Source organism: Vibrio sp. ZF 223, from assembly GCF_003050585.1.
Classification (GTDB): Bacteria; Pseudomonadota; Gammaproteobacteria; order Enterobacterales; family Vibrionaceae; genus Vibrio; species Vibrio crassostreae.
The window spans coordinates 403,701-461,371 of sequence record NZ_PIGB01000002.1 but is presented as its reverse complement, the minus strand read 5'-3'; the positions used below and the strand labels follow the sequence as shown (position 1 = coordinate 461,371).

The 57,671-nt window shown below is 44.7% G+C and carries 49 protein-coding genes, 4 tRNA genes and 1 other annotated feature (2 of these 54 cut by a window edge); of the genes, 26 read left to right on the top strand and 27 right to left on the bottom strand.

Annotated features, from left to right (window positions below):
• From CWO13_RS06730 to nrfB, 4 genes are all read right to left on the bottom strand, one after another.
• A protein-coding gene (locus CWO13_RS06730; protein WP_108082663.1) for a heme lyase CcmF/NrfE family subunit crosses the window boundary here: on the bottom strand, positions 1-62 show its beginning. The gene continues 1,861 nt to the left of window position 1, outside the view; the window shows 62 of its 1,923 coding nt (coding positions 1-62); the start codon lies at positions 60-62; its stop codon lies off the left edge, out of view.
• A 124-nt stretch (positions 63-186) separates the two neighbouring features.
• Positions 187-1,161 carry a cytochrome c nitrite reductase subunit NrfD gene (nrfD, locus tag CWO13_RS06725; RefSeq protein WP_048607198.1) on the bottom strand — a complete coding sequence of 325 codons (975 nt, stop codon included), beginning with the start codon at positions 1,159-1,161 and terminating at the stop codon, positions 187-189.
• 2 nt (positions 1,162-1,163) lie between these two features.
• Positions 1,164-1,850 carry a cytochrome c nitrite reductase Fe-S protein gene (nrfC, locus tag CWO13_RS06720; RefSeq protein WP_048659577.1) on the bottom strand — a complete coding sequence of 229 codons (687 nt, stop codon included), beginning with the start codon at positions 1,848-1,850 and terminating at the stop codon, positions 1,164-1,166.
• 3 nt (positions 1,851-1,853) lie between these two features.
• On the bottom strand, positions 1,854-2,438 hold the full coding sequence (gene nrfB / locus CWO13_RS06715; RefSeq protein ID WP_017101427.1) for a cytochrome c nitrite reductase pentaheme subunit: 585 nt from the start codon (positions 2,436-2,438) through the stop codon (positions 1,854-1,856).
• Positions 2,439-2,919: 481 nt separating this feature from the next.
• Here nrfB and nrfA point away from each other — a divergent pair, with 481 nt between their 5' ends.
• Both nrfA and CWO13_RS06705 read left to right on the top strand, forming a co-directional pair.
• Positions 2,920-4,350: an ammonia-forming nitrite reductase cytochrome c552 subunit gene (nrfA, locus tag CWO13_RS06710; protein ID WP_170960826.1), complete on the top strand. Its 1,431-nt coding sequence runs from the start codon at positions 2,920-2,922 to the stop codon at positions 4,348-4,350.
• 125 nt (positions 4,351-4,475) lie between these two features.
• Entirely contained in the window at positions 4,476-4,820 is a 345-nt protein-coding gene (locus CWO13_RS06705; RefSeq protein WP_102431252.1) for a rhodanese-like domain-containing protein, read from the top strand.
• A gap of 120 nt (positions 4,821-4,940) precedes the next feature.
• On the opposite strand, the gene CWO13_RS06700 is transcribed toward CWO13_RS06705, so the two are convergent.
• Together CWO13_RS06700 and gyrA are read right to left on the bottom strand one after the other, a co-directional pair.
• Entirely contained in the window at positions 4,941-5,570 is a 630-nt protein-coding gene (locus tag CWO13_RS06700) for a TPR domain-containing protein (RefSeq protein WP_102431253.1), read from the bottom strand.
• A gap of 173 nt (positions 5,571-5,743) precedes the next feature.
• Positions 5,744-8,404: a DNA topoisomerase (ATP-hydrolyzing) subunit A gene (gene gyrA, locus CWO13_RS06695; protein WP_102431254.1), complete on the bottom strand. Its 2,661-nt coding sequence runs from the start codon at positions 8,402-8,404 to the stop codon at positions 5,744-5,746.
• Positions 8,405-8,662: 258 nt separating this feature from the next.
• On the opposite strand from gyrA, the gene ubiG reads away from it, so the two are divergent.
• The 4 genes from ubiG to yfaE all read left to right on the top strand — a co-directional run bounded on the left by ubiG (position 8,663) and on the right by yfaE (position 13,712).
• Complete coding sequence (gene ubiG / locus CWO13_RS06690) at positions 8,663-9,406, top strand: bifunctional 2-polyprenyl-6-hydroxyphenol methylase/3-demethylubiquinol 3-O-methyltransferase UbiG (RefSeq protein WP_019821739.1); 744 nt, start codon at positions 8,663-8,665, stop codon at positions 9,404-9,406.
• A 508-nt stretch (positions 9,407-9,914) separates the two neighbouring features.
• A complete protein-coding gene (gene nrdA, locus CWO13_RS06685; protein WP_108082662.1) occupies positions 9,915-12,197 on the top strand; it encodes a class 1a ribonucleoside-diphosphate reductase subunit alpha in 2,283 nt (760 codons plus the stop codon).
• 103 nt (positions 12,198-12,300) lie between these two features.
• The gene (gene nrdB, locus CWO13_RS06680; RefSeq protein ID WP_048664730.1) at positions 12,301-13,434 is read left to right on the top strand and encodes a class Ia ribonucleoside-diphosphate reductase subunit beta; all 1,134 of its coding nucleotides are present in this window, start codon (positions 12,301-12,303) and stop codon (positions 13,432-13,434) included.
• Positions 13,434-13,712, top strand: a complete 279-nt coding sequence (gene yfaE / locus CWO13_RS06675; RefSeq protein ID WP_048664729.1) for a class I ribonucleotide reductase maintenance protein YfaE — start codon at positions 13,434-13,436, stop codon at positions 13,710-13,712. Before nrdB ends, yfaE begins: the two co-directional genes overlap by 1 nt.
• Before the next feature lie 125 nt (positions 13,713-13,837).
• On the opposite strand, the gene napF is transcribed toward yfaE, so the two are convergent.
• Both napF and CWO13_RS06665 read right to left on the bottom strand, forming a co-directional pair.
• Positions 13,838-14,353 (bottom strand): ferredoxin-type protein NapF, encoded by a 516-nt coding sequence (gene napF, locus CWO13_RS06670; protein ID WP_102431256.1) that lies wholly within the window; start codon positions 14,351-14,353, stop codon positions 13,838-13,840.
• Positions 14,353-14,919 (bottom strand): molecular chaperone TorD family protein, encoded by a 567-nt coding sequence (locus CWO13_RS06665; protein WP_102460947.1) that lies wholly within the window; start codon positions 14,917-14,919, stop codon positions 14,353-14,355. The genes napF and CWO13_RS06665 overlap by 1 nt, the downstream gene beginning before the upstream one ends.
• 199 nt (positions 14,920-15,118) lie before the next feature.
• Here CWO13_RS06665 and CWO13_RS06660 point away from each other — a divergent pair, with 199 nt between their 5' ends.
• From CWO13_RS06660 to CWO13_RS06650, 3 genes are read left to right on the top strand one after another with little or no spacing between them, the layout of a single operon-like run.
• The gene (locus CWO13_RS06660; protein WP_108082661.1) at positions 15,119-17,557 is read left to right on the top strand and encodes a DmsA/YnfE/YnfF family dimethyl sulfoxide reductase; all 2,439 of its coding nucleotides are present in this window, start codon (positions 15,119-15,121) and stop codon (positions 17,555-17,557) included.
• Between the two features lie 11 nt (positions 17,558-17,568).
• A complete protein-coding gene (locus CWO13_RS06655; RefSeq protein WP_004733360.1) occupies positions 17,569-18,189 on the top strand; it encodes a DMSO/selenate family reductase complex B subunit in 621 nt (206 codons plus the stop codon).
• A gap of 1 nt (position 18,190) precedes the next feature.
• Complete coding sequence (locus tag CWO13_RS06650) at positions 18,191-19,036, top strand: dimethyl sulfoxide reductase anchor subunit family protein (RefSeq protein WP_102432887.1); 846 nt, start codon at positions 18,191-18,193, stop codon at positions 19,034-19,036.
• 161 nt (positions 19,037-19,197) lie between these two features.
• Here CWO13_RS06650 and CWO13_RS06645 read toward each other — a convergent pair whose 3' ends face one another.
• Entirely contained in the window at positions 19,198-20,436 is a 1,239-nt protein-coding gene (locus tag CWO13_RS06645; RefSeq protein WP_108082660.1) for a CinA family nicotinamide mononucleotide deamidase-related protein, read from the bottom strand.
• 210 nt (positions 20,437-20,646) lie between these two features.
• Here CWO13_RS06645 and CWO13_RS06640 point away from each other — a divergent pair, with 210 nt between their 5' ends.
• The 4 genes from CWO13_RS06640 (at position 20,647) to CWO13_RS06625 (ending at position 24,695) form a co-directional block, all read left to right on the top strand.
• Positions 20,647-21,555, top strand: coding sequence for a DUF3943 domain-containing protein (locus CWO13_RS06640; RefSeq protein ID WP_102432889.1), 909 nt, complete (start codon positions 20,647-20,649; stop codon positions 21,553-21,555).
• 254 nt (positions 21,556-21,809) lie between these two features.
• Entirely contained in the window at positions 21,810-22,322 is a 513-nt protein-coding gene (locus tag CWO13_RS06635; protein ID WP_019820630.1) for a glycine cleavage system protein R, read from the top strand.
• A 190-nt stretch (positions 22,323-22,512) separates the two neighbouring features.
• A complete protein-coding gene (locus CWO13_RS06630) occupies positions 22,513-24,153 on the top strand; it encodes a DUF1566 domain-containing protein (protein WP_102432890.1) in 1,641 nt (546 codons plus the stop codon).
• Positions 24,153-24,695 carry an Lcl C-terminal domain-containing protein gene (locus tag CWO13_RS06625; RefSeq protein WP_102432891.1) on the top strand — a complete coding sequence of 181 codons (543 nt, stop codon included), beginning with the start codon at positions 24,153-24,155 and terminating at the stop codon, positions 24,693-24,695. The genes CWO13_RS06630 and CWO13_RS06625 overlap by 1 nt, the downstream gene beginning before the upstream one ends.
• A 66-nt stretch (positions 24,696-24,761) precedes the next feature.
• On the opposite strand, the gene nspC is transcribed toward CWO13_RS06625, so the two are convergent.
• The 10 genes from nspC to uvrY all read right to left on the bottom strand — a co-directional run bounded on the left by nspC (position 24,762) and on the right by uvrY (position 34,964).
• The gene (nspC, locus tag CWO13_RS06620; protein WP_048664720.1) at positions 24,762-25,895 is read right to left on the bottom strand and encodes a carboxynorspermidine decarboxylase; all 1,134 of its coding nucleotides are present in this window, start codon (positions 25,893-25,895) and stop codon (positions 24,762-24,764) included.
• 171 nt (positions 25,896-26,066) lie between these two features.
• The gene (locus CWO13_RS06615; protein ID WP_019820628.1) at positions 26,067-27,317 is read right to left on the bottom strand and encodes a carboxynorspermidine synthase; all 1,251 of its coding nucleotides are present in this window, start codon (positions 27,315-27,317) and stop codon (positions 26,067-26,069) included.
• An 8-nt stretch (positions 27,318-27,325) separates the two neighbouring features.
• Entirely contained in the window at positions 27,326-30,265 is a 2,940-nt protein-coding gene (locus CWO13_RS06610) for a pyridoxal phosphate-dependent class III aminotransferase (protein ID WP_181359909.1), read from the bottom strand.
• 875 nt (positions 30,266-31,140) lie between these two features.
• Positions 31,141-31,216, bottom strand: a tRNA-Gly gene (locus tag CWO13_RS06605).
• Between the two features lie 32 nt (positions 31,217-31,248).
• A tRNA-Leu gene (locus CWO13_RS06600) sits at positions 31,249-31,335 on the bottom strand.
• 80 nt (positions 31,336-31,415) lie between these two features.
• Positions 31,416-31,491: transfer RNA gene (locus tag CWO13_RS06595), tRNA-Gly, on the bottom strand.
• A gap of 36 nt (positions 31,492-31,527) precedes the next feature.
• Positions 31,528-31,601, bottom strand: a tRNA-Cys gene (locus CWO13_RS06590).
• 266 nt (positions 31,602-31,867) lie between these two features.
• The gene (pgsA, locus tag CWO13_RS06585) at positions 31,868-32,425 is read right to left on the bottom strand and encodes a CDP-diacylglycerol--glycerol-3-phosphate 3-phosphatidyltransferase (protein ID WP_048659595.1); all 558 of its coding nucleotides are present in this window, start codon (positions 32,423-32,425) and stop codon (positions 31,868-31,870) included.
• Between the two features lie 46 nt (positions 32,426-32,471).
• Complete coding sequence (uvrC, locus tag CWO13_RS06580) at positions 32,472-34,304, bottom strand: excinuclease ABC subunit UvrC (protein WP_102432892.1); 1,833 nt, start codon at positions 34,302-34,304, stop codon at positions 32,472-32,474.
• Positions 34,305-34,319: 15 nt separating this feature from the next.
• Complete coding sequence (uvrY, locus tag CWO13_RS06575) at positions 34,320-34,964, bottom strand: UvrY/SirA/GacA family response regulator transcription factor (RefSeq protein WP_004729778.1); 645 nt, start codon at positions 34,962-34,964, stop codon at positions 34,320-34,322.
• A gap of 426 nt (positions 34,965-35,390) precedes the next feature.
• On the opposite strand from uvrY, the gene CWO13_RS06570 reads away from it, so the two are divergent.
• Entirely contained in the window at positions 35,391-37,754 is a 2,364-nt protein-coding gene (locus CWO13_RS06570) for a DNA polymerase II (protein WP_102432893.1), read from the top strand.
• A gap of 85 nt (positions 37,755-37,839) precedes the next feature.
• On the opposite strand, the gene CWO13_RS06565 is transcribed toward CWO13_RS06570, so the two are convergent.
• Positions 37,840-38,607 (bottom strand): nucleotidyltransferase, encoded by a 768-nt coding sequence (locus tag CWO13_RS06565; protein ID WP_048659598.1) that lies wholly within the window; start codon positions 38,605-38,607, stop codon positions 37,840-37,842.
• A gap of 137 nt (positions 38,608-38,744) precedes the next feature.
• On the opposite strand from CWO13_RS06565, the gene efpL reads away from it, so the two are divergent.
• The 3 genes from efpL to CWO13_RS06550 all read left to right on the top strand — a co-directional run bounded on the left by efpL (position 38,745) and on the right by CWO13_RS06550 (position 40,284).
• The gene (efpL, locus tag CWO13_RS06560; protein WP_017055115.1) at positions 38,745-39,314 is read left to right on the top strand and encodes an elongation factor P-like protein EfpL; all 570 of its coding nucleotides are present in this window, start codon (positions 38,745-38,747) and stop codon (positions 39,312-39,314) included.
• A gap of 10 nt (positions 39,315-39,324) precedes the next feature.
• Positions 39,325-39,654: an HI1450 family dsDNA-mimic protein gene (locus CWO13_RS06555; RefSeq protein ID WP_004741258.1), complete on the top strand. Its 330-nt coding sequence runs from the start codon at positions 39,325-39,327 to the stop codon at positions 39,652-39,654.
• A gap of 147 nt (positions 39,655-39,801) precedes the next feature.
• Positions 39,802-40,284, top strand: a complete 483-nt coding sequence (locus CWO13_RS06550) for an RNA methyltransferase (protein WP_017629620.1) — start codon at positions 39,802-39,804, stop codon at positions 40,282-40,284.
• A gap of 225 nt (positions 40,285-40,509) precedes the next feature.
• On the opposite strand, the gene rluB is transcribed toward CWO13_RS06550, so the two are convergent.
• The 3 genes from rluB to rnm all read right to left on the bottom strand — a co-directional run bounded on the left by rluB (position 40,510) and on the right by rnm (position 43,241).
• Positions 40,510-41,544, bottom strand: a complete 1,035-nt coding sequence (gene rluB, locus CWO13_RS06545; protein ID WP_017055112.1) for a 23S rRNA pseudouridine(2605) synthase RluB — start codon at positions 41,542-41,544, stop codon at positions 40,510-40,512.
• A 159-nt stretch (positions 41,545-41,703) separates the two neighbouring features.
• Positions 41,704-42,324, bottom strand: coding sequence for an L-threonylcarbamoyladenylate synthase (locus tag CWO13_RS06540; RefSeq protein WP_009848751.1), 621 nt, complete (start codon positions 42,322-42,324; stop codon positions 41,704-41,706).
• 62 nt (positions 42,325-42,386) lie between these two features.
• The gene (gene rnm / locus CWO13_RS06535; RefSeq protein ID WP_017061496.1) at positions 42,387-43,241 is read right to left on the bottom strand and encodes an RNase RNM; all 855 of its coding nucleotides are present in this window, start codon (positions 43,239-43,241) and stop codon (positions 42,387-42,389) included.
• 120 nt (positions 43,242-43,361) lie between these two features.
• Here rnm and CWO13_RS06530 point away from each other — a divergent pair, with 120 nt between their 5' ends.
• The 7 genes from CWO13_RS06530 (at position 43,362) to trpA (ending at position 50,456) form a co-directional block, all read left to right on the top strand.
• The gene (locus CWO13_RS06530) at positions 43,362-43,487 is read left to right on the top strand and encodes a trp operon leader peptide (protein WP_009848753.1); all 126 of its coding nucleotides are present in this window, start codon (positions 43,362-43,364) and stop codon (positions 43,485-43,487) included.
• Positions 43,434-43,548 (top strand) — a sequence feature (Trp leader region). It overlaps the preceding gene by 54 nt.
• A 125-nt stretch (positions 43,549-43,673) precedes the next feature.
• Positions 43,674-45,263, top strand: coding sequence for an anthranilate synthase component 1 (locus tag CWO13_RS06525; protein WP_108082659.1), 1,590 nt, complete (start codon positions 43,674-43,676; stop codon positions 45,261-45,263).
• A gap of 2 nt (positions 45,264-45,265) precedes the next feature.
• Positions 45,266-45,874 carry an aminodeoxychorismate/anthranilate synthase component II gene (locus CWO13_RS06520; RefSeq protein WP_048659603.1) on the top strand — a complete coding sequence of 203 codons (609 nt, stop codon included), beginning with the start codon at positions 45,266-45,268 and terminating at the stop codon, positions 45,872-45,874.
• A 9-nt stretch (positions 45,875-45,883) separates the two neighbouring features.
• Positions 45,884-46,879 (top strand): anthranilate phosphoribosyltransferase, encoded by a 996-nt coding sequence (trpD, locus tag CWO13_RS06515; RefSeq protein WP_102480540.1) that lies wholly within the window; start codon positions 45,884-45,886, stop codon positions 46,877-46,879.
• A 25-nt stretch (positions 46,880-46,904) separates the two neighbouring features.
• Positions 46,905-48,344 carry a bifunctional indole-3-glycerol-phosphate synthase TrpC/phosphoribosylanthranilate isomerase TrpF gene (gene trpCF / locus CWO13_RS06510; RefSeq protein WP_108082658.1) on the top strand — a complete coding sequence of 480 codons (1,440 nt, stop codon included), beginning with the start codon at positions 46,905-46,907 and terminating at the stop codon, positions 48,342-48,344.
• A gap of 115 nt (positions 48,345-48,459) precedes the next feature.
• Entirely contained in the window at positions 48,460-49,650 is a 1,191-nt protein-coding gene (gene trpB, locus CWO13_RS06505; RefSeq protein ID WP_060982409.1) for a tryptophan synthase subunit beta, read from the top strand.
• Positions 49,650-50,456 (top strand): tryptophan synthase subunit alpha, encoded by an 807-nt coding sequence (trpA, locus tag CWO13_RS06500; protein ID WP_108020618.1) that lies wholly within the window; start codon positions 49,650-49,652, stop codon positions 50,454-50,456. The genes trpB and trpA overlap by 1 nt, the downstream gene beginning before the upstream one ends.
• A gap of 84 nt (positions 50,457-50,540) precedes the next feature.
• On the opposite strand, the gene CWO13_RS06495 is transcribed toward trpA, so the two are convergent.
• Positions 50,541-51,338 (bottom strand): slipin family protein, encoded by a 798-nt coding sequence (locus tag CWO13_RS06495; protein WP_048664711.1) that lies wholly within the window; start codon positions 51,336-51,338, stop codon positions 50,541-50,543.
• A gap of 82 nt (positions 51,339-51,420) precedes the next feature.
• Positions 51,421-52,827: an NfeD family protein gene (locus tag CWO13_RS06490; RefSeq protein ID WP_108082657.1), complete on the bottom strand. Its 1,407-nt coding sequence runs from the start codon at positions 52,825-52,827 to the stop codon at positions 51,421-51,423.
• A 410-nt stretch (positions 52,828-53,237) separates the two neighbouring features.
• Here CWO13_RS06490 and CWO13_RS06485 point away from each other — a divergent pair, with 410 nt between their 5' ends.
• On the top strand, positions 53,238-54,557 hold the full coding sequence (locus CWO13_RS06485) for a dicarboxylate/amino acid:cation symporter (RefSeq protein WP_307862841.1): 1,320 nt from the start codon (positions 53,238-53,240) through the stop codon (positions 54,555-54,557).
• A 121-nt stretch (positions 54,558-54,678) separates the two neighbouring features.
• On the opposite strand, the gene CWO13_RS06480 is transcribed toward CWO13_RS06485, so the two are convergent.
• Positions 54,679-55,452 carry an ABC transporter substrate-binding protein gene (locus CWO13_RS06480; protein ID WP_108082707.1) on the bottom strand — a complete coding sequence of 258 codons (774 nt, stop codon included), beginning with the start codon at positions 55,450-55,452 and terminating at the stop codon, positions 54,679-54,681.
• Positions 55,453-55,462: 10 nt separating this feature from the next.
• Positions 55,463-56,605 carry a histidinol-phosphate transaminase gene (gene hisC / locus CWO13_RS06475; RefSeq protein ID WP_108082656.1) on the bottom strand — a complete coding sequence of 381 codons (1,143 nt, stop codon included), beginning with the start codon at positions 56,603-56,605 and terminating at the stop codon, positions 55,463-55,465.
• Positions 56,606-56,785: 180 nt separating this feature from the next.
• Between hisC and CWO13_RS06470 the strand changes: the two genes are divergently transcribed.
• On the top strand, positions 56,786-57,671 hold the 5' portion of the coding sequence (locus CWO13_RS06470) for a LysR substrate-binding domain-containing protein (RefSeq protein ID WP_108082655.1). It continues 2 nt past the right edge of the window; the window shows 886 of its 888 coding nt (coding positions 1-886); its start codon is at positions 56,786-56,788; the stop codon is cut by the window's right edge — 1 of its three bases falls inside, at position 57,671.

Here is a 57,671-nt window from a genome sequence, read left to right as displayed (position 1 = left end):
CCAATAATGCTGCTAAGAACAGCGACCAACACCAAACTAAACAGCCCCAAAGAACCGACCATATCACCTCAATAAGGCTCCGCTTGAGCAGAGCCAAGTTAAACAATTGTTCGCTTATACTGTTCCAATAAACAGGAACCAAGTAAGCAGATGACCAGTATCCAACATCTGCTTACTTGAGCAAAATTAAGCTATCGTTAACTGCCCTGCGTAAAGGACAAACGTTCGCAGCATTAATACACCCATTAGGCTTAGCGAAGTCACTGAAAAAATATACACCGAGCTATGGCGGATTGAGGTTGGTGTCACTGCATTCAGCAACAACGGTAAAACCATGCCGACACCGATGACGCCGTACCAGAACCAACTCGCCCAGAAACCACTGCCAATTGCGTTCCATACTGCTTGCTCACTTTGACCACCAGCGAAGATAAGCCCAGTAAAGAAAGTAATAAGAACAAACAACTCAAACATCACGACCGGACGTTCGAATCCGTGGATCCATGAAATACTCGGGCTATGAGGTGATTCCTTAAAGACCAACACACCAAATAAAATACACGCCGCCGCTCCTGAGGATAAGCTTGAGAATAAGAACAAAATCGGCAACACTGGGTTATTCAATAGTGGGAAAGTATTCAAAGCTGACAACAAGAATCCGGTATAAGCGGCAAGCATCAGAGCAAGAACAGCTAAGAAGATTTCCAAAGCATTCTCAAACACTTCCAATTTGCCAATCCAGTTACCGACAAAATCGAGTCGCCCTTTTAACCAAGCTTGGTCATTCAAGAACACGACAATTTGATCTCGGAATATAATGCCGATCCAAAGGAATAGGATCACCATATACACTTGGAATAAGATCACACCCATCGACATCACAGACGTTGGGTTATAGAAGATCATGATCTTCCAAAAGGATAACGGTTTTGTCAGGTGGAAAACCAAGATAAGCAGACCTGAAATGATCCCGAATGGCGCGAGAAAAGCCGTGGCCTTTAACACCCCATTATGAGCAGGATCGCCTTCAATGACCTTACGTTTTAGGTAAATGGAGATCATTACGGCACCTGCCGACATCCCCGCGAGAAATAGATAGATTGCTATAATCCAGTCCCATACCACAGTACCAGACTGAAAAGCTGTGTCCCATGCACTCATAATCAAATCTCCCCTTTTTGGTGTGGCACTTTGTAGAGTTTTGGCTGAGTGCCTAGATAAGCTTTATCCCTGTAAACCACCTCAGATTTAAGCACCTGGTTTATCTCACTCTTAGGGTCATTTAGATCGCCAAATACTAGCGCCTTGGTCGGGCAAGATTCGACACAAGCAGGCAGCTTCCCTTGTGCAAGGTTGGTATCACGACAGAAGTTACATTTATCAGCCGATTTATTCTCAGGGTGGAAGAAGCGCACTTGATACGGGCACGCTAACAAACAGTAACCACAACCGACACACTTCTCTTTATGCACATCAACGATGCCAGTTTTTTCATCTTTGTAGGCCGCGCCTGTTGGGCAAACCATCACGCAGGGTGCATTATCACAATGTTGGCAAGAGTTACGAGTAAAACGGTAATCAACATTTGGATATTCGCCTTGGGGTTCGCTCTTAATAATTTCTAAGCGCGACACGCCTTCAGGCACTTTGTTTACTTCACGACATGCTTCTGTACAAGCGGTGCAACCAATACACGCGGTCTCGTCATGAATCATTCCATAACGTTTAGCCCCGTCCTCTTGAACATTGGCTAGCGTTTTACGGCTTGTTACCGCCGCCGTTCCCGCAACACTTGTAGTAAAAATAACGGCACCAGCGCCAGCTAAAAAGTTTCTTCTTGAGCAGCTCATAGATTACTCCTCTTCTTTCTTCTGGTTGAAGTCTGAATGGCAATCCACACACAGCTTGATGGTTTGCTTTTTATCTAAGCCCAACACCTTTGCTTCAGTCGCATGAACATCATGACAGTTTGAACACGTTAAGTTTTGCGCGTGAACATCGTGGGTCCAACTCGCTTCGCGCAGATCATCCGGTTTGTGACAATCTATACATTGGCTATTGGCATCTAAAATTAAGCTAGGGTCTAGGAAAACCTTCTCGGTTCCCGGTTGTGATTGAGCCGCGCGATACTTCACCACTTCAGGTGCACCTTCACGGTGATCGGGGCTAATAGAACTATGACAGTCGGTACAATTTACTTCACGACCAAGTAAAGCGTGTGCACTTTCACCATGTGAACCCAATACCGTTTCTTTTGAATCTTTATGGCATTGAACACACTTGTAGTCTTTGTCACGTATTAATTCGACTTCATGTCTTGTTGATTCTCCTACTGGCGTAACAGCAGGCTCAGCAACAGCATGAATGGAATAACCATAGAGGCAGAATGCTAGAAGGGATTTAAGCATTATGACTATGGCCAATTTAATATTGCCCATTTTATCCTTTCCTTATACCGGCATTATTTAACTCTCAACTAAATAATATTCCGGTTAAACAAAAGTACCCTTAAACGATATTATTACCGCTTAAATGATATCAATTCTTATTTTGGATAAGCCACAACGCTTTCTATAGTTAGAATATACCTCGAATTGGGTAATACGAAATTTGAATGGGTTAATCTGTGAACGCAATCACCCTATTTATATCATGGTCAATCTAGGTAATTGATTGTTATATATGATAATAATTATCAATTGAACTTTAATATCCCTACCCAGCAGTACCCCTTTAGGGTTATATAAACTTCAACGTGATTGAAGTCACTACCATTAATTGATCTAAGACAAGCTATATCCAACACGTAACAAAATGTGTTTGTTTATGAATTAATATAAACAGGAATTCTCCAGTTCTTAATTTGAATAGCAAACTCACAACGCTTGGTATAAGAATCAGTATATTGGAGATATCACTGTGAAAAAGCATTGGATACGTAATTCGGTCACAGCACTATTAATGGTTAGCGCATCACTAGCAAGCGCAACCAGTTTTGCTGCGTCTGAACAAAAAGAAATTGGCGACCCTCGTAACGACCAGTTCGAGCAAAACCACCCAGATCAATATCATTCATGGAGACAGACTTCAGAAAGCGAAACCATTGAAGACGCACTAAAAGAAGATCCCAACATGGTTATCATGTGGGCTGGCTACGGCTTCGCAAAAGATTACAACAAGGCACGTGGTCACTTTTATGCGATTGACGATGTACGACAAACACTTCGTACTGGCGGCCCAACGGACGAAAACTCTGGCCCTATGCCAATGGCGTGCTGGAGCTGTAAAAGCCCAGACGTAGCACGTGTTATCGAAGAGCGTGGTGAAGACGGTTACTTTGAAGGTAAATGGGCACGTCTTGGCAACGAGATTGTGAACCCTATTGGCTGTGCCGACTGTCACGATACCCAAAGCGAAGGCTTTAAAAATGGTGAGCCAGCACTGAAGGTGACGCGTCCTTATGTTGAACGTGCGTTCGATGCGATTGGTAAGAAGTTTGAAGACCAAGGTCGCTTAGATCAACAAGCTTCCGTTTGTGCTCAATGTCATGTGGAATACTACTTCACAGGGCCAACAAAAGGCGTGAAATTCCCTTGGGACAAAGGGACTCGTGTTGAGCAAATGGAAGAGTATTACGATGGAATCGGCTTTAAAGATTGGACGCACAAAGTATCTAAAGCGCCAATGCTAAAAGCACAGCACCCTGGCTATGAAACGTGGCGTGAAGGCATTCACGGCAAAAACAAAGTTGCTTGTGTTGACTGTCATATGCCGAAAGTGACCAAAGAAGATGGCACCGTTTATACCGACCATAAAGTGGGTAACCCATTCGACCGCTTCGAAGATACGTGTGCAAACTGTCACACTCAATCTAAAGAAACCATGCGTAACATCGTTTCAAGCCGTAAAGCTCAAGTGCTAAACATGAAGCTGACCGCTGAGAAACAAATCGTTGCCGCTCACTTTGAAGCAGGCGCGGCATGGGAAGCAGGTGCGACAGAGCAAGAGATGGAGCCTATCCTACTGGATATCCGTCACGCTCAATGGCGTTGGGACTACGCTATTGCATCTCACGGCGTTCATATGCATGCACCTGAAATCGCTCTAGAAGTGCTAGGCACTGCCGTTGACCGCGCAGCCGATGCTCGTACTAAGATTGTTCGTCTACTGGCGAAGAAAGGCATCACTGATCCAATCGAGATTCCAGACATCTCAACCAAAGAGGCGGCTCAAAAAGCGCTTGGAATGGACATGGATAAGATGAACGCTGAAAAACAACACTTCTTAGACACAGTTGTTCCTAAATGGGAAGAGCAAGCTGAAAAGCGTGAAGCCAGCTACGAATACTAGTTTCTTCAATTAGACCATTACGTAAAAACCAGTCACACTATTATTGTGTGGCTGGTTTTTTAGGTTTGGGGCAATACACATTAATATCTCCTCCCCAATCCACTCGCCAATTCAAGGAATATATAATGAAAACCTTACTTTCACTTTCAGCATTATGTATCGCACTACTCAGTTCAGGCGTTTACGCCTCTGAGCGTGCTGAGACAGGGTGGGAATTAATAGAGAAAGGCGCATTAGTGGTTGATGTCAGAACACCTGCAGAGTTCGAACAAGGGCATCTGGACAACGCCATCAACTACCCTCTTTCTGAAGTCGCTACTCACTTCGCCAAGATAGATAAAGACCAACCGATCGTTTTGTATTGCCGCAGTGGTAATCGTTCAGGACAAGCCTATCAATTCTTGCGAGCTCAAGGATTTACTCAAATCCACAACGCAGGTGGGTTAATAGAAATGCAAGAAAGCCAATAGCTTGAGAGATTAATGGCTTTAGAGGCTAAACGCTTCAAAGGTAAGTCGTTTCAAAGGCTAATCGTTTCAAAGACAAATAGCTTCAAAAGCTAATCAGGAAGAACAGCCTATTGACCAAGCTTAGCGGATCATCTGTTTGGCTTGGTTGATCGAGTGAATAATCGAAACGCGATCAATCCCCTTTTGATTGGAGTCGAGGATTTGAGTCCACGCATCAATCGCTTGTTGATAGCGCATGCTGATGAAATGATCGGTCGCAATCAGCATCAATGCCGTACGATCATTGGGATCAAGCTCCATTGAGTGATCCAATAACGCATTCACTTCATCACTCATAGCTTGAGAGCTGAGGTAATAAAGTGCGGTTGCTTTGGCCGCATAAAGGCCCGATGGTGCTTGAGGATCCAACCGAATCGCGTAGTCATAACAGGTGAACGCTGCATCAAACTCCCCTTTCTGCATATACACACCACCCAGCTTAAACCACAAATCGGATTGATTCGGATCTTGTTTGAGGCTTTGTTGAAGCTCACCTTCGAAATCTGTTGCCGTGTAACCATTGCTATCATCCAAAGGAAGTTGGGGTGTGTCCTGTTTCATTTGAGACCAGACAAGCACACTCAGAGCCACTGCAGTAAGGGAAATCACCACATTGCCTTTTAGATGACTACCATTGTCGCTCGCGGCAATAACGACCACGATCAAAAACAGGCTAATTAGTACTAACGCAACCAACAACCAGATGTCCATTCCACACTCCTTTATCAACCCTTTAAGTTTACCACTTTCCCAATCAGGCAATATTGATCGAGACTTAGCTATTAGGATTTACGCCAATCAGAATAAACGAGCAGACAATAAAAAACCGAGCACTTAGGCTCGGTTTTTTCAATGGTAAGCTTAATTACTTAACGTAATCGAGATTACTCAGTGTCTTGCTCGCTATCACTTTCAGAGTCAGAAGCATCTGATGCTTGCTCTTCACTTGATTCAGCAACTTCAGCGTTGATAGTTTCAGCATTTGCTTCTTCAGCTTCGCCTTCTACAATCTCAGCTTCTTCTACTTCGTCGATACGTTGTAGACCTACAACATTCTCGTCTTCAGCAGTACGAATCAGTGTTACACCTTGAGTGTTACGACCAACTTGGCTTACTTCCGCTACGCGAGTACGTACTAGTGTACCTGCGTCGGTGATCATCATCATTTCATCGCCTTCTTCAACTTGAACAGCGCCAACAACTGGGCCGTTACGTTCAGAGACTTTGATAGATACTACACCTTGCGTTGCACGGCCTTTCGTTGGGTATTCTGCTAGCTCAGTACGCTTACCGTAACCATTTTGAGTCACAGTTAGGATATCGCCTTCGTTAGAAGGAACAATCAGTGAAACCACTTGATCGTCTTCTGGAAGCTTCATACCACGAACACCAGAGGCAGTACGGCCCATTGCGCGTACTTTGTCCTCGTTAAAGCGAACAACTTTGCCCGATTTAGAGAACAGCATGATGTCGCTATCACCGTTAGTGATGTCAACGCCAATCAGTGAATCGTCGTCACGTAGGTTAACTGCGATTAGGCCGTTAGCACGTACGTTTGCGAATTGATCCAGAGATGTCTTCTTAACTGTACCGTCACCTGTTGCCATGAAGATGAATTTCTCGTTAGAGAACTCAGAAACAGGCAGGATAGCCGTAATACGTTCACCTTCTTCTAGAGGAAGAATGTTCACGATAGGCTTACCACGAGCAGTACGACTTGCTAATGGTAGTTGGTAAACTTTCAGACGGTATGTCTTACCACGAGTAGAGAAACATAGGATGTTATCGTGAGTATTAGCAACAAGCAGACGCTCAATGTAATCCTCATCTTTCATCTTAGTTGCACTCTTACCTTTACCACCACGACGTTGAGATTCGTAGTCGCTTAGGATTTGGTACTTAACGTAACCTGCGTTAGAAAGCGTTACTACAACGTCTTCTTGAGCAATCAGCTCTTCCATGTCGATGTCATGAACTGCAGCTGTGATTTCTGTACGACGCTCGTCGCCATAGATTTCACGTACCGCTTCAAGTTCTTCGCGGATAACTTCCATCAAACGCTCAGTGCTTGCAAGGATGTGCATTAGCTCAGCGATTTCTTCTAGAAGTGCTTTGTACTCGTCTAGAATCTTCTCGTGCTCAAGGCCAGTTAGGCGGTGAAGACGAAGTTCTAGAATAGCTTGTGCTTGTGTTTCCGTTAGGAAGTATTGGCCATCGCGGATGCCGTATTGGTCTTCCAACCAATCAGGACGAGCCGCATCAGTACCAGCACGCTCAAGCATTGAAGCAACGTTACCAAGATCCCAACCGCGTGCAACTAAGCCAGCTTTTGCTTCAGCTGGTGTTGGAGCGTTACGAATAAGCTCAATGATTTCGTCGATGTTAGCAAGTGCTAGAGACAACGCTTCAAGGATGTGTGCACGATCGCGCGCTTTCTTCAGTTCGAAGATAGTACGACGTGTAACAACTTCGCGACGGTGGTCTACGAAGCACTTAAGCATGTCTTTGATGTTGAACAACTGTGGTTGACCGTTGTTCAACGCAACCATGTTGATACCGAAAGTCGTTTGCAGTTGAGTTTGAGCGTATAGGTTGTTTAGAACCACTTCGCCTACTGCATCACGCTTACATTCAATAACAATACGCATACCATCTTTATCAGATTCGTCACGCAGTGCACTGATGCCTTCTACTTTCTTATCTTTAACCAGTTCAGCAATCTTCTCGATCAAACGAGCTTTGTTTACTTGGTAAGGGATCTCAGTAACGATAATGGTTTCTTTACCATTCTTCTCTACTTCGATATCCGCTTTTGAACGCATGTAAACCTTACCGCGGCCAGTCTTATAAGCATCAACGATGCCTTTACGACCACTGATAAGTGCTGCTGTTGGGAAGTCAGGACCAGGAATGTAGTCCATTAGCTCATCAATAGTGATCTCTTCATTATTGATGTAAGCCAAACAGCCATCAACAACTTCACCAAGGTTATGTGGTGGAATGTTGGTAGCCATACCTACTGCGATACCAGAAGCACCGTTTACCAATAGGTTAGGAATTTTTGTAGGAAGTACTGCTGGAATTTGTTCTGTACCATCGTAGTTCGGTACGTAATCCACAGTTTCCTTATCAAGGTCAGCCAGTAGCTCGTGCGCAATTTTCGCCATACGAACTTCGGTATAACGCATTGCAGCCGCGGAGTCGCCATCGATAGAACCAAAGTTACCTTGGCCATCAACTAGCATGTAACGCAGTGAGAACGGTTGCGCCATACGAACAATTGTATCGTATACAGCACTATCACCATGCGGGTGGTATTTACCGATTACATCACCTACTACACGAGCAGACTTTTTATATGGTTTGTTCCAATCATTACCTAGTACATTCATCGCGAACAAAACGCGGCGGTGTACTGGTTTTAGGCCATCACGCACATCTGGAAGGGCACGACCAACGATGACGGACATCGCGTAGTCTAGGTATGAACCTCTAAGCTCATCTTCAATATTTACGGGCGTGATCTCTTTCGCTAGATCGCTCATAGAGCCATTTTCCCTCTATAGTCAGATCGTATTTTTGAATACGTATAAGACCGAAAAATATAACACAAATTTACCTACGGAGGCATCACTTTCCCTCTCCTTTTACCATCTTGTGACCCTTGTAGCCAATCAATTGATGAGAAATTGCACCTCCGCATCATATCTTGCTGAAACATGGTCACTTTACATCCAATAAACTAGCAAAATTGTAGATCTTCTGGTCAGCGCGAAAAGGCAAGTTATAATGCCTGCAATTTCATGGATGCATTATTTAACTTGGAAATGCCGATTATGACTAAATCACAGAACGTAGACCCAGCAGAAATAAAGAAATTCGAAGACATGGCGTCACGCTGGTGGGATCTAGAAGGCGAATTTAAGCCGCTACATCAAATCAACCCACTGCGCCTAAATTACGTGTTAGAGAAGACGGAAGGCCTGTTTGGCAAGAAAGTCCTCGATGTTGGCTGCGGCGGCGGTATTCTTGCAGAAAGCATGGCGGTTGAAGGTGCGATAGTGACTGGCCTAGACATGGGTAAAGAGCCGCTAGAAGTAGCGCGCCTTCACGCATTGGAAACTGGCACCAAGCTCGATTACATCCAGAGCACTATCGAAGACCACGCAGACCAGAACCCACAGACGTACGATGTGGTAACGTGCATGGAAATGCTTGAACATGTTCCTGATCCGCAATCTGTTATCACGGCCTGTTCGAAATTGGTGAAACCGGGCGGCCACGTGTTCTTTTCTACATTGAACCGTAACTTCAAATCTTACTTGTTTGCGATTGTTGGTGCAGAGAAGCTATTGAAGATTGTTCCTGAAGGCACTCATGAACACGAGAAATTCATTCGCCCTGCTGAACTTATCAAGATGGTTGATAACACGCCGCTGCAAGAATTAGGGATTACAGGACTGCACTACAACCCTCTTACGGACACTTACCGTTTAGGCACAAATGTAGACGTAAACTACATCGTCCACACGCAAAACTTCGGCTAAAAAATATCGGTAGCCCTACCGTAAAACCTTTTGTAAAAAAGACGAATGAAAAGAGTTGCAATTACCATAAGTTTGCGACTTTTTTCAGTCTAAATTTCGTGCGCTAGCTTCCATTTTGACCACCTCGATTTAAATTTAATCGCCCAAAATCCATCGCCTATTTTGGTCAAAGATCAAGGGATTTTTTTTTATGGGCGTGCAAAAATAAAGCATCATTAAAAGCCGACTTTTATACAATCAAGTCACATCTAACCTCATCAGTTAGTGGTCACTTACAGTTTTTTTTCAATCCACCACTTATCCACAAGCAACCCAATTTCTTTACCTTGAAAAATATCAGTTGTAGCACTATCTTGTAACCCAACAAACAAATGACCCCTATATGTTGTGTTTGAACTACAATATATGGGTAGACCAAGATCACAAAGCCGAAACGTAATTTACAAAAGTTACACAGAAATACACAAAAACACGGCCTTGTTCAGTTTTGTTAGGGAAATTAAGCAGAATGAACCAACAACTTACTGTTACCAAGCGTAACGGGCGCAAAGAAACGATCGATCTAGAGAAGATCCATCGCGTGATTACATGGGCAGCTGAAGGCTTGCACAATGTTTCTGTATCACAAGTAGAATTGAAAGCTCACATTCAGTTTTACGATGGCATCACCACTACTGACATTCATGAGACTATCATCAAGTCGGCAGCGGATTTAATCTCTGAAGAGACTCCTGATTACCAATATCTAGCAGCACGTCTGTCTGTATTCCACCTACGTAAAAAAGCGTACGGCGAATACGAGCCGCCGGCACTGTATGACCACGTTGCAAAACTGGTTGATATGGGTAAATACGATAGCCACCTTATGGAAGACTACACGAAAGCTGAGTTTGACGAGCTTGACGAGTACATCGACCACAAACGTGACTTAGACTTCTCTTACGCAGCGGTTAAGCAGCTCGAAGGTAAATACTTCGTGCAAAACCGTGTAACGAAAGAAATCTACGAGAGTGCTCAGTTCCTTTACATTTTAGTTGCTGCGTGTTTATTCGCTAAGTACCCGAAATCGACTCGTCTTGACTACATCAAACGTTTTTACGACGCATCGTCTACGTTTAAGATTTCTCTACCTACACCGATCATGTCTGGTGTACGTACGCCTACTCGTCAATTCAGTTCTTGTGTACTGATCGAGTGTGGTGACAGCCTTGATTCTATCAACGCAACAGCAAGCTCAATTGTTCGTTACGTATCTCAACGTGCTGGTATTGGTATCAACGCAGGTCGTATCCGTGCGCTTGGTTCTGAAATCCGTAATGGTGAAGCGTTCCACACTGGCTGTATCCCTTTCTACAAATACTTCCAAACAGCAGTAAAATGTTGTTCTCAAGGTGGTGTTCGTGGTGGCGCAGCAACAGTGTTCTACCCACTATGGCACGGTGAAGTTCAGTCTCTATTAGTACTGAAAAACAACCGCGGCGTTGAAGAGAACCGTGTTCGTCACATGGACTACGGCGTACAGCTGAACAAGCTTATGTACTCTCGTCTTGTTCAAGGTGGCAACATCAGCCTGTTCTCACCTTCTGACGTACCTGGCCTTTACGATGCGTTCTTCGAAAACCAAGACCGTTTTGAAGAGCTATACGTTAAGTACGAAAACGATCCATCAGTGAAGCGTGAAACAGTAAAAGCTGTTGAGCTGTTCTCTCTGCTAATGCAAGAGCGTGCTTCTACTGGTCGTATCTACATTCAGAACGTTGACCACTGTAATACACACAGCCCGTTTGATTCTGAAGTTGCACCTGTTCGTCAATCGAACCTATGTCTAGAAATCGCGCTACCAACTAAGCCGCTTTCTAACGTAGAAGATGACGAAGGCGAAATTGCACTTTGTACGCTTTCAGCATTCAACCTTGGCGCAATCAATGAACTAGACGACCTAGCAGAGCTTTCTGAACTGGTTGTTCGTGCACTAGATGCACTTCTTGATTACCAAGACTACCCGCTTCCAGCCGCATACAAGTCGACAATGAACCGTCGTACTCTAGGTGTGGGTGTAATCAACTACGCATACTACCTAGCGAAGAATGGTGTTAAGTACTCTGATGGCAGCGCCAATGGCCTGACTCACCGTACTTTTGAAGCGATTCAATACCACTTGCTAAAAGCATCTGTTGAACTAGCGAAAGAGCAAGGTCGTTGCCCATCTTTCCACGAGACCAACTACGCGAAAGGCCTACTGCCAATCGATACTTACAAGAAAGATATCGACTTAGTATGTGAAGAGCCATTGCACTACGATTGGGATTCTCTACGTGAAGAGATCATGGAGCACGGTCTGCGTAACTCTACGCTAACAGCGCTTATGCCTTCTGAGACATCGTCTCAAATCTCGAACGCGACTAACGGTATCGAGCCACCACGTGGTTACGTATCAGTGAAAGCATCGAAAGACGGCATCCTGAAGCAAGTTGTTCCAGATTTCCTAAATCTAAAAGAAAACTACCAGCTACTTTGGAACATTGGTTCTAACGACGGTTACCTACACCTAGTAGGTATCATGCAAAAATTCGTTGACCAAGCTATCTCTGCAAACACTAACTATGACCCAAGTGTTTACGACAGCGGTAAAGTACCAATGAAGAAGCTGCTTCAAGACCTACTAACAGCGTACAAGTACGGTGTTAAGACGCTTTACTACCATAACACTCGTGATGGTGCTAAAGACGACCAAGGCGATGCAGTTCAAGTGCCGGAAGAAGATTGTGAAGGCGGCGGTTGTAAGATCTAAACCGCAATAAACATTAAGACCCCAGAGAAGAGTTATCTTCTCTGGGTTTAAAGCATTAACAGGGTCCGTTTTATTATGGGTCTTTAAAGGATTTGAGGCATTTATGGCTTACAGTACTTTTTCTCAGCAAAAAAATGACCAACTAAAAGAACCAATGTTCTTGGGTCAGTCGGTAAACGTTGCACGTTACGACCAACAAAAATTCGAAATCTTCGAAAAGCTTATCGAGAAGCAGCTTTCTTTCTTCTGGCGACCAGAAGAAGTAGACGTGTCTAGCGACCGTATCGACTACAACAAGCTTCCTGAGCATGAAAAGCACATCTTCATCTCTAACTTGAAGTACCAAACGCTTCTAGATTCTATCCAAGGTCGCAGCCCTAACGTTGCCCTACTTCCATTGGTATCACTACCTGAAGTAGAAACTTGGATTGAGACATGGTCTTTCTCAGAAACGATTCACTCTCGTTCTTACACGCACATCATTCGTAACATCGTGAATGATCCAGGCGTAGTATTCGACGACATCGTTGAAAACGAAGAGATCCTGAAGCGTGCTAAAGACATCGCTTTCTACTACGACGACCTAATCAAGCTGACGGCTGACTACCACCGCTACGGTGAAGGCAACCACAGCATCAACGGCGAAGACGTTAAGATTTCACTTCACGATCTGAAGAAGAAACTTTACCTATGTCTAATGTCTGTAAACGCACTAGAAGCGATTCGTTTCTACGTAAGTTTCGCATGTTCATTTGCATTCGCTGAGCGTGAGCTAATGGAAGGTAACGCGAAGATCATCAAGCTAATCGCTCGTGATGAAGCACTTCACCTTACTGGTACGCAACACATGATCAACTTGTTACGCAACGGTCAAGATGATTTCGAATTCATGCAGATCGCTGAAGAGTGTAAACAAGAATGTTTCGACCTATTCAAAGAAGCGGCTGAGCAAGAAAAAGAGTGGGCAGAGTACCTATTCAAAGACGGCTCTATGATTGGTCTGAATAAAGACATTCTTTGCCAATACGTTGAGTACATTACCAATATTCGTATGCAGGCTGTTGGTCTAGGTACCGCTTACCCAGAAGCAACATCGAACCCAATTCCATGGATTAACGCTTGGTTGTCTTCAGACAACGTGCAAGTTGCTCCACAAGAAGCAGAAATCAGTTCTTACCTAGTTGGTCAGATCGACAACGAAGTAAAAGCTGACGACTTTGAAGGATTTGAGCTGTAATGCCAACAATCAAAATCAACAAGCTGACTTCAATTGAATCTAACCCTTCAAACACTCTGTTGGAATCAATGGAACAAGCTGGGTTAGAGCCAGAATACAACTGCCGAGATGGCCACTGTGGCGCTTGCCGCTGCACGTTGGATTCTGGTGAGGTCGAGTACGTTGGTTTTGCTATGGCTTACACGCAAGGTAATGAAATATTGCCTTGTATCTGTAAAGCGAAGACTGAGCTATCGCTGAGTAACGTTATTCATAGAAGCAAGCAAAAACGCGCATAAGCCAACTGGCTTTAAGTCACCTTGTTCGAATATCGTCAATAAGAATTAAAAAGGGTCCGCTTCCTTTAGGAATGCGGACCCTTTTTCTATTCGTGTCTTAAGTTCTCAACCACCTAACCAAACGTTTATTGCTGAGTCAGGTTTAGAGTCACCGAGCCAATATAACAAGCGCTTCGGCACTCTCCACAACCATTACACTTATCTTTATCCACTGTAGGCAACTCTCCTACTTCGATGTGTAGCGCACCTGCTGAACACGCAGTTTGGCATGCTGAGCAATCCATTTGCATGTAATTGTTACAGGTATCGGCAAAGCTTGGCTTGAGGTCGATATAAGGTGTGACCGTTGGATGAAGTGCGCCAGTCGTACACACTTCAGTGCATTTGTTACACATAGAACAACTGTTGTAATCCAAATTCAGCAGTGCACTTCCCTCTAGCATCTCAATAACGCTATTCGGACACGCTTGCTCACACAGCCCACAACCTTCGCAAAGACGCTCAAACAGCACCTCATCAACCGCTCTTGGCGGTCTTGAATGCAAGCGCTGTGAGATCTCTTCGTAATTCGCGGCTGCTTTAACCGGTTTAGAAAGTCGAGTTAAGAAACCGCGTCTATTTGAATTTATTTGTTCAGACATTAGTCGATATATAACTTTTTAGTAGCAACGTTTAAATTATATTCAGATGTTAAATACTTAAACCAATCTATTACATCACTTGATAGCTGCTTATAAAATGATAAATCTGATGCTGTATTTAATTTATCCAAATAAATAGAAGACCAAGGTAATAAATGACACTCAAGTAATTCATTAGCTGAATTGATATTATTATTTTCTAACAAATATGCATGGGCGAATAGCATTAAACCAAACTGATCCTCTGGCTCTCTTAATCCAGTGTCTAACTCAATTTGATTCAATTCTAAGAATTGGCGATATTCCACAGTCGACGCGCCGAATACAACACGGTCTTTATCTAGGTATACAGAGCCCCAAGGTGGAGCTGGCATGTCTCCAACGCCTTCAAACAAGCGACTAAATTCCGCAGACAAGGCGATTTCCTGCTCACTTCTCAGTGCCAGCAGACATTCTTCTGATAGAACTTCACTCTCAACCAAGGCTTCGACAATGGTTAACAACTGTTCTTTATTTATCGCTTTATAAAATAGCGAACCCAACAGTTTGTGCGTATCGATAATCATTATTATTTATACCGTAATAGGTTTTAAAGATAATTATATTAATTAAACCATTCCATTCTTTGATCTAATTTATACATTCAATTCATAAGATTTAAATTTCATACTTATTTGATACCTATCAATCAATATTTAAATATTAAAAGACAAACACAAAACTACCTATAAAGTGCTATACATCAATAACAATAGGCATCTTAGAATGACGAATAAGAAAGAATCTGGGGTAATGAACCTTACTCGAAGAGGCTTCATGAAAGCTTCTTCTGCGGTAGGTAGTGCAGCCGCACTCGCGGGCGGTATCGCTTTACCTTTCAAATCCAAACCAGTAGCGGCTGCAGTTGCTGAGAATGTGGATGAGAAAATCGTATGGAGTGCATGTACTGTAAACTGTGGCTCTCGCTGCCCTTTACGTATGCATGTACAAAACGGTGAAATCAAATACGTAGAAACAGACAACACAGGTACTGACGAATATGGTCATCACCAAGTTCGTGCGTGTCTACGTGGTCGCTCTATGCGCCGCCGTGTTTACAACCCAGATCGCCTGAAATACCCAATGAAACGTGTTGGTAAACGTGGTGAAGGCAAATTTAAACGCATTAGCTGGGAAGAGGCTTATGATGAAGTCGCTGGTACTATGCAACGCCTGATCAAAGACTACGGTAACGACACTATCTACCTAAACTATGGTACAGGCACCCTTGGCGGTACGGTTACTAAATCTTGGCCACCAGCACAAACGCTGATTGCTCGTCTAATGAACCTAAGTGGTGGTTACCTAAACCATTACGGTGACTACTCAACAGCGCAAATCGCGAAAGGCTTGAGCTACACCTACGGTGGTTGGGCAAACAACAACTCTTTCTCTGACCTAGAGAACACAAAGCTTAATATCCAATTTGGTAACAACCCTGCTGAGACTCGTATGTCTGGCGGCGGTCTGATCCACCACTACGTAGAAAGCAAAAACAAATCGAACGCAAGAACGATCATCATCGACCCTCGCTACACCGATACTGCAGGTGGTCGTGAAGATCAATGGATTCCAATTCGTCCTTCAACTGATGCTGCATTGGTAGCAGGTCTTGCACACGTGATGATCACTGAAGACCTTGTCGACCAACCGTTCCTAGACAAATACTGCGTAGGTTACGACGAGAAGACTCTGCCTGCATCAGCGCCTAAAAACAGCGACTACAAATCTTACATCTTAGGTTTAGGTGAAGATGGCGTAGAGAAGACACCTGAATGGGCCTCTAAGATCACAGGCATTCCAGTTGATACTATCGTTAAGCTTGGCCGTGAAATGGGCACAGCAAAACCATGTGCAATCCACCAAGGTTGGGGCCTACAACGTACAGCGAACGGTGAACTAGCTTGTCGTGCAATCGCGATGCTGTCGCTACTCACTGGTTCTGTGGGTGTATCAGGTGGTTCAACAGGTGCTCGTGAAAGTGACATCAACATTCCGTTTGTTCGCTTCCCTACTGTGCCAAACCCAGTTGAAACGTCAATTTCAATGTTCATGTGGACAGATGCGATTTACCGTCACCATGAAATGACCGACATCACTGATGGTGTTCGCGGTGCAGAGCGCCTTAAAAACCCAATCAAGATGATCTGGAACTATGCAGGTAATTGCATCATCAACCAACACTCAGACATCAACAAGACTCACGCGATTCTTCAAGATGAAAGTGCGTGTGAAATGATTGTCGTGGTTGATAACCATATGACTTCTTCTGCGAAATACGCCGATATCATCCTGCCAGACTTAACGACGTCAGAGCAAGACGACTGGTGTATGGATGGTAAAGCATCGAACATGCCTTACTTCATCTACGCGCAAAAAGCGATCGAGCCTCAGTTCGAAGCGAAATCTATCTACGAGATGTGTTCTCAACTGGCGAAACGCATGGGCGTAGAAAAAGAATTCACAGAAGGCCGTACTCAAGAGCAATGGATTGAGCATCTTTACGCTGAAACTCGTAAGAACGATCCAACACTACCAACCTTCGAAGAGATGAAAGAGCTGGGTATCTACAAACGTAACTATGACCACCACTACATCGCTTACGAAGATTTCCGCAAAGATCCTGAAGCGAATCCACTGACCACACCAAGTGGCAAGATCGAGATCTACTCAGAGCAACTGGCTGATATCGCGAAGACTTGGAAATTGAAAGAAGACGAAGTGATTCACCCTCTTCCGATTTACGCCGATTCTTTTGAAGGCCACAACGACCCATTAACAGAGAAGTACCCACTTCAGCTAACTGGTTTCCACTATAAGGCTCGTACTCACTCGACTTACGGCAACGTTGCAGAAATCAAAGCAGCAGCACCGCAAGAGTTGTGGATCAACCCAATTGATGCGAAAGAACGTGGTATCGAAAACGGCGACATGGTGAGTATTTTCAACGACCGTGGCGAAGTACACATTCCAGCGAAAGTGACACCAAGGATCCTTCCTCGAGTTGTCGCGCTAGGCGAAGGTGCATGGTACGCACCAGATGGTCAGAAGATCGACCATGCAGGCTCTATCAACGTGCTGACCACTCAGCGCCCGAGCCCACTTGCTAAGGGTAACCCTCAGCATACAAACCTAGTTCAAATCAAAGCGCTAAAGAAAGCATAAGGTAGGTTGGAATGAAACAATACGGCTTTTACATTGATTCAAGTAAATGCACGGGTTGTAAAACCTGTCAGCTTGCTTGTAAAGATTATAACGATCTCGACATCAAAACGAACTACCGTCGCGTATACGAATACGCAGGTGGTGGCTTCACTCAAGATGGCGATACCTGGGTTCAGAAAGATGTTTTCTCTTACTACCTGTCTATCGCTTGTAACCACTGTACTAACCCTGCGTGTGTGAAAGTGTGTCCTTCGGGTGCAATGCACAAACGTGATGAAGACGGCTTGGTTGTGGTTGACGAAAGTGTGTGTATTGGTTGTCAGCACTGTAGCAATGCGTGTCCTTACGGCGCACCACAATACAATGCTAAGAAAGGTCACATGACCAAGTGCGATGGTTGCTACCAACGTGTTTCAGAAGGCAAACAGCCTATCTGTGTTGAGTCTTGCCCACTTCGTGCATTGGAGTTTGGTGAAATCAATACGCTTCGCGAGAAGTACGGCTCTGGTGCAGATGTGGCGCCACTGCCATCTTCAACCGAAACACTGCCAAACATCGTGATTAAGCTGAACAAAAACGCGAAGCCTACTGGCGATACCAGTGGTCACCTAGCAAACCCGAAGGAGGTGTAAGATGATTTTTCATGAGTGGTCTTTAATCTTCTTTACGGTGCTGGCGCAAACTGCGGTTGGTGGTTACTTACTGATTGGTGCTCGTGCACTGGTACTTGGTCACGATGAAGAGAAACTAAACAGCTATAAGGTTCCAATGTTCATTCTGTGGGCATTCATGGGTCTTGGCTTCATGTTCTCGACAACGCACCTGGGTTCTCCACTGCGCGCGTTTAATGCCTTTAACCAACTAGGCTCGGCTTGGTTGTCTAACGAAGTGTTCTTCGGTGCGGCATTCTTCGCAGTAGGCGGCCTGCAATGGCTATTGTCTGTGGTTAAGAAAGGTGGCGTAGCTATCCAAAAAGCACTGGTGGTCGGCGCTATGGTGCTGGGTGTTATCTTCATGTACGCGATGATCAACGTATACATGATCAATACAGTACCGACATGGGACAACATCTACACACCACTAAGCTTCATCATGACGATGGTTGTGGGTGGCTTGCTGCTGTCTCAGTTCGTGATTGTGTTCGCAAACGACAGCCGCTTTACGGTTGACCGTAACATCACCATGCTGGCTGTTATCGCAGTTGCTATCAGCTTGCTTGCAACAGTAGGAAAACTGAACCTAATCGGTGAGATCCAAACTTCAGCAGCAAAAGCGTCTGAGTTAGTCGATGGTTTAGGTAGCTATGTGATTCTTCAAGTGGCACTGCTAATGGCAAGCTTGTTGATTTGGATTCTACCTATGCTGAACAAAGCAAAAGTGAACCCAGTGAACCTTGGCTTAGCACTAGTATTGTTCTTGGCTTCAGAGTTAATCGGCCGTGGTTTGTTCTACAGCTTACATATGACAAGCGGTTTGTAATCAAGTTCTTACAGACATGAGTTACGTGTAAAAGTCGCTGCTTGTTTAGTTATCTAGAAGGCTAGATAAACAAAAGGCCCAACACCTATTTAGATGTTGGGCCTTTTTATTGCGTTTTTTCTAGCGTTTTTAGTACAGACTTTGCGATTTCGCTTACATAGTTACTTAATGATAGCCGCTGGAATAAACATGTCTTTCAATCGCTTAACCGAAGAGTAAGTACCAAACATCGGTTTGTTGTCTAGATGCCTTCTCAGCATATCGGCGGCAACGGTTTTAATCACGTTGCGTTGGTCTTCACGCGAGTACTGACGATAAAACTCAAGCACCTGCCCCCACTCGCCTGCTTCAGTCGACAATGCAACGCTGAATGTGTTGCCTTCTAACTTACCAGTCACCAAAGCCAATTCGGTTTCGCACTTCTCTCTTGTTGCGCCAGCCAGAGCAAAGGTGGCGGCTAATGGATCGCTCTTTTCAAGCTCACTCTCTTTGGGTTCAGCCATCACCCAAGAATGCCCAAAGCAATCTTCAAGCTGCTCATTCGATTGTAGCCAAGCTGAAAGCGCACCTTTGGTCGACACTTCAGATACAGACAAGGTTTTCTTTCTCTCTGCCATGATATGCCCAATATGGTCAATCATCGGCTCATCAACGCTGACTACGTTACTCTCTAGCAGCTTGTACACCATTTGCAGAAGCTTAACGCGAGTTTCTAAGTCTGCCTTAGGACCAAACAGTTTGACCTCAATGAAAGGCAAATAAGAGCGATAACCCAACTCATAACCTTCTGGCAGCTTAAGCTGGTCTAACACATCCGAGATACCCGATTCAGACAAACCAAACGTAAACAGTCGACTGCATTCAGAGGCAACCACTTCAGGGTAGGTACGCGACAAGTCAGGAAGAATCTCAAACGTCACCATACGTTTGAACTCACTCGGTACACCCGGCGTGAAATAGAAAGTCGCATCGTTGATTTTCAGCTTGAAGCCACATGCAGTACCGACAGGGTTATCGACAATCTCAGAGCTTGCTGGCAACAAGGCTTGCTTAAGGTTGCTGTCAGGCATCGGCATACCGCGTCCTGAGAACATCTCTTCCATACGAGCCAGCCATTCAGGGAACATGACGAGTTTCTGCTCTGAAGCAGTTGCAGCGGCGGCTGCACTCATATCATCGGTTGTCGGCCCTAGACCACCATTAACGATAACCACATCATAGTTAAAGCTCAGCATCAGCAGTTCTTCAACAAGAGCATTCATTTGATCACCCACAGTTGAGCGCTTAGCAAGAGCAAAACCATGCTGATAAAACTCACCAGACATCCAAGCTGCGTTTGTATCTACAATGTCTCCATGAAGAACTTCTTCACCTGTACTTAACATTGCGATTTTCGTCATATTTCTATCCCTTGTTGTCATAAAAAGACACTGCATTATTTACAAACTGGTCTATGGTTGAATTTGGAGCAATCCGCCTTTTCACTAATATTAATAATGTTAAACCTAAGGTTTTCTTAGGAAAAGCTATAAATTATTAGTTCCCTAAATCAGGCATTTAATAGATAATTGTGACCCTGATCAATTCCAAACTTTCTCATGGAGACCCTTGTGGCCAAATCACCGTTACTAGCAAAGGTTACTGCTGCATTTACAATGCTAATGTCAGTTAACTCGGTTGCAAGCCAATACGACTTCGACCAGCCAATCAACCTTTCTTATTCGGATGAATGTGCTCAAGATTACTGTGTTAATGATAGCTTGTACACCTACAAGCCTAGTACCAATTACGCACTGAGCGAATCAAGTGATGAGTACGACTTCTCAATCCAACAACCAAAACACCTGTTGGTGAGTCAGGAGAAGGATTGGGATTACCTAATGGGTCAAACCTACACCATTCTTGGCCTGAGTGTCGCGACGGTGGGTTTGATGACTCTCCTACCTGAAAGTATCACTAAGTGGGATGATGACCAACGTGACATCAGCTCATTAGGTAAAAAGTGGAAAGATAACGTGTCTGATGGCCCAGTATGGGACCGTGACGAACACTTCCTAAACTACGTAATGCACCCATATTTTGGTGGTGTTTACTACACTGCAGCTCGACACGCAGGTTACGATGAGTTTGAGTCTTTCTTATACTCTTGGACTATGTCGACGTTCTTCTGGGAATACGGCGTAGAAGCGTTTGCTGAAGTACCTTCATGGCAAGACCTCTTTATCACTCCTTTCTTTGGTGCTGTTGTCGGTGAAATGATGCTAGAAGCAGAGCAAGACATCGTTGCTTCAGGTGGCGAAGTGATGGGATCTCAAACTATGGGTGATGTGTCTCTATTCTTCCTAAACCCTGTTGGTCACATCCACTACTGGGTAAGTGATGCATGGGGCGGTGACGCAGAAGTTAATCTGAATACTAACCCTTGGTGGGATAACCAAGACGCAGCACGATTCGCCTATGATGCTGGGGCACGATACGATTCTCAATTTGTTGGTATGAACTTTAAAGTAACGTTCTAAGTCAGCTTTCAGTCTCTAAGTTTTAAGTTACTGCATTCCCAATAAAAACGACAACTCATCCCAAAAGCGGCTCTCTAGCCGCTTTTTTTTGTGCCCTACTCTTCATTCTCTTTTTTTGCATCACAGCTTAGTTTCAAAAATTGACGTAGGTCAAACATTGTTCGATGTAACCTTCTACACTGAAATTAAAGAACTTTATCGCGTGATATCAAACATTTAATTCGCAACAAATCATTGAAACTTTGGGGGCTGATATGAACAGTACATTTATCGTAAACTTTATCGGAAAAGCATCACCAACAACAATCAAACAGCTTGCTGCGGTTACTCACGAAAACGACGGAAAATGGCTCATCAGTAAAGTGAACTTTATTGAAGACCAAGTCGCAGGCGTACTCAAGGTTCAACTTCCAGCCATCAACGAATCGATTGTTAAAGAGGCTTTCAGCGCCAATCCAGATCTCATCGTACAATTTGTCGATTCAGATCATACGCATAATGTCCAAGACACAATCCATCACCTAAGACTCGATTCTAACGACCGAGCAGGTATCGTCAATGAAGTGACACATGTATTAGATAGACAAGGGATCAGTATTCTAGACATGGACTGTCACCGAGTCTTCATTGCAGGCGGCGGTGGTGTAAGCTCAAGCCTATTCACTTCAAAAATAGCGGTTAAGCTGCCAATCGAAGTTCAAATCGATGATGTAGTTAATGAACTCGAAACACTCAGTGAAGACACTCGTGTGATGATTGAAAGCTAATTTAACTTACCTCCTGACGATACCTTGATCGTTGGGAGGTCACCTAATAAATAAGACCTCTCTTACATTACTTACAAAAAAAACCATCAAAACACCTAAAATACATAGCGACAGCATATGAAATTAAGCATTTATATAATTTTTTTGATACGATAGATATCTTATATAATTTAGTAGCTTAGGTTCACACATGGAAAGAAAAAGGTCGAGTTGGCAGCTCAATGTCATCTCAGCAATCCTTCTTACGACACTGTTTAGCGGTTGCAAAAGTGGTCATGAAAATAACGATAGTGGAACAACGACTACGGGAACAACTTCAAGTACGTCATCTTCTCCTATTACGCTTAGCATCCCAAGTAGTGTCTCATTTTCTGAACCACAATCAGGGTCGAAAACAGAATCCATTACCGTTTCTCTTTCCGAAGCATTAGCTCAAGAACTCACCTTAACTATCTTAACTAGTGACGTGACAACTCACTCTAATGGCACCTTCAAAAACTACGATGCTATATCAAGTCAAAACGTCAAAATTGCGGCAGGTGTAACCAGCGCAGCTCTACCACTAAACCTTATACACAATAATCTGTATGAGGGCAGTAAAACACTTCATTACTCTATTAGCGCAGATAACAGTACAAATTACACTCTTTCAAACGAACGAACTGTAGTAACCATTGATGATAGCGATACTCAACCAACAGTTAGTTTTAGTAACGACTTAAGTACCGTTGTAGAAGGTGACAGCATTATTCAACAAGCTGTTTTGAGTCATTACACATCTCAAGATGTAACACTTACCTTAACTCAAACTGGTATTGCCGCGCCTGAGGACTTTACTGTTGATATATCAGAGTTAACTCTTAAATTGCCAGCAGAAACCCTATCAACAAATATCACTTTTTCTGCTCGTGATGATAGCTTCGATGAAGGTGGCGAATCGGTAATCTACACGATAGCTTCCGTTGGTAACGCGACTATCGATTCGAGTAAAAACACTCTCGCGTTCTATATTCCGGGGCAGAAAAGTTTTAATGATACTGGGTATGTCACTTATTTTGATGGAACAGACTACGACAGCGTCACTCCTCCAGTATCACATCCAAATCAAGATGCCGATTTTGGTTTAGATGTCACAAATGGAAGTGAACATTCGGATGGGGGATATGGCTTCCGCTACACCAAGCTAGATGCTCACGGGAACCCTCTAATACCTAGCTCTACTGATTGGCGCTGTGTTAAAGATGAGCATACCGGATTATATATTGAAGCAAAACAAGATCCGGTAGCACTGCCGAGTCAGTCCGCGGTCGATACCTGGGTTAAGAACCATAAAGACAACCCTGATGCCCACCCTTATCCATGGGACAGTCAATCAAGCTCATGGCGAAGCGCTTCGTACACATATACTTGGCACGACTCTGATAATACAACCAATGGTGGCTATGCAGGAGCACGCAATGATCTATTGTACAGCGTCGGCCCGATCTCTTCTCAATGTGCATACATTAACGATGGTTCAGGAAGTAACTACTGTAATACAAGTAGTTATATTAGTAGTCTAAACAGTCGCTCTATTTGCGGTATTACAGATTGGCGCTTACCTTCACCTGTTGAAGCTCGTTCATTTATCAACTTCAATGTCGGCACTGCACCAGTAGGAGCCATTGATTTCTTTCCTAATCTTGGAGACCGACTCTTCACGCACTCTAGCTCTGTTAAACAAGATGGTAGTGCTAGATGTATCGACTCTCAAAATGGAGAGCTTGAGCTTTGTAATAAAAACATCGCAGGCTCAACAGGAATTGTGGCTGTAAGTGGAGGTATTGAGTAATGAAACTAAAACTATGCTTAGGTGTAATTGCCTCTCTGTTAAGTGCAAATGCCATCGCGCAAACCTGCGTGCAAACTCAAACTCCCTCTCACCAAGACGGGCAATTTATTGACCGTAAAGATGGGACATTACTCGACGTAACGACTAATTTGCTTTGGTCAAAATGCAACCTAGGCGAAATCTACAATCAATCCAATGACACATGTGATGGTACCGCGATTAAATATCAAAATTGGCAGGATGCACTTATCGCAACTGAAGATTCGAATCTGACCACTATCGCAGGTCAGGTTGGTTTTAGGTTGCCTAATATCAAAGAGTTAAGTTCAATCGTTGACTATAGCTGTACTAGACCAGCAATCAACCTGACACACTTCCCGACTACAACCAACGAACCATATTGGACTAATACTCCTGACGCTCATAAAATCAACAGTGACTATGATGGTTTAATTATTGATTTTGAAGAAGCTTTAGAAGTCATTACAGACCCAGATGATATTCCACATCCTCTTGTTCGCTTAGTGAAAACATTTAATTAGGTTTATCACTGTACAGAACAAAAGAGCAGCTCATCGGCTGCTCTTTTGTTCTAATGCAATGTTCAGTTACTTAATCGACCATTGTGATAATGAGCGTTTGAAGTCTTCATAGCCGAATTCATTTAGCTTCTGAACTTCACCACTGCTGCGTTCGCAGTAGATTGATGGCATTTTCAGACCATTGAACCAGTTCAGTTTCACCATGGTGTAACCTGCACTATCCAATAGGTGAAGCTTTTGACCTATTTTCAGCGGCTCGTCAAAGCTTGTTTCACAAAACTGATCGCCCGCCAGACATGAACACGAACCAATCACGTAGTCATGACTTCCGTTTTCAGACGCTTCTAATACCGATGCAGGCTCGTTGTAGATAAGCGTGTCAAGGCGGTGAGCCTCGGTAGCTGAATCCACAATCGCCGTTTTCTTCACGTTCTCAACAATATCAACCACTGTCACAACTAAATCTGTCGTTTTAGTGATGATAGCTTCACCCGGCTCAAGGTACATCTGCACGCCGTGTCTTTCAGAGAAGGCTTTTAGCGCAAGACCAAGTTTCTCGATGTCGTAGCCCGGCCATGTGAAGAACACGCCGCCGCCCATGCTCACCCAATCTAACTTATCTAGGTGATCCCCAAACTGTTCTGAGATTGAATCAAGCAAACCAATAAAGGCATCGACGTCTTTGTTCTCACAGTTCATGTGGAACATCACGCCATTAATCTCATCAAAGATTTCAGGCTTGATATGGTCAGCTTGTACGCCCAAACGCGAGAATTGACGCGCAGGGTTTGCTAAGTCTTGTCCTGCGTAGCTTACGCCCGGATTTAGACGTAAACCCAGCGAGGCTTTACCTTCAACAATATGACGGTAAGCTTCGAATTGGCTTTGCGAGTTGAAGATCATCTTGTCGCAAATATCCGCAACTTCTCTCACGTCATCTTCGCTGTAACCCACACTGTAAGCGTGCGTTTCACCGCCAAAGGTTTCATGACCAAGTTTTACTTCGTACGGGCCAGAGCTTGTCGTGCCATCGAGGTAAGGCTTGATGATGTCAAACACACCCCATGTAGAGAAACACTTCAGTGCCAATACTAGCTTCACACCTGAAATCTCTTTCAGCTGCTTCGCTTTCTCTAGATTCGCAATCAACTTGTCTTCGTTGATCATGAAATAAGGCGTTTTTAGTTCGTTGTTTTGCATGTTAATACCTTGCGGCCCTCGAGTTCACGAAGGCACATGATAATCGAACAAAGCCGACGCTAATGCATCGGCTTGTAGTTATACGTTCTCGTCATTCATATGACTTTGAATTGAATTCGCAGAGCTTTGACCTTGTCGCTAGGGCAACGCAACGAGGGCAAAGAGCCAAAATTACTTCAAAGTATGGATTAGAGGTAGACCTTGCCCAGGTTCTAGCTCTTGAACGTGCCAGTCTAGACCGATTTCAGGCATGGTTGCTAGGAACGGGTCTGGGTTTAGCTGTTCCATGTTGAACACGCCTTTATCAGCCCATTCACCACGGAAGAACTGAAGTGCAGCAGTAATTGCTGGAACACCGGTTGTGTAAGAGATCGCTTGGTGTTCTACGTCTTCGTAAGCCACTTCGTGGTCTGCGTTATTGTAGATGAATACGCTGCGCTCTTTGCCATCTTTCTTACCTTGAACCCAAGTACCGATACACGTTAAACCTGTGTAACCCGGAGCCAAAGACGTTGGGTCTGGCAATAGAGCTTTAAGAACATGTAGAGGTTGAACAACAGTGCCATCGTGCAGTGTTAGCGGATCTGGGCTCAGAAGACCGATATCACGCATGCAGTTGAAGTAGTTCAGGTAAGCATCACCAAAGCCCATCCAGAATTCGATACGCTTAGCTGGGATGAATTCCTTCATTGAACGAACTTCATCGTGCGCCATTGAGTAAACTTTGTGAGAACCACAGTTAGGGAAATCAAACTCAAGCATACGAGAGTGGCAAGGTACTTGTTTCCACTCTTCATTTTCCCAGTAGAAAGAATCACCTTGGATCTCAAGCATGTTCGTTTCTGGGTCAAAGTTTGTCGCAAACTTCTTACCATGATCGCCTGCGTTTACGTCCATTACGTCGATCGTATCGATTTCATCGAACAAGTGCTTAACCGCGTGCGCTGCAAATACTGAAACCACACCTGGATCGAAACCCGCACCAAGAATACCTGTGATGCCTGCTTCAGCAAACTTCTCACGGTAACCCCACTGCCAATCGTAAGCTTGTGGTACTTGTTGGCCTTCAGAACATAGGTCAACCGCTACCGATGTATCTAGGTAAGATACTTTTGCTTGGTAACACGCTTCCATGATCGCCATGTTTACCCAAGGAGGACCAGCGTTGATTACTAGGTCTGGTTTCACTTCGTTAATCAGAGTAACAAGTGCATCAACATCGTCAGCGTTTACTGCGCGAGCTTCTAGTTTTTTAGTTGAATCTTTAAGGTTGTTTTTACCTTTAATCGATTCGATGATTTTTTCACACTTCGCGATTGTGCGAGAAGCGATTGTGATATCACCCAGTACTTCGTTATTTTGTGCTGCTTTGTGTGCAACAACCCAACCAACACCGCCTGCACCAATTTGTAGAATAGCCATAGTATTAATTACCCTTGTTGTTCTGCTAGCTCAGTGGCTAGAGTTTGAATTTTGTTAATTAGAGATTTGAAATCTGATGTCTTTAGGCACGGATTCAAGATAGTGAATTTAAGCGCACTCTTACCATCCACGATCGTTTCACCCAATACTGCAACGCCACGAGTCAGCGCTTCCAGTCTTAGCGTTTGATTCAGTTTGTCTAAATCTAGCTCGCCGTTTGCTGACGGCTTAGATCGGAACAACACTGTTGATAGTGAAGGCTCCGCGAGTAGCTCTAAGTCAGCTTGGTTTTGAATCAGGTCTGCCACTTCTAGCGTTTGCTCAAGAAGATGGTCGTACATATCGCCCAACTGCTTTGGACCAACACTTTGCATAGTCATGAAGACTTTCAATGCATCAAAACGCTTAGTAGTCGCGATAGACTTATCGACTAAGTTCGGCAGCTCATCGTGTTCGCGGTTTAGGTAATCTGCGTGATGCAGAAGGTACTTAAAGTTCGCTTTGTCTTTCAACAACACCGCACCACAGCTGATTGTTTGATAAAAAAGCTTATGGAAATCGACACTTACAGAGTCCGCTTTCTCGATGCCTTGTAAACGAGCTTTATGGCTGCTTAAGATAAGCGCGCCACCGTAAGCACTGTCGACATGGAACCAAAGACCTTGTTGGCTTGCGATGTCTGCAATCGCATCAAGGTCGTCGATAGCACCGTGATCGGTTGTACCTGCTGTACCGACTACAGCAAAAGGAATCAGGCCTTGAGCTTTAAGTGCTTTGATTTCTGCGTCTAATAAATCCGGTTTGATGGTTCCGTTTGCGTATGTTTCAACGCAGCACACCGCGCTCTCGCCTAAACCAAGTAGTGAAGCGGACTTTTGAACCGTGAAATGAGATTTTTTTGAGCACAAGATACGAAGCTTGCTCGCGTAATCTGGTAAACCCAGCTTTTGGATTGAGTGACCATCGTGTTTATCAGCAATCCAGTCTCTTGCTAGCAATAATCCCATTAGGTTACTTTGCGTGCCGCCACTAGTGAAAACACCGTCCGCTTGGTCGCCAAGTTGGTACTTGTCACACATCCAATCAACCACTCGCTGCTCAACATAAGTCGCAGCAGACGCTTGGTCCCATGAATCCATTGATTGATTCAACGCCGCGATGATTGATTCCGCCGCTACCGAAGCCATAAGAGGAGGAGTGTGGAGATGTGCAATGCAGTCTGGGTGTTGCACGAAGATGGAGTTTGCAGCAACAAGGTCTGCAGTGCTATCTACAACATCAACCAAAGCGTGTTGATTGTTATCGAGGTCGACAGCTTTGATAGCGGCCTCTAGTACTTTAGGTTCTAGACCTGAGTATGGCGTTTCAACTTGCTCAAAAACCGCTTTCATCGCTTGAGTGGTTTGGTTCATCACGTTAGCGAATTCGTCGCTACCGCCTAAACCTGTCTGGATGAAATGCTTGTTCCATTCTTGGTTTGCTTGTTCGCTTGAAGCTGGGTCTTTTTGTAAACCACCACCTGCTGCGATGATCGCTTCTTCCATGACGCGCAATGCAAAGTCAATCTGCTCAAAAGAGATAATCATCGGTGGTAGGAAGCGAATCACAGAACCATCACGACCGCCCTTCTCGACCATCAAACCACGCTCTAGTGCTGCGCGTTGAATCGCTAGGGTGAGTTCACCGTCTGATTTCGGTTCACCAAATTTGTTAAGTTCGCCGCTTGGTTGCTTGATCTCAGCGCCAAGCATTAGACCTTTACCACGAACTTCAGCAATACAGTTAACGCGAGATTGAATCTTCTCAAGCCCATGACGTAAGTATTGGCCTGCGATGTTCGCGTGCTCAACCAACCCATCACGTTCGATGATTTCCAACGCCTTAGCGCCAGACACCATTGCCAATTGGTTACCACGGAAAGTACCAGTGTGCTCACCCGCTTTCCATGTATCAATGCTCTTATCGAATACAAGCAGCGACATAGGCAGTCCGCCACCAATCGCTTTAGACAAACATAAGATATCAGGGTTAACGCCTGACTCTTCAAACGCGAATCGATGACCTGTTTTGCCGACACCACACTGGATTTCATCAAAAATCAGTAGGATTCCGTGTTCATTACAGATGCGTCGTAAACCTTGTAGCCAAGACGCCGGAGCCGGAATCACACCGCCCTCTCCTTGCACAGGCTCAACGATCATCGCAGCCGGCTTCATGATGCCAGACTCGTCGTCGTTCAACATACGTTCGATATAACGAATGCTCGCGTTAGCCCCCGCTTCACCACCAATGCCAAACGGGCAACGAAGGTTGTATGGGAAAGGCATGAAATGTACGTCAGACATCAAACCGCTACGACGTTCTTTAGTACCTAGGTTACCCATCATACCCATGGTGCCGTTAGTCATGCCATGGTAAGCACCACGGAACGCAAACATGGTGTTACGACCTGTGGTTTGCTTAGCGAGCTTGATCGCCGCTTCCACAGCATCAGCACCAGATGGGCCACAGAATTGAAGAACTGAGTTATTTGAAAAGTCTTGAGGGAGAAAAGCTTTAACTCGCTTGATAAACGTCTCTTTTGCTTGAGTCGTGATATCAAGTGTTTGGTATGGCAAACCAGAATCGAGCTGGTCTTTAAGTGCTTGGTTAATCTCAGGGTGGTTGTAACCCAAAGAAAGTGTACCTGCACCGGCTAAGCAATCGAGAAACAGTTGGCCACGAGTATCTTCAACTAAAGCGCCACATGCTCGTTTAATAGCAATCGGCAGGCGTCTTGGGTAAGAGCGAACATCCGACTCATGCTGTTCTTGCTCTAGCAAAATAGCGTCAGGTGTTAGGTCGTACGTTCCCTCTAAGATAGGAACCATAGTTGAAAATGAATTTGCGATAGTATTGATATCGACTTCAAAGGCGGTAGTCATAAAAGTCCCCTTGAATGTGTTCATACTCACCTCCATCAGACGCAATTACCCACCAACTCTCGTTAAATTTGGAGAGAGTTCATAGTGAAGCACGCGTATTGTCTAGAAATGAGATATAGCTGTACGCTCGCATAAGTCAAATGACGAATACGAAATTAAGCCGTCTTAAGACAGCGATAAATTGTTAGCGTGAGCTCAAGGTTCAGTAATGCTACTGTTTTGAAGAATTGGACATTTTTGCAGGATCGGGCAGCTATGAGGAGCTGATCCCTTTGGAAATGCAGAGCTGATTAGCAATGTTGTAATTAGTGTGTTCAATGTTGGGTTTCCCATTAACATGGCGAACTGCGCCATAAGTATCCCGTCTATCAGCTAAAGGATTAGCCAATACCTACCCTACGTAATGTCCCAATCAGCAAGAATGGTCACTACGCGTATCCCCCAGAAGCAATCGTTGCTCTTCTTGAACATTGTTCATTCCGAGATTGCGCAGGAAAGTAACATAAAGTGAAATGAACGATCAATAGTTTTTAATAATAGCCTGATAAATAGCAGTGGTGGCTAAGCAATTGCTGAAAATATTGTCAGCAATATCGTTTAAGAAAGAGATCTCCGGTTCATTCGTTCCTCATGCCCGAGGATGACGACACAGGTATATAGGCGGTGTTAGTGATGGCTTGAAGCTGTGCCGCCTTTACATCATTCCCTGGTACGAGGAACGAGTTCATAGGGGATCTCGCTTTTAAAAACTAACTGTTCTAAACGAACTTAATTGCGAAATTTTGAAATAAAAATAGAAGTGAATTTTGAGTGTGGATTCAAACAACAAAAGTACAGATATGGAAACGCTGAACGCCAGAAACCAAAAAGCCCGAACATTTCTGTTCGGGCTTTTAATTTGGAGCGATACATCGGGTTCGAACCGATGACCTCAACCTTGGCAAGGTTGCGCTCTACCAACTGAGCTAGTATCGCATTTGCTTTATCAAGATAAAGACTTTAATAGATGGTGCCCCGGGCCGGACTTGAACCGGCACAGCGCGAACGCCGAGGGATTTTAAATCCCTTGTGTCTACCAATTCCACCACCAGGGCACGCAATTCTTTATTGCGATGCCGATTACTGAAAAGTAAAACACCATCTTAATGCTGACGCCAATCAACATTACAAAATTTGGAGCGATACATCGGGTTCGAACCGATGACCTCAACCTTGGCAAGGTTGCGCTCTACCAACTGAGCTAGTATCGCATTTTCATTCATATTCTTTCTAGAAGAAAGAGAGAATGGAGGCGCCTCCCGGAGTCGAACCGAGGTCCACGGATTTGCAATCCGCTGCATAGCCACTCTGCCAAGGCGCCTTAGTAACTCCAAGCGAATCGCTTATTGCCATCCTCTTGGGTACGGGATGCATTCTACGGATTCAGACGATTGAGTCAATATTATTTTTGTATTTTTAATTCGTTTGAATAGATTTCATACGAAACAGGCCAAATAGCTGACTTTATGTTCAAAACACACTGTGAGCGGGTTATTCAAAGGAGATCTATATCACATTAGATATCCGCTATTGGTGGCTTAACCTTAGGTTAAAGATCAAAAAAGCGAGCCTCAGCTCGCTTCTTCATCAATGATGTTTTTCGTCTAACAAATCGTCTTTAGCGGCCATCAAGTATTGCGCCATTGACCAGTAAGTAAGAACGGTTGCGACATAGAGTGCAATGTATCCTACCCAAACCATCCAGTCGTCATAGCGCCAGATAAGCACCCAAAGGGCGAACATCTGAGAAACGGTTTTGACTTTACCAACCCAAGATACCGCAACACTTGCACGTTTACCGATTTCAGCCATCCATTCACGAAGTGCTGAAATGATGATCTCACGAGCAATCATGGTCACCGCTGGAATCGTCACCCAGATTGAGTGGTAATGCTCAGTAATCAGGATAAGTGCCGTAGCAACCAACACTTTGTCAGCCACTGGGTCAATGAATGCGCCAAAACGAGACGTTTGCCCTAACTTGCGAGCCAGCATACCATCTAGCCAATCAGTAAAGCCTGCCACCCAAAACACCATCGCAGCAGCAAAAGGAGCCCATTGATAAGGTAGATAAAAAACGACAACGAATACTGGGATCAAAAATAGTCTCAGTAAGGACAAAATGTTAGGTATATTCAAACGCATATTATTGGGCTCTTATTAATTGCGCTTTAATGGTGCGGGATTTTTACTATTGTTTCAATGCTTGATAAATGTTTTCTGCCAAAGAATGACTAATGCCCGGCACTTTGGCTATTTCTTCGACAGTTGCACGCTTAAGTTCTTGTAAGCCACCCATATATTTCAGCAACGCTTGACGACGTTTAGGCCCTACCCCTTCAATTCCTTCCAAAGCACTGGTTCTACGTGTTTTGCCACGTTTAGCTCTATGCCCTGCAATCGCATGATTATGGCTTTCATCACGGATGTGCTGGATAAGGTGTAGTGCTGGCGCATCACTGGGTAAATTGAACTCTTCCCCTTCTAGGGTCACTAGAGTCTCTAAACCAGGTTTACGAGTCACGCCTTTCGCAATACCCATCATTCTTGGTCTAAACGGCCAATCCCCCCAATATTGAGAAATGATCTCATGAGCGCGGTTTAGTTGACCTTTGCCACCATCGATAAAGATAATGTCTGGGATCTTGTCGACATCGAGTTGCTTCGAATAACGCCTCTCAAGCGCCTGAGCCATCGCAGCGTAGTCATCACCACCGGTAATGCCGGTGATGTTGTAACGACGGTACTCCGGTTTAACCGGGCCTTCTTGATTAAATACCACACAAGAAGCTATTGTACTTTCACCCATGGTATGACTGATATCGAAACATTCCATTCGCTTGATAGCATCCATCGACAGCACTTCTTGAAGCTCTTTGAAGCGCTGATTAATCGTCATCTTGTGATTAATCTTGGTAGTAATAGCCGTCAATGCATTGGTGTTCGACAACTTAAGGTAACGACCTCGAGTCCCTGAAGGGTTGGTATTGAAGTGGATCTTACGACCCGCAACTTCACACAAAGCTTCTTGAATCGGTGTCACATCTTCCATCAAATCGGCATTGAGAATCAGACGAGTTGGGATGGTTCTCGCTTCATTATGCGCAAGATAGTATTGGCTTAGAAAACTCGAAAAGACCTCTTCTCGCACCGTATTGTTTGGAATTTTAGGGAAATGGCTTCTACTGCCTAAAACCTTGCCTTGGCGAATCATCAAGATATGAATACACGCTACGCCATTCTCTTGAGCAAAGCCCAACACGTCCATATCTTCCATTGAATCGTCAGATACATACTGTTGTTCTTGCACGCGTCGAATCGCTTGGATTTGATCACGGAAAGCGGCAGCTTGCTCAAAGCGAAGCTCTCGGCTTGCTGTGTCCATCTTTTCGATGAGCGTCTCAAGGACTAATTTATCCTTTCCTTGCAGGAACAGACGAACATAGTCGATAAGCTCGCTGTACTCTTCGTCAGAGATAATCGAGCTGACACATGGCGCAGCACAACGGCCAATCTGATACATCAAACATGGACGTGTTCTGTTGGCATAAACCGTATCTTCACACTGGCGGGCAGGAAAGATTTTTTGTATTAGGTGCAGCGTCTCACGCACAGCGCCGGAATCAGGATAAGGACCAAAATATTCACCTTTTTTCTTTTTAGCACCACGATGCATCGACAAACGAGGATGCTTGTGACCGCTAATAAAAATATAGGGATACGACTTATCATCTCGCAGAAGTACGTTGTATTTCGGTAGGTACTGCTTGATGTAGTTATGCTCAAGAATAAGAGCTTCGGTTTCCGTGTGCGTTACAGTGACATCGATCTTGTCAATATTGCTGACTAGAGCGCGTGTTTTTTCACTGTCGACTTTTTTACGAAAATAACTAGAAAGGCGTTTTTTGAGGTTCTTAGCTTTACCGACGTAGATAACGACAGCCTCGGCGTTATACATTCGATAAACGCCGGGCTGCTCTGTTACTGTCTTGAGGAATGAGACTGAGTCAAACAAGTTGGTCACTATACGATCTCAGTGTTAAAGGGTCTCAGTGTCTAACATTCCATGTCTAATCGCTAAATGCGTCAGCTCTACATCGCCACTGATATCCAGCTTGCTGAACAAACGGTAGCGGTAACTGTTGACTGTTTTAGGACTTAGATTGAGTTGTTCTGAAATATCCGTCACTTTCTGACCTTTGGTAATCATCATCATGATTTGAAGTTCACGTTCAGATAAGTCTGCGAATGGATTTTCAGACGCAGGAGAGAATTGGCTCAAAGCCATCTGCTGCGCAATTTCTGGTGAAATGTATCGTTGGCCACTGTTAACCACTCGAATTGCATTTACCATTTCATCCGGACCTGCCCCTTTAGTAAGGTAACCAGCAGCTCCAGCTTGCATCACTTTAGTTGGAAACGGATTTTCCGTATGAACAGTTAAAACGATGATTTTAACATCAGGGTTGAAACGCAAGATTTTCTTGGTTGCCTCTAAGCCACCAATACCAGGCATATTCATATCCATCAAAATAACGTCAGTATTGTTAGTACGACACCATTTTGCAGCATCTTCACCGCTTTCAGCTTCCCCTGCTACGTTCATTCCACGGACGTCTTCAATAATACGTCGTATCCCTGTGCGAACCAGCTCGTGATCATCTACAAGGAAAACATTTATCAAACTTGTATCTCCACACTATTAATTGGCTCTGCAACCACTGTGTCGTTTCATCTGTTTGAAACAATTGAACAAAGGAACAGTGGATCGCAGCATTGAGTACATCTTAACTTAATTACTAAAAAAAAGCTCTGTTGAATATGTGCTGAAACACGAACTTTAGCAAGTACTTATTAACAAATAAGCTAACTAAAACAACAAGCTTTTTCTAAAAATCAACCAGTTAAAACAACACCCAATAAAATTACACAAGATAAAGATATTTTCAATACCATTGAATAACCATTCGCGACAATTTCACTTATTTGCTTATACAGTCCCGTTATTTGCCTCTGTTAACTAGAATTTAGTTAGTATTTTTGCTGCCTGTTGTGCGCTAAGGGTCGCTAAGTGGTAGTATTCGATTCCCAATTTCAATAGGTTACTACATTGGATATTCAGCAAGGCTTTGTACTTACAAGACAAGCGAGAGATTTTTCAGGGCGCACGCAAATCGACTTGTGGTTAAGCACCCCTCAAGGCCCTACTCTGCTGACCATTCCAAATGAAAAACCTGTATTTTTTGTCGCTCAATCTGATTTAGAAGCATGTCAGACAATCGCAGCGAAAGAGTCGATTGATTGCCAATTTAAGCCTCTAGAACTAGCCACATTCGAGCAAACACCTCTCGCCGCGTGTTACACCTCGCTGTCGAGAAGTAGCTTTGGTTTAGCGCAAGCCTTTCACAGCGAAGACATCCAAACCTTTGAAAGCGATATTCGACTCGCCGATCGATTCTTAATGGAACGCTTTATCAAAGGAAGTATTGAGTTCACGGGTACCGCGGTACAAAAGAACCAGCATCGCAAAGTATCAAATGCGAAATGCCGAGCGGGCGACTACTTACCTAATCTATCTGTCGTCTCGCTTGATATTGAATGTTCAGAAAAAGGCGTGCTTTATTCGATTGGTCTAGACAGCCCAATGGATAGCCGAGTGATCATGGTCGGCGCCCCTCAAGAAGCCGGCACTAATATCCAGTGGGTTGCCAACGAAAAAGCTCTTCTTGAAGCCATGATTATGTGGTTCTCTGAATTTGACCCTGACATCATCATTGGTTGGAATGTTATCGACTTCGACTTTAGGCTGCTGCACAAACGTTCAGAATGGAACGAAGTGAAGCTAAATATCGGCAGAGACAATCAACCGAGCTTTTTCCGTAGCTCTGCACAGAATCAGCAGGGTTTTATCACTATCCCTGGGCGCGTTGTCTTGGATGGTATCGATATGCTTAAAACGGCAACCTACCACTTCCGGTCTTGGTCACTGGAGTCGGTATCGCAAGAGCTACTAGGAGAAGGTAAAGACATCCACAACGTTCATGACCGCATGGATGAGATTAACCGGATGTTTAAGTTCGATAAGCCTTCATTAGCTAAGTACAACCTTCAAGACTGTGTGTTGGTAAACCGAATCTTCGAACATACCCACCTACTCGATTTTGCGATTGAGCGTTCGCGACTGACTGGTGTCGAGCTTGATCGTGTTGGCGGTTCTGTTGCTGCTTTTACTAATTTGTACCTACCACAGATACACAGAGCGGGTTATGTCGCACCTAACTTAGAGCCTGAGAACTGGATTGCGAGCCCCGGTGGTTATGTGATGGATTCAATTCCCAACCTGTACGACTCTGTTTTGGTGCTCGACTTCAAGAGCCTATACCCATCAATCATCCGCTCGTTCCTGATTGACCCTATGGGATTAATCGAAGGGTTGAAGCTGGAACTAGGCCCAGACGAAAACCAAGCGGTCGAGGGCTTTAGAGGTGGTCAATTCCACCGTTCAATGCACTTTCTGCCAGAGATGATCGAAAACCTATGGGCTGCACGTGACGTGGCAAAGAAGAACAACGAGAAAGCGTTCTCTCAGGCGATTAAGATCATCATGAACTCATTCTATGGTGTGTTAGGTTCGTCCGGTTGTCGTTTCTTCGACACCCGGTTAGCGTCTTCGATTACCATGCGTGGACATGAGATCATGAAGCAAACTAAGGTTCTGATCGAAGACAAAGGCTATCAAGTAATTTACGGCGATACCGACTCAACCTTCGTGTCTCTGAACGGCAGTTATGACCAGCAAAAAGCAGACGAGATAGGGAATGAACTGGTCGCTTACATCAACGATTGGTGGACGAATCACTTAAAAGAGACCCACAACTTAACCTCAATACTTGAACTGGAATACGAAACTCACTATCGCAAGTTTCTAATGCCGACCATTAGAGGTTCAGAAACCGGCTCAAAGAAACGTTATGCCGGCCTAATCACTCAAGGCGACAAAGAGAAGATCATCTTTAAAGGCCTTGAAAGTGCTCGAACCGATTGGACACCTCTAGCACAGCAGTTTCAACAAACCCTATATGAGATGGTGTTTCATGACCAAGACCCTACCGACTATGTCAGACAGTTTGTAGATGAGACTTCAGCGGGTAAACATGACGATTTACTGGTTTACCAGAAGCGTCTGCGTCGTAAGCTACATGAATACCAAAAGAACATTCCGCCGCAGGTTCGTGCAGCTCGTATGGCCGATGAAATCAATGCTCAGTTAGGGCGCCCTCTTCAATACCAAAACAAAGGACGTATTGAATATTTGATTACTCTGAGCGGCCCTGAGCCTAAAGAGTATTTAAAGAGTGGTATTGATTATCAGCATTACATCGACAAACAGATTAAACCCGTCGCTGAAGCTATCTTACCCTTCATCGGGTTAGATTTTGAGAGAGTCAGTGGACAGCAATTAGGTTTATTCTAAGATTATTGTCGAGGTTTCATCAAAACAAAAAAGCAGAGGAATGTTCAATTCGCTCTGCTTTTTTATATCGATAGATTAAGAAGCTCTATCCGATTCTAAACTCGGTTTTCTGATATTGCTTAACTAACCACTCACCAAAGCCATCAAGAATACCGATCACCGAACGTTTCGGGATCGGTCTACCTGAGAGTAAAATGCCCAGCCTTTGAATTTCGACTTCTCTATCTGGGTGATACTTCAAGAACTGTTGACCACACTCTACAGGATCATCGAACCAATACTTATCGCGATACATCACCAAAGAGTAGCTTGCTCTTAGCAACTTCTTGGCAATGATCACTTGCGCGGCCACTTGTTGTTCTGGCGTTGTAGCTCGGGCAATCTTGTTGCGATACACCGCTAACCAGTTTTCCGCATCCATATTCCAATGCTTGGCAATTTCCCAACTCGTCTCAAAATCACCATAGCAATCTGACAAGTCTTCACCATGCACACACACGGCCAAATGCTTAAGCATAAAGCCCCAGGTGAAGATGTTGTCGAAATCGACTATCTCGCTCACCAAGGTGGTTTTAATCGCCACTTGAGTCACCTGTGGGAAGCTTTTTTGGAAGCGCCATTTAATGGTATTCAACAGCGTGGTTCGCTGGTCAGGAAACGGGCGGTGTGTCACCACAACCACATCAAGATTTGAGCGACCGACGACGGCTTGCTTGCGAGCAACACTGCCATAAATATAGACACTGTGTAGATTAGAACCTAATCCACCTTTTAAGAAGGTAATCAGATCGTTAACCACAGGTTGGAATTCAGGTTGAAAAGGCTGTGTTGGGTCAATAACAGGTAGCTGCATAGGTCGTTTCGGTAAATAAAATCATGATTTAACAGTAACTCTATGATCGCCTAGGTGACTTTATGATTCAAGCTATTCCTATTTATAGCATCTCCGAGATATAATCAGCGGATAGACCCACTAAGGACAAACACAAAATGCCTAGAGCAAGTGAAATTAAAAAAGGTTTTGCTATCACAGTAGAAAGCAAAACAGTGATCGTTAAAGATATCGAAGTAACAACACCAGGCGGCCGTGGCGGCCAAAAGATTTACCGCTTCCGTGGTAACGATGTAGCAACTGGCGTTAAAACTGAAGTTCGCCACAAGGCTGACGAAATTGTTGAAACTATTGACGTAACTAAGCGTGCAGTAATGTTCTCTTACGTTGATGGCAACGAGTATATCTTCATGGACAACGAAGATTACACACAATTCATCTTCAACGGTGAAACAATCGAAGACGAACTGCTGTTCATCAACGAAGAAACTCAAGGCATGTACGCGATTCTTATCGATGGCAACGCTGCAACGCTTGAGCTTCCAACATCTGTTGAGCTAGTTATCGAAGAGACTGATCCTTCAATCAAAGGTGCATCAGCGTCTGCTCGTACTAAGCCTGCTCGTCTTTCTACAGGTCTTACTATTCAAGTACCTGAATACATCGCGACTGGCGACAAAGTAGTAGTAAACACTGCTGAACGTAAATACATGAACCGCGCAAGCTAAGATACTTATTATGACCGAAGCTAACGACCTAATGTCTTATGACGACGCAATTGACACTGCATACGACATCTTCCTAGAGATGGCACCTGACAACCTAGAACCTGCAGACGTGATTCTTTTCACAGCTCAGTTTGAAGATCGTGGCGCAGCAGAGCTTGTTGAAACTGGCGATGATTGGGTTGAACATGTTGGCTTTGAAGTCGACAAAGAGATCTACGCTGAAGTGCGCATTGGTCTTGTGAATGAAGCTGATGACGTTCTAGACGACGTATTTGCTCGCATGCTAATCAGCCGTGATCCAGAGCATAAGTTCTGTCACATGCTGTGGAAGCGCGACTAGTACCGCTATTGACACTCATCTGCATGAGTAAACAAGTATTCATGTACGCGAGTTAAAAGTTAGCCGAGCCCATTGCTCGGCTATTTTTATCACGCTGTTTCTCATCATGACTACCTACTTTCATCATCAACGTTAGATTCACTGATTATGACCAAAGCAAAAACGGACACACAATCGAAAGGCTATGCCTGCATTGGCCTAGTTAACCCAAAGACGCCGGAAAACGTAGGCTCTGTAATGCGAGCAGCTGGCTGCTATGGCGCCAACTCTGTGTTTTACACGGGCACACGCTACGACCACGCGCGAAAATTCCATACCGACACCAAAGAGAAGCACCTAGCGTTGCCTCTAATTGGTGTTGAAGATCTGAAAGACATTATTCCTGTAGGCTGCGTACCTGTAGCTGTTGATCTGATTGAAGGTGCTAAGCCGCTACCTGATTACAAGCACCCACCACGCGCGTTTTACATTTTTGGCCCTGAAGACGGCACGCTAAAGAAAGAGATCACAGACTTCTGTCGTGAAACTATCTATGTTCCGACTAATGGCTGTATGAATCTAGCAGCATCAGTGAATGTTGTGCTTTACGACCGACTGGCGAAAGGCGATAACTTCTCGAATCATAAGTAGAAGAGATACGAGATACGAGATACGAGATACGAGATACGAGCAGATTATAGATGCGAAAAGCTCGCTTACTGTCGTTTATGGCAGCATGTTTTCGATACTCGATTACTCGCATCTCGCATCTCGCATCTTCTATTTGTTCAGACGTAAAAAAACCTGCTCAATGAGCAGGTTTTTTAGTATTCAGTGCTTTCAGCTAATGAAGCTTACGCGTAAGAACTTACGTAATTACTGACGTGTTCTTGGCTTAGCTGGTTTAGCCGGACGACCGTTGTTCAGTTTAGGCTTACTTTTGTTAGCCTGAGGTTTGCCTTTGTTTGCAGCTGGAGCGCTACGACCTGAATCAGGTGTTGTTGTACCGCGAGTTGCAGGCTTCTTGCGTTTAGTTTGGTTACTGCGGCCTTTTGGTGCGTTAGCACGCTCTTCGTGACGCTTAACAGCACGACGAATTTTTTGGCTACGAGAACGCTCACGCTTACGAGAAGTGTTTGAAGGATCAAGATCCAACAAAGTCTCTTTCTCTGGCTTAAGCTCAACAAGTTCACGCAAGTAGTTAACTTCTTGAAGATCTAGCTCTTTCCAACCACCACGAGGCAGTTTCTTATCAAGGTAGATATCACCGTAACGTACACGTTTCAGGCGGCTTACTGTTGTTTCTTGAGATTCCCAAAGACGACGAACCTCACGGTTACGACCTTCGTTAATCGCTACGTAGAAAGTATGGTTCATACCTTCACCACCAGCGTAAACCACATCTTCAAAACGAGCCATGCCGTCTTCTAGTTGTACGCCACGAGTAACGTTTTTAACTTTTTGCTCAGTCACTTCACCGAATACACGTACTAGGTACTCACGCTCAACCTGACGGCTTGGGTGCATTAGACGGTTTGCAAGCTCACCATCAGTAGTGAAAAGCAAAAGACCCGATGTGTTTGCATCAAGACGACCAACTGAAATCCAACGAGAACCACGGATCTTAGGTAGACGATCGAAAACAGTGCGGCGGCCTTCAGGATCGTGACGAGTACAAAGCTCACCTTCAGGTTTGTAGTAAGCAAGTACACGACAAACCACTTCTTCAGAAGCCTTGCCTGAAACAGTATGGCCATCGATACGGATCACTGAGTTCTCGTCTTCAAGACGCTCACCCAGTTTCGCAACTTGACCGTTAACACTTACACGACCAGATTTGATTAAACCTTCTAGTTCACGACGAGAACCGTGACCAGCTCGCGCTAAAACCTTCTGTAATTTTTCGCTCATTTACTCTTTTCTACCTAATTGTCGTCTTCACAGACGTCGAATGAATTTTTCGCGACCAAATCGCGGTCGCGTATTATCGCAAATAACCTGCCAAAAAGCACTTGTTATTTACTGTGGCAGGTTTACTGTATCGTTACAGACTGTTAATCAGTAAAGCGATTATTCAAACGGCGCAGGATCGCCCGCACCACGACGCAGAACTACGGCATCATCGTCACTGAAGTCAATAACCGTCGTCGGTTGCTCACCTAAGTAACCGCCATTCAAAATGACGTCAACTGCATGCTCTAGGCTGTCACGAATTTCTTCTGGATCCGACTCAGTCGTCTCGTTACCCGGAAGAATCAGAGACGTCGACATCAGTGGTTCGCCCATCGCTTCCAACAGGTCGAGTGCAATCTTGTTGTCTGGGACACGAATACCAATCGTTTTACGCTTGGCGTTCATCAAACGCTTTGGCACTTCTTTGGTTGCTTTAAAGATAAACGTGTAAGCACCTGGCGTGTGTGCTTTCAGCAGACGGAAAGCCACGTTATCAACGCGTGCATACAGTGATAATTCAGAAAGATCACGGCATAACAACGTGAAATTATGCTTGTCATCGATGCGACGAATTTTACAGATACGTTCAAGTGCTTGTTTGTTTTCAAGCTGACAGCCCAGCGCATAACCGGAATCTGTTGGATAAACCACAACACCGCCATTGCGAATAATCGCAACCGCTTGAGTAATTAAGCGTGCTTGTGGGTTATCTGGGTGTACATAAAAAAACTGGCTCATTATTGATCCTCGTTATCGAATCTCTCGACTCTATCATCAGAAGGAGCTGGTTCACCTAAAGACTATTCAGATGGTGAAACCGTTTGAAACTCCCAATCTTTCCATACTTCTTCGACCCCAGAAGGTAGCCAGAGATTACGTCCAAGTTCCATCCACGGAGATGGGTAATGGAAATCACTGCCTTGGGAGGCTAATAGTTTGTATTGTATAGCATAATCCGCGAGTGTGCGTCTTTCTTGTTGCGCTTGCTGAGGTTGAGCGACTTCCATCGCATCCCCTTTCGCTTCAACAAATGCAGCTAGCAGGCGCTTAACCCACTTGGCTGTAAGGCCATATCGCCCGGGGTGAGCAAGTACAGCTTGACCACCAGCGGCATGAATAGCCGTGACAGCATCACTCATTGAACACCAAGTTGGCGGCACATAACCTGGGTTATTACGAGTAAGAAACTTTTTAAACACCTGCTGCATAGTTTTCGCATAGCCATTGTCGACTAGCCACTTAGCAAAGTGAGCGCGAGTGATTGGTGCATCGCCAGCAATCAATTTAACTTCTTCTAACACCCCTTCACGAGTCGCTTTCTCAAGACGGTGAGCGATCATCTCAGCACGCCCAATACGGTGTTGCTTCTGTTGTTCAATGAGCGCTTTGAGTTCTGGTGACTCAGGATCAACGTTTAACCCAACAATATGGATATCTTTGTTTTGCCAAACAGTCGAAATCTCAATGCCGTTGATCAACTGAATCGGAAGGTTGTTATCAGCAATATAGCTGCGTGCTTCAGCAAGCCCATCAGTCGTATCATGATCTGTAATCGCTAGCGCTTCGATGTTAAAGCCAAGCGCTCGGTCAATTAGCTCAGGTGGAGTAAGTCGGCCATCTGAGGCTGTTGTATGACTATGTAGATCAATTCTCATATATTCTTTTTCATTGTTTTCAATTTTTATCGTTATATTTGTGTCAACACACTTGACCCGCAAGCGGAAAACTAGTTAACTAGTACACAAATACGAAGTATCACATTTGATAGGTTCACCATGTTACAAGAATTTAACCAAAACCATAAAGATAAAGTTTTAGAACTTTCTTCAGTAGAAGCAAGTTCAGAGCTTAATTGGTGGCGCACTTGGACAAGTTCTTGGTGGGCTAACGTGTACTTCTAGTTAAACAGTTTGTTTATAAAAAAGTTATCACTAAGCCCGCTTTCATAGCGGGCTTTTTAATTTGTCGAACATCTCACATTCAACTGACTAACAAATCATCGAATTGACCATATTCTAGATTGGGTGAAAGGTATCTTTATGCGACTATGTACGGCAGGAAATTTAAAGAATCATAAAGGAGGTCTTGTGAACAAGGCCATTGAAATCAAAAAGCTGGGAACCATTGAGGTCATCAATTCATCAGTTCCTTACTCGCAAGATCCAACCAGCGTTTTCCATACTCTGTGTGAAAACAAAACAGACAGTTTGCTGTTGGAATCGGCTGAGATTGAATCTAAACAGAACCTGACAAGCCTACTCCTTATCGACTCTGCTGTTCGCATCGTATGTCGCGGACATGAAGTAACCTTTCAAGCATTGACTGAAAACGGTCAAGCGCTAATTGAACACCTTACTCAAAACGTTAAAGCAGAAATTAAATCTGACCTGACTGATAACGTTTTGACGCTGACTTTTGTCGAGCCAAGCAATGAATTAGATGAAGACTCACGTTTAAGAGAAGCCTCTTCATTCGACGCACTGCGTTTAGTTCAGCACAGCTTTGAGCAAGACGCGGATAATAAACACGCGTTATTCATGGCGGGCTTATTCGCTTACGACATCGTGGCAAACTTTGAACCACTCGGTGATGCTGAAGCAACCAACAATTGTCCTGACTTTGTATTCTACGTTGCGGAAACACTGTTGCGTTTCGACCACCAAGAGAACGAAGGCCTACTTCATGCGAGCTTGTTCGCTCAAGATGAAAGCATCAAAGCGCAATTAACTGACCGCTTAGCCGATATTCAAACTCAGTGTCAGTCACTAAAAGCCATCACAGAAGTAACGCCGCTAGACAATGTTGAAGCGGTACCAAGCGTTTCAGATGAAGACTTCTGCCAAACGGTTCGTGATTTAAAAGAATACGTAGTTAAAGGCGATGTGTTCCAAGTGGTACCTTCACGCCGCTTTACTCTACCTTGCCCTGCTCCATTGGCAGCTTATAAAGAACTGAAACAAAGTAACCCAAGCCCTTACATGTTCTACATGCAAGACGAGCTATTTACTCTGTTTGGTGCATCTCCAGAAAGTGCGCTTAAGTACGAGACCGAAACCAACCAAATCGAGATCTACCCAATTGCTGGTACTCGCCGTCGTGGTAAGCGCCCAAATGGCCAAATCGATTTCGACCTAGACAGCCGTATCGAACTTGAATTGCGTACCGACAAGAAAGAAAACGCCGAGCACATGATGCTAGTAGACCTAGCGCGTAACGATGTTGCACGTATTGCAGAAGCAGGCACACGCCACGTGGCAGACTTGCTGAAGGTTGATCGCTACAGCCATGTGATGCACTTAGTTTCTCGTGTGGTTGGTCAACTACGTGAAGACTTAGACGCACTGCACGCTTACCAAGCTTGTATGAACATGGGCACACTAACGGGCGCACCAAAAATCCGCGCAATGCAGCTTATTCGTGACGTAGAAAAAACACGTCGTGGTAGCTATGGCGGTGCAGTCGGTTATCTAACCGGTGAAGGAACTCTGGATACTTGTATCGTAATTCGCTCTGCTTACGTTGAAGATGGCGTGGCACAAGTACAAGCTGGCGCTGGTGTGGTGTTCGACTCAGACCCACAAGCAGAAGCCGATGAAACTCGCGGCAAAGCACAAGCAGTCATCTCAGCGATTCAAGCTGCACATACTAAAACCATTTCTAACAAGAAGGAGTCGTAATCATGGCTGATATTGTATTCATCGATAACTTCGACTCGTTCACTTACAACCTGGTAGACCAGTTTCGTTCATTAGGTCACAACGTAAAGATTTACCGTAACAACATTCCGGCAAAGGTTGTTGAAGCGGCGATCAACGAACTAGACAACCCGGTTGCACTGCTTTCACCAGGCCCCGGCGCTCCAGCTGATGCGGGCTGCATGCCAGAGCTGATTCAGCTGCTAAAAGGTAAAGTACCAATGATTGGTATTTGCTTAGGCCACCAAGCGATTGTTGAAGCCTACGGCGGCACCGTTGCAGGCGCTGGCGAAATCATTCATGGTAAGGTGTCGCTGATGGAACACCAAAATCATGCGACTTACCAAGGCTTACCTTCTCCACTGGCTATCGCTCGCTACCACTCTTTGGTAGCAACGCATGTATCTGACAGCCTAACCGTGACAGCTGAAGTTGATGACTTGGTGATGTCTGTGGTTCAAGAACAAGACAAGGTTTGTGGATTCCAATTCCACCCTGAATCAATCATGACGACCTACGGTGCAACGCTTCTTGCGAACGCTATCGAATGGGCTCTTGAGAAACCTCTTCGTCTCGAAAAGACTGGAAAATAGGAAACGATCATGGAACAGATTAATAAACTTTACGAACAGCAGTCTCTTACTCAAGAAGAAAGCCAACAATTGTTTGATGTGATCATCAAGGGTGAACTTGACCCAATCTTGATGGCTTCTGCGCTGACTGCACTAAAAATCAAAGGCGAAACGCCCGATGAGATCGCTGGTGCGGCGAAAGCACTGCTTGCGAATGCAAACCCGTTCCCTCGCCCTGATTACGATTTCGCAGACATCGTAGGTACAGGTGGCGACGGTCACAACACCATTAATATCTCAACGACTTCTGCGTTCGTTGCCGCAGCGTGTGGCTTAAAAGTCGCGAAACACGGTAACCGCAGTGTATCGAGCAAATCGGGTTCTTCTGACCTACTGGATTCATTCGGTATCAACCTAGCGATGACAGCAGAGGACACACGTACGGCTGTTGATGAACTTGGCGTAGCATTCCTATTTGCTCCGCAGTATCACGTCGGTGTACGTCACGCGATGCCTGTTCGTCAAACAATGAAAACACGCACTATCTTCAACATCCTTGGTCCACTGATTAACCCTGCTCGCCCTAACATCGAGCTAATGGGTGTTTACAGTAAAGAGCTGGTGCGCCCTATCGCTGAAACCATGCTGCAAATGGGCATGAAGCGTGCAGCGGTTGTTCACGGTAGCGGCCTAGATGAAGTGGCGATTCATGGCGAGACCATCGTTGTTGAAATTAAAGATGGCGAGATTCACGAGTACACAGTGACTCCAGCTGACTTTGGTTTGAACACTCACCCTCTTGAAGCTATCAAGGGCGGCGAGCCAGAAGAGAACAAAGCCATCACAACCGATATCCTGACGGGTAAAGGCACTGAAGCCCAAGTTGGCGCAGTAGCGGTGAACGTTGCTCTATTGATGCGTCTATTTGGTCACGAAGACCTAAAAGCCAACGCGCAACAAGCCATTGATGCGATGAACTCTGGCAAAGCATACGAGCTTGTACAAAAGCTTGCTGCGCACGCCTAACGAACGACGAGTTGAGACAAAGAACATGACACAGACTACCGATAAACTGTCGACCCACGTTTCAGTCAAAGAAGCTGAAATGGCGGAAGTACTAGCAAAAATCGTTCGTGATAAATACCAATGGGTTGAAGCGCGTAAGCAAACTCAACCATTGGACGAGTTTAAAGCAGCGTTAACCGCAACAGACCGCAGCTTTTATGATGCACTGAGCGGCGAACAGACGGTTTTCATTACTGAATGTAAGAAAGCCTCTCCGTCAAAAGGTTTGATCCGTGACGAGTTTGACCTGGACTACATTGCATCGGTTTACAACAACCACGCTAATGCGATTTCAGTTCTGACCGACGAGAAATACTTCCAAGGTGACTTTGAGTTTTTACCTAAGGTTCGCAGCATTGCTAAGCAACCAATCCTGTGTAAAGACTTCATGGTTGATACCTACCAAGTTTACTTAGCTCGTCACTATTCAGCTGATGCTATCTTGTTGATGCTATCGGTATTAGATGATGAAGAGTACAAAGCACTTGCTGAGGTTGCTCACTCACTCAGCATGGGTGTGCTTACTGAAGTCAGCAATGAAGAAGAGCTTCACCGCGCTGTGGCTCTAAACGCTAAGGTGATCGGCATTAACAACCGTAACCTACGTGACCTGTCGACGGATTTGAACCGTACCAAAGAGTTGGCTCCACTGATTCGCGAGCTGGCTCCAAACGCCATCGTGATTTCAGAGTCTGGTATCTACACCCACCAACAAGTGCGTGACCTTTCAATATTTGCAGATGGCTTCCTAATCGGCAGCTCTCTTATGGCTGAAAAGAACCTTGAACTTGCCGTTCGTAAAGTAACGCTGGGCGAAAACAAGGTGTGTGGTTTAACTCACTCTGACGATGCTGCCAAAGCGTATCAAGCGGGTGCGGTATTCGGTGGTCTGATTTTCGTTGAAGCGTCTAAGCGTCATTTGGATATCGAAGCGGCTCGTTTGACTATGAGCGGTGCACCGCTGAACTACGTGGGTGTGTTCCAAAACCACAGCGTGGCAGATGTGACTAACACGGTTTCTGAGCTCGGTTTGTTTGCTGTACAACTGCACGGTGATGAGTCTCAAGCGTATGTCGATGAGCTAAAACAATCACTGCCTGAAGGCATTGAGATTTGGAAAGCTTACGGTGTGGCTTCGGGCGCTGAGAGCGCGTTACCAGAATTACTGGAAAGCAACGTGACTCGTCACCTGCTAGATACTAAAGTGGGTTCGCAAACGGGTGGTACAGGCCAAGCGTTCGATTGGAGCCTGATCAACAACCAAAGCGCAATCATGTTGGCTGGTGGTCTAAACCCAAAAAATGCTAACCAAGCCGCTAAGTTGGGCTGCTTAGGATTAGACCTAAACTCTGGTGTTGAATCCGCTCCTGGTAAAAAAGACGCAGACAAACTGCAACGTGCTTTTGCAGCGATTCGTAATTACTAGTCTGGCTTTAAACGCAGAAACTAAAACATATTTGTGAGCTTTGCCTGAGCGAGGCTCAAACAAGACTAAACGACTTGGTGTGAAGACACGCCAATAGAATTGAAGGAATAAGATAATGGCTAAACTCGATGCCTACTTCGGTGAATACGGTGGTCAATACGTACCGCAGATCCTAGTGCCAGCACTAGACCAACTTGAACAAGCATTTATCGATGCACAAGCCGATCCTGAGTTCCGCAGTGAATTCATGACGCTTCTTCAAGAGTACGCGGGTCGTCCTACGGCACTAACGCTGACTCGCAACCTAACGAAAGGTACAAAAACTAAACTGTACCTTAAGCGTGAAGACCTACTTCACGGTGGCGCACACAAGACCAACCAAGTACTGGGTCAAGCGCTTCTTGCTAAACGTATGGGTAAACAAGAAATCATCGCTGAAACTGGCGCTGGTCAACACGGTGTTGCGACGGCTCTAGCATGTGCTCTATTAGGTCTTAAGTGTCGTGTTTACATGGGTGCGAAAGACGTTGAACGTCAAAGCCCAAACGTGTTCCGTATGAAGCTAATGGGCGCAGAGGTTATCCCTGTTCATTCTGGCTCTTCAACGCTAAAAGATGCATGTAACGAAGCGCTACGTGACTGGTCTGCAACTTATGAAGACGCGCACTACCTACTAGGTACGGCTGCGGGTCCTCACCCATTCCCGACGATTGTTCGTGATTTCCAGCGCATGATTGGTGAAGAAACGAAGAACCAAATTCTAGCTCGTGAAGGTCGCCTTCCTGATGCAGTTATTGCTTGTGTCGGCGGTGGTTCTAACGCTATCGGTATGTTCGCGGATTTCATTGAAGAAGAATCTGTACGCCTAATCGGTGTAGAGCCTGCTGGTAAAGGTATTGATACCGACCAACACGGCGCGCCGCTTAAACACGGTAAAACCGGTATCTTCTTCGGTATGAAAGCACCACTGATGCAAGATGAGAACGGTCAAGTAGAAGAGTCTTACTCTGTGTCTGCCGGTCTAGATTTCCCATCAGTTGGTCCTCAACACGCCCACCTAAACGCAATTGGCCGTGCTGAATACGACAACGTGACCGATGACGAAGCACTAGAAGCGTTCCAAGCTATCGCACGTAACGAAGGTATTATCGCAGCGCTAGAGTCATCTCATGCTTTAGCTCATGCAATCAAAATGGCTCACGACGACCCAGAGAAAGAACAGCTATTAGTCGTTAACTTATCTGGCCGTGGTGACAAAGACATTTTCTCTGTACACGACATCCTTAAAGAGAAAGGAGCATTATAATGGATCGCTATCAATCACTATTCACTCGCTTAGCTGAAAAAAATCAGGGTGCATTTGTACCATTCGTAACAGTTGGCGATCCTAACCCTGAACAGTCTCTTAAGATCATGGAAACTTTGGTTGAAGCAGGTGCTGATGCGCTTGAACTTGGTATTCCGTTCTCAGATCCGCTTGCAGATGGCCCAACAATCCAAGGTGCAAACATTCGCGCGTTAGATTCCAAAGTAACGCCAGATGTGTGCTTCGATCTTATCGGTCAAATTCGTGCTAAGTACCCAGAGCTACCAATTGGCCTACTGATGTACGCGAATTTGGTTTACGCACGTGGTATCGATAACTTTTACGAGCGTTGTGCTAATGCGGGTATCGACTCGGTACTGATTGCCGACGTACCAACCAACGAAAGTGGTGAGTTTGTTGCGGCAGCGAAGAAGTTTGGCGTTCATCCAATCTTTATTGCTCCACCAACAGCGAGCGATGAAACACTTCAGTCAGTATCTGAACTTGGTGGTGGTTACACTTACCTACTTTCTCGTGCTGGCGTAACGGGTGCAGAAACAAAAGCAAACATGCCAGTAGCCGCACTGCTTGATCGTTTGAACAAGTTCGATGCGCCACCAGCACTGCTTGGTTTCGGTATCTCTGCTCCTGAGCAAGTAAAAGAAGCGATTCAAGCTGGCGCTGCCGGTGCTATCTCAGGCTCAGCGGTTGTAAAAATCATTGAGAACAACGTTGAACAGCCAGAAGCAATGCTTAAAGCATTAGCTGAATTTGTAACGCCAATGAAAGCTGCAACACAGAAGTAATCTTTAGCATTCGCTAAACACGACTGTAGATTCTAAAAGGCACCACAGATGTGGTGCCTTTTTTATTGTTGTCAGAAAAAGTCGCTAATCATCAACTTTCATCGCCTTCTTGATTGCAGCCTCATTGAGTGTCGCTTTAATGGGATCAGTGATTTTATCCACTAAATCGACAGGCATTGGGAATACGATGGTCGTAGTGCGTTCATTCGCGACCTCGGTTAATGTCTGCATATAACGTAACTGAATGGCGTTAGGCGCTTTGTTCAGTACTTCTGCGGCTTCTCTTAGCTTAGTGGATGCCTCTAGCTCACCTGTTGCATGTATCACCTTAGCTCGACGAGAACGCTCTGCCTCTGCTTGTTTCGCAAGAGCTCGCACCATACTGTCATCAAGATCAACATGCTTAATCTCGACATTGGCAATCTTAATCCCCCAGTTATCGGTGTGCTGATCAAGAATTGATTGTAAATCTCTGTTGAGCTCTTCTCGCTCAGACAACAGCTCATCCAATTCATGCTGACCTAGAACAGACCGCAACGTGGTTTGTGAGAGTTGGCTAGTGGCTTCGAGATAGTTCTCCACGTTGTTGATTGCCATCTTAGGATCAAGCACTCGGAAATAGACCACAGCGTTAACCTTAACCGACACATTATCTCTGGTGATCAAATCTTGTGTTGGTACATCTAAAACGATGGTTCGCAAGTCGACTCGCACGATTTGTTGAATGAAGGGAATGATGATAATTAACCCTGGCCCTTTCACACCGTAAAAGCGCCCTAAGAAGAACACTACTGCACGCTCGTACTCGCGCAGAACTCTGAACATACTAGCTATCAACAAGATAACAAGCACGATAACAATACCTATAGTGTGTATAAACATAACCGCCCCCTAATGGTAACGATGGTTAAGCAATAAATAATTCAATCAAGTTTGTCCTAGCATTCCGCGCTAACAGCCCGTGCTAACCAGAGTTCGATGGTGTCTCATCGGGCAGCGCTTCAACATCCAAAGAAAGCCCGGTGAGCTTGGTGACTCTGATACTCTGTCCTGCTTTCAGTTCATTGACGCATTTAGCTTGCCAGATTTCACCTTCAACCAGCACTCGACCCGCGCCAGGAAAACCGCTTACAACTTTACCCGTCTCGCCAACCACCGCTTCCATCCCAGTCGTCACTGGCTTATTTCTGACTCGGACTAGCATTGATATTGTTACGACAATAAACGCTACAGAGAACAAACTGATTCCGATAATTAACGGCAATGCGATTTGGTAACCCGGTACTTCAGTGTCCATCAGCATGATTGAGCCCAATGTAAATGCAGCAACGCCACCCAAACCGAAAATACCAAAGCTCGGACTAAAGGCTTCCGCAACCATTAAAGCTATACCCAACAAGATCAAAGCAAGACCCGCGTAACTCACAGGCAGCATTTGTAACGAGTACATCGCCAATAACAGACAGATACCGCCCAATACACCTGGTAAGCCGACCCCTGGGTTATAAAACTCCAGCAACAAACCATAGATACCGATGAGCATGAGGATGTAAGCGACATTTGGATTCGTAATCACCGAAAGCAAACTAAAGCGCCAGTCTTGTTCTCGCTCGACAAAAGCAACATCACTAAGTTGGACTTCCTGACTGACCCCGTTGATGGTGATGATGCGTCCGTTGATCAGTTCAACCAATTGCTGAAGGTCGCTGGCAATAAAATCAATCACGTTAAGCGAAAGTGCATTCTCTGAGTCCAAACTCGCCGCTTCTCTTACCGCTTTTTCTGCCCATTCTTCGTTACGTTTGTGCAGCTTAGCCAAACTGACAATGTAAGCCGCTGCATCATTGATGACTTTCTTTTCCATCGCAGTGGTGGCTTTTACCTGATCTGAGTTCTCTTGTTTCGTTGCGTCTTGTTCACTCGCAGAAGTGTTGTCGTCTTTATTGGTATCGTCTTGAGGCGACAAGGGATTAGTCGGCGCTTTGCCACCACCAAGAGACACTGGCGTGGCTGCGCCTAAATTGCTTCCGGGCGCCATGGAAGCAACGTGGCTGGCAAGTAAAATATAGGTACCGGCGCTCGCTGCTCGTGAACCCGCAGGCCCAACCCAAGTAGCGACTGGAATCGGTGAGGTGGTGATGGATCGAATAATGTCACGCATCGATGAGTCTAACCCGCCAGGCGTGTTCATTTTCAAAATAATGAGCTTTGCTTGCTCATCGTGAGCTTGTTCTATTTCTCTAGTGAGGTAATCACTGGTCGCCGGACCTATCCCTCCGTTCACCTCAATCACCCAGACATCATCGGCCTGAGCAAACACTGAGCTGAGCAACAGAAGAAACGCAAACAAGTACTTTAATATAAAAGTCATAGCCCCTCTCCTTACAACTGAGATGCTAGATAGACGTTTTATTTAAAGCGCAGAGGTAACATCTTGGTAATAAATAGATACCTTAAGCATAGTTCAGGCTAAATTTCACACAACACGTACCTGTGGATTTACCCCAACACAAACGCTCAAAAAACACTCGCGAATGAAATCAAAATGTTAATGGGACGTTTTCAACACCAACGATTGTAAATCATTCACAAAACCTCCAGCGAAAAAGCTTTTATAAATTCAACAAATAACATCGCTATAAAAAACCAAGGCAAACGATTGCATTGTTGTGCAAAATCAACAAATGACATTAGACCACTTGTTTTTCAGAGACTTTCACCTCTGCTCATATTGATAAATGTAAAGGATACGTGTAAAACTCGTCGCGAAATATTAATCCAATGGTACATCGTACATTGGTGAGTAGTTCTGGGATTTTTATATTTAGTAGCACAGAGGTTATGGAAGTGTTAAAAGAAAAGAGTTTACTAAGCAACATCGGCGTTCAAGTCGTTATTGCAATGATCGTCGGTACTGTAGTTGGTGCGATGATGGGTGACAGCGCAACTATGTTCGCTCCACTGGGTGCTATCTTCATCAACTTGATCAAGATGTTGGTTATCCCTCTAGTCGCAGTTGCACTGATTTCAGGTGCTGCTGGTTTAGGCAACAGTTCATCTGCAGGTAAAGTCGGCGTAACTACATTGGGTTACTTTGCACTAACGTCTGCACTTGCTGTAGCGCTAGCGCTAGTAATGGGTGAAGTATTCGAACCGGGTCGTGGTATCGATGTTTCTGGCGTAGAAGGCATGTTCTCTTCTGAATACGCTGCGAAAGGCGAACTTCCAACGTTCTGGGCAACCATCACTGGCATGATCCCTACCAACGTTTTCCAATCATTGAATGAAGCAAACATTCTGCAAATTCTCGTTTTCTGCTTATTCTTCGGTATTGCGATTTCTAAACAAGCGAAAGAAAAACGTGATCCTATCATCAATGGCGTAAACGCGATTGTTGACGCTATGGTTTGGATGATCAACAAGGTTATGATCATTGCACCACTTGGCGTATTCGGCCTAATGGCAGAAGCAGTTGGTACATTCGGTTTTGGCGCACTTATGGTTGTGTTCAAACTGTTCGTTGTTTACATCGCTGCGATCCTGATCTTCGGTTTTGTTGCTTACCCACTGATGATTCAGATCTTCACTAAGACTTCAGCTAAGAAGTTCCTAGTGGCAATGAAGAAGCCTCAAGCGGTTGCACTATCAACAGCCTCTTCAATGGCGACACTGCCAGTAACAATGGAAACGGTAGAGAAAGAACTTGGCGTTCGTAACTCTACGGCTTCATTCGTTCTACCACTTGGTGCGACGATCAACATGTCTGGTAATGCAATTTACTACGGCCTAGTTGCTATCTTCTTTGCACAGCTGTTCAACATCGACCTGTCTATGGGTGCTTACGTTGCTATCATCGTAACCTCTACGCTAGGCGCAGTTGGTCAAGCAGGTGTTCCAGGTCCTTCTTTCCTAGTGGTTGCGGTTCTTCTAGCAGCTGGTATCCCTATCGAAGGTCTACCTCTGTTGTTCGCTCTAGACCGTATCTTCGACATGATTCGTACTGCTCTGAACATCACTGGTGATGCAGCATGTGCAGTAATCGTTGATTCTCTAATCAAAGACGAAGCGAAAGAAGCTGAGCTACAAAAACAGCAAGCGTAATCAATAAACGCTAAGTTGGTGGTGATTGAATTGATACCACCAGCTTAAACTAAAAAATCCGAGAGCCTCACAGCCCTCGGATTTTTTGTTTTTGGTGTTCTAGTTATAAGCGTTACGCGAATTACAAATCAGCGCCATAGATATCAAACGTGAAGTACTTAGAAGCAATCTTGTCGTAAGTACCATTTGCTCTGATCTCTTCAATCGCGGCATTGAATTGTTTCGCCAGTTTTGAATCCTGTTTTCTTAGTGCTAAAGCCGTACCTTCACCAATGTAGGCTTTGTCAGTTACTGCTTTGCCTTTAAATTCAAAACCCTCACCTTCTTTCTTATCTAAGAAAGCCAATGAAAGTTGATCAGAGTTACCAAACGTTAAATCTAGACGGCCATTCTGCATATCAAGATACACTTCATCTTGGCCCGTATAACGTTTAATCTTCGCAACCTCACCAAACTTGTCGGTAACGTAGCGATCGTGAATCGTGCCTTGTTGAACACCGATGGTTTTGCCCGCTAAGCCGGCCTCATCGACGCTGAATTCCGCGCTTTTAGCAGCAACAAACACGGCTGGAGTTTGGTAGTACTTATCAGTAAACAAGATCTTACGCTTACGCTCTTCGGTAATACGCATTGAAGCCATAATCACATCTGACTTTCTTGCCAACAAACTTGGAATTAGCGAGTCCCAACTTTGTGAAACCCAAGTACAATCGAGTTTGGCTTGCTCACACAAGGCATCAGCTATCTCAATATCAAACCCAACAGGCACACCGTCACTGTTTTTATAGTTGAATGGCGGATACGTAAAGTCTGACGCCAAACGGATTTCTTTCGCCTGTACCGTTGTACCAAGTAAAGCGGCCGCACAAGCGAGTCCTAGTATTATCTTTTTCATCATTGCCATCCTAGATATGATCTTTATCGAGTTGAGATTGAGTTTCTTTATGTTGAGATTGTTGAATTTGTCTGCCTTGTTGATTCTTTTCTAATTCGGTTTGGTAGCGTGTTAGTGACGTTATCACTTCTAGCATGCTCTCTTGGCTACCAATACTGATTCGAACACAGTTACGCAAAGCAGGTTCATGGTTTTGATTCCTTGTCACAATGCCATCTTTCGCCAATACACTAAACAGCTCGTAGTCAGGCTTGTGGCGTAATAAGACAAAGTTGGTAGAAGACGGGTAAACCTGTTCAATGAAATCAAACTGATTCAGTTCAGAAGCAAAGAGGTTTCGTAATTCGACCAACTTTAACGTTGCGTCTTCCATTACTGAAACTCGTTCATCAGACAATGCGTCTAGCACTATTTGAGATGAGCAATCTGGCATTGGGTATGGCGGAATCAATTTAGCGACATACTGCATCACATTTTGACTCGCTAAGATAAAGCCACAACGTACTGCAGCCAGTCCAAACGCCTTCGACAAAGTGCGAATCACAACCAAATGCGGATAACGCTCAATAAGGCTCACAGATGACGTTTGTGGTTCAAACTCGATATACGCTTCATCGACCACCACTAGAGATTTCCCGATAGTCCCTTCCAGTACCTGAATCAAATCCGATCTGGGAATCACATTACCCGTTGGGTTGTTGGGAGAACAAAGGAAAACGATATTAGCCAACTCGGCTTTATTCACGATATCAGTAACGTCTAAGCTGAAATCTTCCTGCAAAGGAGAATCGAGCGTTTCAATCGCTAATGCATCGGCGCAAAACTCATACATTGCATACGTTGGTGAACAAATCAGGATATTGTCACTCGCTGGCTTACAGAATGTTCTGATCAGTAAGTCAATCGCTTCATCAGCGCCACGAACAGCAACCGTTGCAGCATCAGTTCCACAATACGCTTGGTAAGCCTTGGCAATATCTTGAGGTAAGAAGTCTGGGTATCGATTGTGACTCGCTTCTCCTTGAAACAGTGAGCTTTCCAATTCGTTCGCGTTTAGCCAGACACGTCCATCACCACCAATTCTTCTTGCCGATTGATAAGGTATTAATTTTTTTACAGCCTGAGGCACTAAGCCATCAATAAAAGATGTCAAGAAGCTATTCCTTTCGCAAAATCACAATTCTTCACCACTGCTTTTGTATTCAAAATATACGACTTATGCACATATTAAATCACAAATGATGATTAAGTATCTACATTCAAACAGAACACCATTGAAAAATGAATCGAATTAATCACATAATAGCCATGATAAAAAATCATAGGTAAAGATATGAATCGCCCCCTTCCTTCAACAAAAACATTACTCGCATTCTTGTCTACAGCTAGACATCTCAACTTTACGCACGCGGCGAATGAGCTCAATGTCACGCAAGGTGCAGTGAGTCGTCAGGTGCTGTCGTTTGAAGAAAGCCTTGGCTGTGATCTCTTCTACCGACATGCTCGAGGGTTGTCCCTGACACCAAAAGGAGAAGAGCTAGTTCCTCTTATACAAGGGGTGATTTACCAACTGCAATCCGCTCTTAACCAAGTGGCTAGCTCTCCCTCGAAGATCAAGCTCAATGCTCCGAGTTGTATTACCTCGTGGCTGTTACCCAAATTGATGTCATTTCAGCAAGCCTACCCTGAAATTGATGTAGAACTAACGTCCACTATCAAACACGTTTTCGAACCGAGCTTTGACCCGTTCGACGCAGTGATTACCTACGGTAAGAAGCCAAGCCAACACTCGATTGTGAGCCAATTATTGTTTAACGAGCAACTGGCTCCTGTCTGCCAAACACAGAGTATTGTTCCAAGTCACCTGATAGATAGCACTTCAACTGTCATCAAGCCACACAAGCTTGCTCAGTACACTTGGTTGCACGCTAACAATGAGCAGAGTGACTGGCGACTATGGTTAGAGCACATAGGAAGCCATGACCTTTCAAGCAAGAACAACCAACAATTCGCGACACTCGACCAAGCGATGAATGCCGCGATTCAGGGCTTTGGTATAGCAATCGGTGACATCACGCTTGCTAAGCAAGATATTGATTTGGGCAGATTGGTGAAAGTGAGTGAAGGCAGTGTCTTCTCTGGAAATGGTTACTTCCTATTACAACCCAAGAACCGTCAGAATGCCTCGCTATCAACCTTAGTCGATTGGCTAGTCGATT

Coding starts and splice junctions, on each gene's coding strand:
- nrfD (WP_048607198.1), bottom strand. CDS start 1,161: ATGAGTGCATGGGACACAGCTTTTCAGTCTGGTACTGTGGTATGGGAC.
- nrfC (WP_048659577.1), bottom strand. CDS start 1,850: ATGAGCTGCTCAAGAAGAAACTTTTTAGCTGGCGCTGGTGCCGTTATT.
- nrfB (WP_017101427.1), bottom strand. CDS start 2,438: ATGGGCAATATTAAATTGGCCATAGTCATAATGCTTAAATCCCTTCTA.
- CWO13_RS06705 (WP_102431252.1), top strand. CDS start 4,476: ATGAAAACCTTACTTTCACTTTCAGCATTATGTATCGCACTACTCAGT.
- CWO13_RS06700 (WP_102431253.1), bottom strand. CDS start 5,570: ATGGACATCTGGTTGTTGGTTGCGTTAGTACTAATTAGCCTGTTTTTG.
- gyrA (WP_102431254.1), bottom strand. CDS start 8,404: ATGAGCGATCTAGCGAAAGAGATCACGCCCGTAAATATTGAAGATGAG.
- ubiG (WP_019821739.1), top strand. CDS start 8,663: ATGGATGCATTATTTAACTTGGAAATGCCGATTATGACTAAATCACAG.
- nrdA (WP_108082662.1), top strand. CDS start 9,915: ATGAACCAACAACTTACTGTTACCAAGCGTAACGGGCGCAAAGAAACG.
- nrdB (WP_048664730.1), top strand. CDS start 12,301: ATGGCTTACAGTACTTTTTCTCAGCAAAAAAATGACCAACTAAAAGAA.
- yfaE (WP_048664729.1), top strand. CDS start 13,434: ATGCCAACAATCAAAATCAACAAGCTGACTTCAATTGAATCTAACCCT.
- napF (WP_102431256.1), bottom strand. CDS start 14,353: ATGTCTGAACAAATAAATTCAAATAGACGCGGTTTCTTAACTCGACTT.
- CWO13_RS06665 (WP_102460947.1), bottom strand. CDS start 14,919: ATGATTATCGATACGCACAAACTGTTGGGTTCGCTATTTTATAAAGCG.
- CWO13_RS06660 (WP_108082661.1), top strand. CDS start 15,119: ATGACGAATAAGAAAGAATCTGGGGTAATGAACCTTACTCGAAGAGGC.
- CWO13_RS06655 (WP_004733360.1), top strand. CDS start 17,569: ATGAAACAATACGGCTTTTACATTGATTCAAGTAAATGCACGGGTTGT.
- CWO13_RS06650 (WP_102432887.1), top strand. CDS start 18,191: ATGATTTTTCATGAGTGGTCTTTAATCTTCTTTACGGTGCTGGCGCAA.
- CWO13_RS06645 (WP_108082660.1), bottom strand. CDS start 20,436: ATGACGAAAATCGCAATGTTAAGTACAGGTGAAGAAGTTCTTCATGGA.
- CWO13_RS06635 (WP_019820630.1), top strand. CDS start 21,810: ATGAACAGTACATTTATCGTAAACTTTATCGGAAAAGCATCACCAACA.
- CWO13_RS06630 (WP_102432890.1), top strand. CDS start 22,513: ATGGAAAGAAAAAGGTCGAGTTGGCAGCTCAATGTCATCTCAGCAATC.
- CWO13_RS06625 (WP_102432891.1), top strand. CDS start 24,153: ATGAAACTAAAACTATGCTTAGGTGTAATTGCCTCTCTGTTAAGTGCA.
- nspC (WP_048664720.1), bottom strand. CDS start 25,895: ATGCAAAACAACGAACTAAAAACGCCTTATTTCATGATCAACGAAGAC.
- CWO13_RS06615 (WP_019820628.1), bottom strand. CDS start 27,317: ATGGCTATTCTACAAATTGGTGCAGGCGGTGTTGGTTGGGTTGTTGCA.
- CWO13_RS06610 (WP_181359909.1), bottom strand. CDS start 30,265: ATGAACACATTCAAGGGGACTTTTATGACTACCGCCTTTGAAGTCGAT.
- pgsA (WP_048659595.1), bottom strand. CDS start 32,425: ATGCGTTTGAATATACCTAACATTTTGTCCTTACTGAGACTATTTTTG.
- CWO13_RS06565 (WP_048659598.1), bottom strand. CDS start 38,607: ATGCAGCTACCTGTTATTGACCCAACACAGCCTTTTCAACCTGAATTC.
- efpL (WP_017055115.1), top strand. CDS start 38,745: ATGCCTAGAGCAAGTGAAATTAAAAAAGGTTTTGCTATCACAGTAGAA.
- CWO13_RS06555 (WP_004741258.1), top strand. CDS start 39,325: ATGACCGAAGCTAACGACCTAATGTCTTATGACGACGCAATTGACACT.
- CWO13_RS06550 (WP_017629620.1), top strand. CDS start 39,802: ATGACCAAAGCAAAAACGGACACACAATCGAAAGGCTATGCCTGCATT.
- rluB (WP_017055112.1), bottom strand. CDS start 41,544: ATGAGCGAAAAATTACAGAAGGTTTTAGCGCGAGCTGGTCACGGTTCT.
- CWO13_RS06540 (WP_009848751.1), bottom strand. CDS start 42,324: ATGAGCCAGTTTTTTTATGTACACCCAGATAACCCACAAGCACGCTTA.
- rnm (WP_017061496.1), bottom strand. CDS start 43,241: ATGAGAATTGATCTACATAGTCATACAACAGCCTCAGATGGCCGACTT.
- CWO13_RS06530 (WP_009848753.1), top strand. CDS start 43,362: ATGTTACAAGAATTTAACCAAAACCATAAAGATAAAGTTTTAGAACTT.
- CWO13_RS06520 (WP_048659603.1), top strand. CDS start 45,266: ATGGCTGATATTGTATTCATCGATAACTTCGACTCGTTCACTTACAAC.
- trpD (WP_102480540.1), top strand. CDS start 45,884: ATGGAACAGATTAATAAACTTTACGAACAGCAGTCTCTTACTCAAGAA.
- trpCF (WP_108082658.1), top strand. CDS start 46,905: ATGACACAGACTACCGATAAACTGTCGACCCACGTTTCAGTCAAAGAA.
- trpB (WP_060982409.1), top strand. CDS start 48,460: ATGGCTAAACTCGATGCCTACTTCGGTGAATACGGTGGTCAATACGTA.
- trpA (WP_108020618.1), top strand. CDS start 49,650: ATGGATCGCTATCAATCACTATTCACTCGCTTAGCTGAAAAAAATCAG.
- CWO13_RS06495 (WP_048664711.1), bottom strand. CDS start 51,338: ATGTTTATACACACTATAGGTATTGTTATCGTGCTTGTTATCTTGTTG.
- CWO13_RS06490 (WP_108082657.1), bottom strand. CDS start 52,827: ATGACTTTTATATTAAAGTACTTGTTTGCGTTTCTTCTGTTGCTCAGC.
- CWO13_RS06485 (WP_307862841.1), top strand. CDS start 53,238: ATGGTACATCGTACATTGGTGAGTAGTTCTGGGATTTTTATATTTAGT.
- CWO13_RS06480 (WP_108082707.1), bottom strand. CDS start 55,452: ATGAAAAAGATAATACTAGGACTCGCTTGTGCGGCCGCTTTACTTGGT.